The organism is Vreelandella gomseomensis, from assembly GCF_031451645.1.
Taxonomy (GTDB): domain Bacteria; phylum Pseudomonadota; class Gammaproteobacteria; order Pseudomonadales; family Halomonadaceae; genus Vreelandella; species Vreelandella gomseomensis.
This window is the reverse complement of the sequence record NZ_JARWAI010000009.1, coordinates 114,907-172,218: the sequence shown is the minus strand read 5'-3', so window position 1 is coordinate 172,218 and position 57,312 is coordinate 114,907. Positions and strand designations below refer to the sequence as shown.

Below are 57,312 nucleotides of genomic sequence, written 5' to 3'. Positions count from 1 at the left end.
TGGGGAATCAATGCCTCAACTTGGGTTCATAGACCACTAACTGATAAAGGAGTTTGCCATGACCCGCCCTCTTACCACATCTCTCAATATTCTCGTTATCGGCGCGGGCATTGGCGGGCTGAGCACCGCTCTGGCATTCCAACAGCAAGGCCACCGCGTCACCGTTGTAGAGCGTGTGGCGACCATACGCCCGGTGGGCGCGGCGATTTCGCTATGGCCGAATGGCGTCAAGGTCATGCACCAATTGGGCCTGGGTGAGACCATCGAGGGCTTGAGCGGCGAGATGACCCAGATGCGCTATCTCACCCAGACAGGCCAGACGTTGACCGACTTCAGCCTGGCACCGCTGTTTGGCGATGTCGGCCAGCGCGTCTGTCCGATTGCCCGCGCCGCCCTCCAACAGACACTGCTGGACGCCGTCGGGACCGAGCACATCCAGTTTGGCCGCCGATGCATTGGCTACACGGTCACCCAGCACGGCGTGGCGGCGCATTTTGATGACGGCGAAAGTCTGAATGCCGACTTGCTGGTCGTGGCAGAAGGTACGCATTCAAAGCTGCGCAGCAAGTTGGTAGGCCATCCGGTGGAGCGCCAATACGTCGGCTACGTGAACTGGAACGTCCGCGTGCCTGCTGATGAAGCCTTGGCACCGCTGAGTCACTGGGACCAGTACGTGGGTGACGCCAAGCGGGTTTCCTTTATGCCCATGGGCAGTGGCGGCAACGAAGAAGGCGCTCAGGAGTTCTACTGCTTCTTTGACGTGCCGCTCCCGGCAGGTACCACCAACGACCCCGACCACTACCGCGATGAATTGCGCGAACACTTCGCGGGCTGGGCCGAGCCCGTGCAGGCGCTGATTGAGCGCTTTGACCCGGCGCGCATGGCCCGCGTGGAAATCTACGATATTCCGCCGCTGGATTCGCTCACCGCTCCCCGCGTTGCCCTGCTGGGGGATGCCGCTCACGGCATGGCACCAGACCTAGGCCAGGGCGGCTGCCAGGCGATGGAAGACGCCTGGGTGCTCTCCCAGGCGCTCGCGCGTGCGCTGGAAGAAAATACCGATACGTCAGCGGCCATCGACAGCGCTCTGGCCCAGTACGACCGGGCACGCGTCGACCGGGTGGGCGAAATCGTCCAGCGCGCCCGCAAGCGCGCCGCGATGATCCATGGGCACGACGCCACTCACACCCAAGCCTGGTACGACGAACTCAAGAACGAAGATGGTCAAGCCATTATTGACGGCTTGAAGACCACGGTGACCGGCGGGCCGCTGGGGTAACCCCAACTGACTTGAAGAGGGGATCTGCCCAGCCCGTTCTCCCGTAAGATCACGGAGGTGGCCAGTCAATACGCCTCTATTATGCAATTACTTATTTATTATTCACCATGGCGTTGGGCCAGCGAGCAATAATCGCAACAACCACAACGGCAAACAGCAGCCGTGCCCACAAGACGCCCACCACGTCGGCCCCGAGCGTTAAGATCAACAGCGTATCCTCTATAACGCTATGGCAGAGGCCGAGAAAGCATAGCGCTAGCGTGCTATCGCGCTTGCCAAGCACACCGTTTTGCACGTCACGGATCAGCAGCCCGGCGCCATAGCTTAGCCCCAACGTGAACCCAATCACCGTTACATTAGCGGCCGAACGGCCCATGCCCAATAGCTTGAGCAGCGGTCGCAACACCAGATGAATCCAACGCTCAAGGCCAAGCTTTTGTAAAAGTTTGAGGAGTACTATCAGCGCGAAAATAATCACAAAAATAAGCGCTAAGGTTTCAAGCTGAGCAACGGCCCAACCGCTTAGCGTTGGCTCTGATGAAAAGCTTGGCTGCCACATCAGCTCAACCGGTGCCTGCATTAAACCCAACGTTGAGTAAAAACAGTGTAACAACCAAGCAAACAGCAAAGCCCCGCCGACACGCAGGACTATGGTGGCCCACCAGGGCACCCCCGCGCGCTTGGCAACCGCGCCCTCAACAGGAATCGAGTGCCCTACCAACATTAACGCCCCTAGCACCGTCACTTGCTCGACATTTAGGTGCATATCACCAGCTACTTGAAGAAATACCGCAATGGCGGTGTACAAGTTGGTAAAGAGCGCCGCCGCCCATACAACGCCCAACTGGTCGGGCAGGCCAAGTATGCTCATTAAGGGGGCCAGTACCGTTCCCAACCCATCGATAACCCCCAACCACTCTAACCCTTTGACGATGAGCAATGCCGGAATCAGGATTTTGAGTAGCGTCACGTATACCCGCAGTGCGTCTTTGAGAACGCTACATAAACCATCCAATAGGTGATAAATACTCTTACGCATCTAGCGCTCCATTGCCATCATCTGAATAATCGTTATGGTAATGGAGGCAATGCAGAATCTTCTTTTCAATACCGCACTAACAATCACTATTCGTTCTTTATAAGCACAGAAAGAGCATTTTATTTCATGGACGCCATTGATCGACGAATCCTTGACCAGCTACAGCATGACGCCAGCCTGACCAATCAGGCGTTAGCGGATGAGATAGGGCTCTCTCCCTCTGCCTGTTTAAAGCGGGTTAAGCGGTTGCGCGACGCGGGGATCATCGAACGGGAGGTGGCGCTGCTCAATCCTGACGCCCTTGGGCAGTGCCTGCATATGGTGGTGGAGGTGACGATGGAGCGGGATAACAAGTTGCTCTACCAGCGCTTTTTAACATCCGCGCTAAGCGCCCCTGAAGTGAAGCAATGCTATCAGGTAACCGGCGAGTGTGATTTTGTATTGATTGTGACGGTGGCTGATTTAGATGAGTACGACCGCTTCTGCGACCAAGTACTCTATGGCGACGACAACCTGCGTAAGTTCCGCACGTTACTGTCGCGTAAGCGGCATAAGTTTGAGACGTCGGTACCGATGGAAAGCTTGCTCTCTACATAGCAAGATTCACGCTACTGGAGCAATGGGATACGTCAGCCAGCCGACGGGCGGCTCATGGCCCTGCCAGTGGGCAAGTACCGCTTGGCTGGCCGGGAATAACGGCATGGGAAGCGCACCAGGACGGAACCAGCGCCATTGAGTGAATACTTCCGGCTCAAGCACTAATGCCTCAGCCTCCTGCTCTACGTTGGCAAGTACTGCCCCTGTCACTATAGAGACGGCGCTATTCAAGTTCTGGGTTATCGCCAGCAACTTTGGGTACCGCAGACCGGAAATCCCCGTTTCTTCGGCAATTTCGCGAACAGCCGCCGCTTCAAATGACTCTCCCGCATCAACATGTCCACCCGGCAAACACCAGCTTGGCGACTCGCCGGGCTTATCGCGGTAGCCAAGCAGCACTGCTCCGTCAGGCCGGACAAGAATAGCGCCAGCACCGATGACAGGCTGTCCGATATTGTCCATCATTATCCCCTTTTCAGATTAGTTAGAGCACTTAGTTCACTTAAGCCGTCAGCCCAATCCCGCGCAAAATCACCGAGGTCACCGACTGCACGGCTTCTTCGAACTGTAGGTCGTCGTTTAGCAAGAAATTGGTCTTCAAAGCTTAAACTCATCCGGCGGTGTATTTGGATCAGGCTCGTCTAGCGTTGCGACAACCGAACCAAGCATTGTTGTCAGTTCTCGCGACAAAAAGTCGGCGAATCGCGGGTTATCCAGCGTTCGCGCCAGCGTGTCAGTGGGTAGAAATCGCGTCATTTCTGAGTAGAAGGCAGTGCCTGAAATGATGGCTGGCAACCGTTCAATCATGTAGCGAGCCTTGGCTGAGTAATCCTCAACGCTATAATCCGCCAGTTTGCGATGGAGTAAATCAAGGTTGAGTTTTGCACCCTGCTGCTTCAACCACTGCAGATCCCAGATGTCCCGATGGCGTACATACTTTTCGGTGTTTACCAACGAGACGAGCTTGTCCGCCATGATCTCATCGTTACTCTCAGTGACCACCAATAGATCACTGTACCCATCAGGCAGAAAAGGATAATGAACCTGGATAGCATGCGCCTCGCGGGTATAAGCAGGAATGTTTGCGATCTCCAGCTTGATTCGCTGCTTCGGGATGTCTGGTCGCATGGGTGCGGTTACGACGGCGACCTGCCACTTATCGACTCTTACATCGGCGTATCGAGGATCGTCTCTGAGTTCTTTAGGTGCTTTCACCGAGACCTCAAGGCGATAGCGGCTGCTCATATAATCTACAAGACACTCTTTGATCTGCGTAAAGTTTTCGCGTTTGAAGTCTCGGTCTCCCGCAAAATCCAAGTCTTCACTAAACCTGGGTGACCCCCGACAAAGTCGCAAGCAAGTCCCGCCTTGAAATGTCAATGTGTCGAGCAAGCCTTCTCTATCAAGGGCATAGAGAATATCGAAGTGGAGCAGTTCCTTTTCAATCACCGGGCGCATGGCTTTACGCGCTGGATCCTCCATGGCTTGCGCCACCAGCTTTTCATAATCTCCCGGCTCAATCCGGCTCATTTAGCACCTCGATATCCACTAGGTGGGTATTTCTCCCTACACGTTTCAGATCAGCCCAAGCAGCCTCGGGCGTCGCTATCTTGAGGGGCCGACCAATATCTTTCATGCGCCCCATCAGCTCGGTGACTGGGCGGCGTGTATGGGTGAACTCGATGGTGCCATAAGGCGTGCGATAAGTGCCCTTTCGGCCGGTGGTCATAACGGTCAGTCGATCAACCGGAATCTGTGAGATAGCGCCATATTCAGATAAAGCCGACTCTAAGGAGACGTAACTGTATTCGCCGCGCCGCATGGCCCGGGCGATACGCTCCAGTCGATAAGCATCTGGCGTTCGAGACAGGGTATAGTGATAGATGCCCCGCGCAACACTCTCCAGCACTCCATGGCGACGGAGGCGGTTCACCCCTTCCTGTAGCGTTTTCGAGTTATCTTCATGGAAGAGCTTGGCAAGATCTCGAAGCGTGAAGATTGTGCGCCCCTGGCGATCCCATGCATCCAAGCGTTGGCGGGCGACCATGTGATTCATAAATGCACACCTAGACTATATATACATAGCATAGATGTACACTTAAATGCCTTCAAGCCACTTTTTCGCTCACGCCGTCAGCCCGATCCCCCGAAGTATGACCGAGGTCACCGACTGCACGGCTTTTTCGAACTGTAGGTCGTCAAGCGGTTGGTCGTCGTTGAGCAGGTAGATTTGGTAGTCGAAGTCGGCGTAGTGCTGGGTCGACGCCCAGATCATGTAGAGCAGATAGGAAGGCTCGACGGGATTGATCTGGCCCGTCTCGATCCATTCACGAATCTTGGCCTCCTTGAGCTTGGCCCATTCGTAAAGGTTATCCCGCAGGCGTTCTTTAAGGATAGGGGCGCCCTGCATCACCTCGGCCGCCCATACTTTTGAGCCGTGGGCACGATTGCGGGAGTGATTCATCTTGGCGCGAATATAGGTGGAGAGCACCACGCGGGGGTCATCGTAGAGCTCGAAGCAGAGCGCATCCTGCTTCCAGACCTCTAGAAGCTCCAGTAACACATCCTGGTAAAGCGCTTTTTTAGTCGAAAAGTAGTAGTGCACGTTGGACTTGGGAATATCGGCCATCTGGGCGATTTCGCCCATGGAGGCGCCGGCATAGCCCTTTTCAGCAAACAGCTGCTCCGCCGCCTGAAGAATCTTTTTTACGTTGGTTTGCCGAATTTCGTCCTGGGTTCTTGCCACGCTGTCCTCGTCCCTTTTACGCCTGAAGTACGCACCAAAAAAAGCACCACCGCCGGGCGATGGTGCTGAGAAGATGTCCTAGTTACCCCAGGACGTCAACTCTGATTGGCTGGGAAAGAGAACTCGGCCTGGGTCGCTTCACTGACCGACGGCCAGCGCTGGGATACCGCCTTACGGCGAGTGTAGAAGCGTACAGAGTCGGGCCCGTAGGCGTGAAGGTCGCCGAACAGCGAGCGCTTCCAGCCGCCAAAGCTGTGGTAGGCCACCGGCACCGGCAGCGGTACGTTGACCCCGACCATGCCGACTTCGATGCCATCGGTAAAGCGGCGGGCGGCTTCGCCATCGCGGGTGAACAGGCAGGTGCCGTTGCCGTACTCGTGGTCGTTGATCAGCTGCATGGCGTCATCCAGACTGCCCACCCGAACGACACACAGCACCGGCCCGAAGATCTCCTCCTGGTAAATGCGCATCTCGGCGGTGACGTTGTCGAACAGGCAACCACCGACAAAGTAGCCTTCTTCATGGCCCGGCACTGCCAACTTACGGCCATCGGCGACCAGCGTTGCCCCGGCATTGACACCGTCTTCGATGAAACTCAGCACTTTATCGCGATGCTCTGCCGTCACCAGTGGCCCCATGTCCAGACCTTTCTCGGTGCCAGGGCCGACTTTCAGATGGGCGATTTTGGGCAGCATGGTTTCCACCAGCCGATTGGCGGTCTCATCGCCCACGCATACGGCGACAGAGATCGCCATGCAGCGCTCGCCGCAACTGCCGTAGGCGGCGCCCATCAGCGTATTGGCGGCGTTCTCCAGATCGGCATCCGGCAGCACCACGGCGTGGTTTTTCGCTCCCCCCAAGGCCTGAACACGCTTGCCAGCCGCCGAACCACGGCTATAGATCGCCTCGGCCACCGGGGTGGAGCCGACAAACGAAATGGCTTTGACGGCCTTGGCATCGAGCAGCGTTTCCACCGCTTCGCGACCGCCGTGCACCACGTTCATCACGCCGTTGGGGAGCCCGGCTTCCTGGAGCAGTTCCGCCACCGCCATGGCTGCGGAGGGATCTTTTTCCGACGGCTTGAGGATAAAGGTGTTACCGCAGGCAATCGCCATGGGGTACATCCACAGCGGCACCATGGCAGGGAAGTTGAACGGGGTAATACCCGCCACCACGCCCAAGGGCTGGAAGTTGGACCAGGCATCAATTCCCGGCCCGACGTTATGGGAGTACTCGCCTTTCAACAGTTCCGGCACGCCGCAGGCGTACTCGACGTTTTCAATGCCGCGCTTGAGCTCCCCCATGGCGTCTTCCGGGGTTTTGCCGTGCTCCTCGCTGACCAGCTGCACCAGGCGGTCAGCGTTATCTTCGAGCAACTGCTTGAAGCGGTACATGACCTGGGCGCGCTTGTTGGGCGGCGTATCGCGCCAGGCGGGAAACGCCGCCTGGGCGGCGGCAATCGCTTGCTCGACGTCGGCAGCGCTTGCGTCTACCACTTGGCGGATCACCTTGCCCGTTGAGGGGTTGGTAACGTCCAGCGTACGCTGACTTTCAACCAGCTCGCCGTTAATCAGGTGGGAAACAACACTCATTTTTTAAGCTCCGAAATAGGTTATGCCAGCGAATCCAGAGTGGTCGCCACCGCGTCGAACAGCCGCTCCAACTCGGCCTCGGTGGTGCCAAAGGGAGGGCCAAACTGCAGCGTGTCACCGCCGTAGCGCACGTAGAAGCCTACTTCCCAGAGCGCCATGTGCGCATCGCGGGGGCGAATCGTTGGGTCTCCGTCACGGGGGGCTAGCTGAAGCGCCCCGGCCAGGCCGTAGTTGCGGATATCCACAATGTGCTGACGACCTTTGAGGGCATGAAGCTTCTGCTCAAAGGTGGGCGCAATGGCATTGACCTGAGCGGGGAAGTTGTCGCGCTCCATCATGTCAAGCGCAGCAAGCCCCGCGGCGCAGGCCACCGGGTGGGCGCTGTAGGTATAGCCATGGGGAAACTCGACGGCGTGCTGCGGGCCGCCCGCGTGCATGAAGGTGTCGAAAATCTCGCTGGACGCAATTACCGCGCCCATGGGAATGGCGCCGTTGGTAATCTGCTTGGCGACGTTCATGATATCCGGCGTCACGCCAAAGGCTTCGGCACCGGTGGTCGCGCCGCTGCGTCCGAAGGCGGTGATCACCTCGTCGAAAATCAGCAGGATATCGTGGGCGGTGCAGATCTCGCGCAGCCGATCCAGGTAGCCTTTGGGCGGCACGATCACCCCCGCCGAGCCAGACATCGGCTCGACAATCACCGCGGCAATAGTCGATGCGTCGTGTAAGGCGATCTGATCGAGCAGCGCATCGGCAAGCTCGGCACCGGTGTCAGCTTGGCCCTTGGTATACGCCTGGCCAGCCTGCAGCGTATGCGGCAGGTGCGTCACGTCCATCAACGGGCCGTAATGTTTACGGTTAGGCCCAATACCGCCAAGGCTGGTGCCGCCAATGTTGACGCCGTGATAACCCTTGGCGCGGCCGATCATGCGGGTCTTCTCGGGCTTGCCCTTCAGGCGCCAATAAGCCTTGGCCATTTTGACCGAGGTATCGGCGGCTTCTGACCCCGAGTTGGTGAAAAACACATGGTCGAGCCCGGCAGGCGTGAGACTTGCCACCTTTTCCGCCAGCTTGAACGCCAGCGGGTGGCCAATCTGGAAGCCGGGGGCAAAGTCGAGAGTGCCGAGCTGCGCCGCCACGGCTTTCTGAATCTCTTCCCGGTTGTGGCCCGCACCGCAGGTCCAGAGGCCGGAAAGCGAATCGAACAGCTTACGGCCCTGGTCATCGATGTAATAGCGGCCTTCCGCCCCGGTAATCACCCGGGGGTTGGCGCGAAAGTCGCGATTCGAACTGAACGGCATCCAGTAATGCTGGTTCAGCTCGGTAGTGGAGGAGCGCTCTTGTGTCGCGTCCTCCGAGGCTTGCGGGGGTGTTTTGCTTGTTAGTCCAAACATGTGTCCAGCTCCATCGCTATGCGGCATTACCTCAGCATGCGCCACTGAACACGTTTGTAAAATTACGCTTTTCTTTAGCTCACGTTAGAGAATCTATACGTAACGCCCGACGCCTCACAACACCACCTCGTAACCCTCGAACTTGGGCGGCCCCAGGTAGAAGCCTTCCGGTGCCTTGGCGTTGGCATGGGCCTTGCGAAACGCGTCTGACTTGGTCCAATCGCGGAAGGCCTCTTCCGATTCCCAGACGCTGTGAGAGATAAACACGGTGTGGTCTTCCTGGCTTTCGCCCTGAAGCATCTGGAACTGCTTGAACCCCGGCACTTCATCCAGGTGAGAGTCGCGGTTGCGCCACACCTCAAGGAAGTCCTCTTCGCGGCCTGGGGCAATCCGGAAACGGTTCATCGCGATATACATCAATACTCTCCCGTTGATAAATCCGCCTGTTGATAAGGGACAGCGCGCTTACGCCTGCCGTGGCTTGATGGTAACGTCATGGCGTAACGGCGGATAGCCCTTTCCCACTCGGCGAGCTATGGCGAATACCCACCTTCACGTTGTCTGGTTCAAGCGCGACCTGCGCGTGCATGACCATGAACCGCTGGCGAATGCCGCGGCGGCGGGCCCCGTGCTGCCGGTTTTCGCGATCGAGGCCGGCCAGTGGCAGGCGTCGGACAGCGCGCTGCGCCACTGGCAGTTTGCCGCTGACTCGCTTGTAGACCTTGCCCATGCCCTCGAGACACTCGGCCTGCCGCTGTGTCTCTGGCAGGGTAATATGGTCGATCTGCTGGACGCTCTGAAAGCCCATTACGGCCATATCACCCTTCACTCCCACCAGGAAACCGGCAACGCCTGGAGCTTCGAGCGCGACAAAGAGGTTCATCGCTGGTGCCGCCAGCACAACGTTGCCTGGCAGGAAGCCCGCCAGCAGGGTGTGATACGGGGATTGACTAGCCGTACAGGGCATCAGAGCCGGTGGGAGCCGCATTGGGAAGCACTGATGACGGCACCTACCTTCCCTGCCCCGCAAAACGCTCAGGCGGCTCCGGGCTGGCAGGCTTTCCACCATATTGACGTTAGACAGCTTCACGGCCTGACGCTGGGATTTGACACCACGCCCTGCCCTGAGCGCCAGCCCGGCGGTCGCCGTGAAGGGCGTGCGCTATGGCGCAGCTTTGTCAGCCAGCGCGGGCGTCGCTACCGCGGCTCGCTCTCGAAGCCATTACTGGCCTGGGAGTTCGGTTCACGGCTGTCGCCGCATCTGGCCTGGGGCACGCTTTCCATGCGCGAAGTCGTCCAGTCCCTGCGCCGCCAGCGGCAAAAGCATGCTGAAGACACCGCCTGGGCTCGCTCGCTGCGCGCCTTTACCTCCCGGCTTTACTGGCACTGCCACTTCATCCAAAAGCTGGAAAGCGAGCCCAGTATCGAGTATCAGACGCTGCACCCGGCGCTGCGCGACCTGCGCGAACGCGATCCCGACCACCCCAACCTGATCGCCTGGAAGCGCGGCCAAACCGGGGTGCCGCTGGTGGATGCCTGCATGCGCAGCCTGATCGCCACCGGCTGGATCAACTTTCGCATGCGCGCCATGCTGATCTCCCACGCCACCTTTGGCCTCGGGCTGCACTGGTACGAACCCGCCCTGCACTTGGCGCGGCTGTTTACCGATTTCGAGCCGGGCATTCACTACCCCCAGGTGCAGATGCAGGCGGGCGCCACCGGCACCAACGCGCTGCGGGTCTACAACCCCATCAAGCAAGCGGAGGATAACGACCCCAGCGGCGAGTTCATCGCCCGCTGGGTGCCGGAGTTAACTGCCCTGCCGCTGGAGTGGCGCGCCAAACCCTGGGCCTTGCCCGAAAGCCTGCAAAAACATTTCGGCTTTCAGCCCGGCGAGCACTACCCGCTACCCCACGATTTTGAACAAGAGGCGAGACACTGGAAAAAAATGCTGTATGAGCTGCGTCGTACGCCAAAGGCCAGAGACGCCAGCCAGGCGATTGTGGATAAGCTTGCTAGCCAGCGTCGACCGCCTCCTCGGCGTGGTAAAAAAGCGAAGGCCGAAAATCGGCAGCAGCTTTCGCTTTTTGGCGATGGCGGGCTTGATGATTAGCAGTCAATGAAATTCCAGGCCTCAGTAGAGTCCATCCAAATAGTCAAAACGTCGCCTGCAACCACTTGTTGGGCATCAACGTCACTAAGAGGGAGCTATGCATTGAACATTTATCGGAAGCCTAGTCAGTTCCCGTTGTGGCGAACGTATGGAGAACACCCATAACCCTGGAGAAGTAACCTCGGGCTTGAGTATTCGAAAAATGACTGTGGACGGATTACTTGTGGTGTTATCGCGTTCGATATCAATCGACTCCAACTCGACCTCGCTGCTGTCCGGCTGAATTAGAAATACTTGGAGCTTAAGTGTTCCGCCAGGCCTCACGCCCCCTAAAGCCAGATGAATAATGATCGGCCACTGTGGCTTAAACGGGAATTTATCACTGCAGAATTGATCCCATCCACCTGACAGAACCGAAAACAAGCCGGACGGATGGATTTCAACTGAATTCGCAAAAAACGCCGCCTTTATATAAGTGTCAGATACATCGGAACAAGCCAACTCTGGAGAATAGCCTGTTTCATCCGCACTTGCTTTTGGTGTTTTACCAGCTTTTCCTCCCGGCGCATTTACGGAGACCAAGATGTTGCCTTGGTCGTCAATTAAATCGTACCCAGACGGCTGCCCGTCTTGCCCTCCGAACTTCCCACCCTTTCCGACTCTCACTTGAATTTTTGTAGCGCCAATTCGTTTGAGTATCTCACCGTCTATAAGACTGGTGACTGCGTTTCCACCGCCACCTCCGTTCCCGGCTACAGCCCCATTCCCTACCGCCGGAGCGCCTTGCCCACCAGTTCCGAAATTTCTGAGATCGTGAGGTTCGACCGCAAGCAACGACTCAAAATCCAAGGTTTCGAAATTTGTGATACGCCCCCCCTGGCCACCATCCCCAGCTCTTGCGCCGTCTCCAATGGCTGCGCCACCACCTCCCCCTGCAGCTATTGACGCGCCACCGGTTCCACCAGTTGCAACTATTGAATCCGAAATTTGAATACCTTCAGTACGCTCTAGCTTATTGATACCCTGCGCAAAATTTGATTCGTGATTATCCTTAATTTCACACAAGCGTTCAGGGGGATAAGCATCAACATCATTAGTAATGACATGATGGTCGTGGCACATGAACATCAGATTTTCGAATGATCGACGATCTTCATTGGTCTGAGATTCATCGAATCTCTCTCCACCTTTTTCCGCCGCATGTATATGGCAGAGCTCGCAGACATATGTCCCATCACGCAATATGATCGGATGGTTACAATCAGGGAAAGCGCATTGGTTACCCGATAAGAGATAGAGTCGTCTAATGACCTCACTTTTAGGTGCTAGGCGTTTTGGTTTTTCGGTCATATCCATCACAAACTCGCTAAATAACCGTTCACTTTATCTCATGATTGACATACGGCCTAGCGCCGGAAAAGGTTCCTTGATGCCCAACAGATATTGTAGGCTACCCACTCTATTATTAGATAAAAATGTAGGTACGTTTACCCGGCAAATGGTGCTTACAAAATCCACGCTAAGTCATTGATAGGCATGCCTGCTAGTTTTCATTAAGATACATATCCAAAATTCTCACCTGCTACATTTGCCAGCATCTCCACGAAGGAATTTACCTGCCCCCCTATTTTTCTCATTTACCCTACCAAATCCAGCTTAGCACAGGGCGCTTAGGTCAACTGACTATCGCAGCTTTGCGCTTTCAACGCCCATAAAAAAACCGCCCAACGCCAACAGCTTGCGCTGCCTGACGTTGGGCGGGCTGAGTGCTGCCTAAAAGCTATTAGCTAAGCGCTTCCAGAGACTGCTCGATAATACTCAAGCCTTCTTCCAACACCGCAGAAGATACGGTTAACGGCACAAGAATCCGGATGCTGTTGCCGTAGAAGCCACATGAAAGCAGGATCAAGCCTTTCTCGCGGGCTTTGGCGCACAGCGCGCCGGTCATCTGCGCGTCCGGCTTGCCGTCACTGTCGAGAAGCTCGAACGCCGCCATTGCGCCGAGTTGGCGGCCGTGGGCAATGGCGGGGAAACGTTCTTCCCATACCGCGAAACGCTCGGCGAGCATCTTGCCCATCTGCTCGCTGCGCTCAAGGATGTTCTCTTCCTCGATCGCCTCGATGACCGCCAGCGCCGCGGCACAGGAGAGCGGGTTGCCGCTGTAGGTGCCGCCTAGCGAGTTGGGGCCGGAGGCGTCCATTACCTTGGCGGAGCCGACCACCGCCGAGAGCGGCATGCCGTTGGCGAGGCTCTTGGCGGTGGTGAGAATATCCGCTTCGATGCCGCTGTGTTCCAGGGCAAACAGCTTGCCGGTGCGGGCAAAGCCGGACTGCACTTCGTCGGCGATCAGTAGAATGCCGTGCTCGTCGCACAGGGCGCGCAGCGCTTTCAGGTAGTCCGGTGAGGCGATGTAGAAACCGCCTTCGCCCTGTACCGGCTCAATCACGATGGCCGCCGTGCGGTGCGGGGCGATATCGGTCTTGAACAGCGTGCGCAGGGCGTTGAGCGAGGCTTCTTCGCTGATGCCATGCAGCGGGTTGGGGAACGGCGCGCGGAACACGTCGCCCGGCATCGGGCCGAAGTCGTCCTTATAGGGCAGCACCTTGCCGGTCATCGCCAGGGTCATCATGGTGCGGCCGTGGAAGGCACCGTCGAAGGTGATGATGCCGGTACGGCCCGTGGCGGCGCGGGCGATTTTAACGGCGTTTTCCAGCGCTTCGGCACCGGTGTTGACCAGCATCGCTTTGCGCTCGGGGCCGCGCACCGGGGTGAGTTCGCAAAGCTTCTGGCACAGCTGTACGTAGGGCGCGTAGGAGATCACCGCCGCGCTGGTGTGCATGACTTTCTTCAGTTGCGCTTCGACGGCGGCAACGATTTTCGGGTGGCGATGGCCCAGGTTGAGCACGCCAATGCCGCCCGCAAAGTCGATCCAGCGGTTGCCGTCGACGTCCCACAGCTCGGCATTTTCGGCGCGCTCGGCAAACTGGGTGGTCGGCGTGGCGGCACCGTTGGCAACAAAGCGGTTTTTCAGGTCGTTCAATTCTTGGTTAGTCATCATCGTTCTCTTTACAGGCCGCCAACGCAGACGTATTTCAGTTCAGTAAACTCATCCAACCCGTGATGTGAGCCTTCGCGGCCCAGCCCGGACTCTTTCACGCCGCCAAACGGCGCCAACTCAGTGGAGATCAGCCCTTCGTTGACGCCGACCATGCCGTACTCCAGCTGCTCCATGGTACGCCAGATGCGGCGGTAGTCGGTGGCATAGAAGTAGGCGGCCAGACCGAACGGCGTGTCGTTGGCCATCTGGATGGCCTCTTCGTCCTGCTTGAAGCGGAACACCGGCGCCACGGGGCCGAATGTCTCTTCGTCGGTGACGGCCATCTGGGTGGTGACGTCGGCCAGCACCGTGGGCGTGTAGAAGCGCTCACCGGCAGCGTGGATTTTGCCACCGCACATAAGGCGTGCGCCCTTGCCTTGGGCGTCGTCCACATGTCGCTGAACTTTGTCTACCGCCGCCTGATTGATCAGCGGGCCGATCACGCTGCCTTCGGTCAGGCCGTCGCCGACATTCAGCGCGTTCACGCGCTCGGTCAGCTTGGCGACGAAGGCGTCGTAAATGCCGTCCTGTACCAGAAACCGGTTGGTGCATACACAGGTCTGACCGGCGTTACGGAATTTGGAGGCAATGGCGCCATCCACGGCGGCATCCACATCGGCGTCGTCAAAGACGATGAAAGGCGCGTTGCCGCCCAGCTCCATGGCGGTTTTCTTCACCGTGCTGGCGCACTGGGCGAGCAAGTGCTTACCCACCGGAGTCGAGCCGGTAAACGAGACTTTGCGTACCCGCGAATCCGTGGTCAGCACATCGCCCACCTCAGCCGGTTTTGAGGCGGTAATCACGTTGATAGTGCCCGCGGGCAACCCCGCTTCCAGCGCCAGGTAAGCCGCAGCAAGGGCCGTGAGCGGCGTGGCTTCGGCGGGCTTGATCACCACGGTGCAGCCGGCGGCCAGGGCCGGGGCGCACTTGCGGGTGATCATCGCCAGCGGAAAGTTCCACGGGGTGATCGCCGCGACCACGCCTACCGGCTCGCGCAGCACCAGCAGGCGCTTGTCGGCACCGTGGCTGGGCAGGGTTTCCCCGGCCATGCGCTTGGCTTCTTCGGCGAAGAACTCGATAAAGGAGGCGCCGTAGGCGACTTCGCCCTTGGCTTCCGCCAGCGGCTTGCCCTGCTCCAACGTCATCAGGCGGGCCAGGTCGTCGGCGTGCGCATTGATCAGCTCAAACCAGCGACGCAGCAGTGCCGCGCGCTGCTTGACCGGCGTGGCACGCCAGGCGGGGCCGGCGTCGTAGGCCGCCGCCACGGCATCGCGGGCATCGTCAGCGCCAATATCGGCCACCCGGGCAATGCTGTCGCCGGTGGCAGGGTTATCCACCGTGAAGGTGGTCTGGCCCGTGCGCCATTCACCGCCCACCAAGGCAGGAACGGCATCGTGTAACCACTGTTCGATAAAGCTCATGGTGTTCTCCTAGTTAACAACAATAAGTGCACGCTAGCAGCAATGTGGTTACAGGCGAATGCACCACTTTTTTGTTCAACCAGACCAATTTTCTGTTTTACTGAAAGAATGGAGAGCACTGTGGCGTTGAGAGAATAAAATGGATGGCCAGTCAGCTTTACAACAACTTGTAAAACGCTATGCAAAGCAACCTGAACGCTTGAGTAAACAAGTACGCATAGAGCAGGCTCTTAGGCACACGATCACCCAAGAGTGGCCGGACCAAACTCGCCTGCCGTCCCACCGGCAGCTTGCGTTAGCCTTGGGCGTTGCTCGGCATACGCTATCTCTGGCAGTAGCGACGCTGCTGAAAGAAGGCTTGCTTACTACGTCCCATGGCCGGGGTACTTGGAGCTGCAGGACGAAGGTTTCCACTACCCCTTCACCAACAAGTGTCCAGTTATCAAAGCGTGCCCAACGAGTGCTGCGCTGGTCAGGTGCGAGCACGATCCAAAGCGGCGCTTTCGTGCCAGGCATCCCCGATATCGCCCAATTCCCGATGCGCAAATGGCGCCAGCTGTATGCCAGCGTCACGGTGCCGCAAAATGCCCTGCTGCTGTCTTACTCTACCGGCGGCTATGGGCCGTTAAAGCGCGCCATCAAGGAGTTTCTGGAACGCTGGCGGCACATTCGCTGCGACACCGAACAGATCATCATCACCGACGGCACCCATAACGGCATCGAACTCTGCGCGGTGGCGCTGGCGGATGTGGGCGACACCGTCGCCATGGAGTCGCCCTGCTACTGGGGCGCGCGCAACGTGTTTACCGCCGCAGGACTCGACATCGACATGGTGCCCTGGCACCCCGGCCAGGGGCATGTGTTACCCAATGCCCCCAGGAAAGCCGCGCTGGCCTACCTGACCGGCTCGCAGCACTACCCGCTCAGCGTGGTCACCAGTGCGACTGACAAGCAGCGCCTGTGCGATGCCCTGTCGCCCGACTACGTGGTGGAAGACGACTACGAATTTGACCGCGACGACCACACCAACCTGTTGTTCGACCCGCAATCACCCCGCCACTTGCTGGTCGGCTCGTTTTCCAAGATGATGTTTCCAGGGCTGCGGCTGGGATATCTGGTGGTGCCCCATCATCTGGCGGGGCCGATGAACCGCCTGCGCAGCGAACTGTTTCGCGAAGGCCGCATGCTCGACCAGGCAGTACTGGCGCAGTTCATTTTCGACGGTGATCTCGACGCCTGGTGTCGGCGCATTCAGCGCGATTACCTGGGCCGCCAGCAGGTTCTGCACGACCAGCTGTGCTCGCTGCCGTCGGTGCGCCGGGTCTCGCCACCGAGCAACGCCATCAGCCTGTGCGTTGAGTTCGAACCGCCCGTCGATGACGTGCAGATCGCCCAGGCACTGCTGAAAGAACACTTGATCGTGCGCCCGCTGAGCCCGGTGTGTGCCCGCCACGATCCGCGCGTTGGCCTGGTGCTGGGGGTGGGCATGCTGTCCGGTGAAACGCTATCGCGCGAGGCCCAGCGCCTGCGCCGTTGCTTGGAAGCGCTACTGCGCTAGGCCCGGGCCACACCGCTTACTGCTGTCGTTATCAGCACTTATCCACAAGGACTTGTCATGCGTCGCCCTGTTGATTGTTTTTCCGTTAGCGCTTCTTCCGCTTTCGTTCCCCTTCGCCGATGGGCGACGCTGGGTGTGGTGCTACTACTTTCCGGCTGCGCCACCTTCGCGCCCAACCCGCCCGAGGATCAAAGCAACATCTGCGAGATTTTCCGCGAGCAGCCTAGCTGGTACGACTACGCACTTGAATCAGAGGATACCTGGGGCACGCCGATCGCCACGCAGATGTCGTTTATCCAGCAGGAATCATCGTTTCGCAGCCATGTTCGTCCGGACCGCAAATATTACCTGGGCTTCATTCCTGGCCCTCGGCCTTCTTCCGCCAAGGGTTACGCCCAGGCCCAGGATCCGGTATGGGGTGAATACGAAGACCAGGCCGGCGGCCTGTTTGCCCGGCGCACCCACATGAAACACGCCACCGACTTCATCGGCTGGTACAACCAGCGCACGCGTGAGCAGACCGGCATTTCGCTCAATAACCCCGAGCACCTTTACTACGCCTACCATGAGGGCGCAGGGGGCTACCAGCGTGGCACCTACCGCGGCAAGCCTCATGTGTTGAGTGCCGGCCGGCAAGTGGCGGCCCGCGCCAACCGTTACCAGTCGCAGCTCAACAGCTGCGAAGCGGAATTCCAGTGCCGCAAGTTTTATCAGGTATGGCCGTTCTGTCGTACCGGTTAACGGGCGTCATGCGGTAGCGGGCACCTATACTGTCCCAAGCCACCCCGGGAGGATGTCATGGACTACCACCACTACCGCGAAACCCTTGCCGAATCGCTCGCCCAAAGCGAGCTGCCCTTTGCGCCTTCGGAATACCGCGCGCGCCTGGACAAGGTGCGCCACGCCATGGTCCAGCAAGGGTATGACGCCCTGCTGCTCACCGACCCGGCCGATATCAATTACCTGACCGGCTACCACACCTTCGAAGTCTCGGTGCATGCCTGCCTGGTCTGCACGCCGGAGCGATTAGTCCTTCAGGTCGCCTCGATCGAGACGGGGGCTGCCGTGGCGACCGCGCTGGTGGATGAGATCATCGGCTACCGCTGGGAAAACCTGGATGACATCATCACGCCGCTGGCGGATCTGCTGGCGCCCTGCCAGCAGATCGGCATCGATGGCTGGGGCAGCGGGCTGCGCGTCGGCGTGATGGAGGCGCTTTCGCAAACCATCGGCCGCCAGCGGTTCAGCGAAGCCGGTGGGGTACTCGACGCCATCCGGATCGTCAAACGTCCCGCCGAACTCGAGATGCTGAAAGAAAGCGCGCGCATTACCGCCGCTGGATTGGACGCGGCCATCCAGGTGATTCGCCCCGGCATGACCGATAACGACATCGCCTCCGCCGGCGCCCAGGCCTTGCTCGCCAACGGCAGCGAGTTCATGAGCCTGCAGCCCATTGTCACCAGCGGGCCGCGTATCGGGGTGATTCACGTCAATCATAAGCGCCATATCATTCAGCCCAATGAGCCGGTCTTTTTGGAATTCGGCGCCGCTTATCAGCGCTATACCGCCCCCATGATGCGTACCGCCGTCACGGGAACTCCCAGCCAAGCCCATGCGGCGACCCGCGACCTGTGTCGCGCGCTGTTCGAGACGCTGTGTGACGCCATGCGACCGGGCAACACCTTTGACGACGCCGCCCGTGCCGCCGATGCGTTACTCGACCCGCAGCGTGACCGGTTGTTCTTTTCAGGCGTGTTTGGCTACGCCGTGGGCGCGCAGTTTCCGCCCAGCTGGGTGGAAGTCACCGGCTATATCGCCAAGGGGCAGATGCGCCCGTTTGAAGCCAACATGGTCTTTCATCTGCCCCTCTGCCTGCGCCTTCCCGGTCAATGGGGCGTTGGAATTAGCGACACCGTCGTGGTGACCGAGCAGGGCGGCCAGCCGATAACCACTAACGACTGGCAGCTGTATCAGGCGGCGGACACGCCCTGAGAGGCGCTCTCATAGCCGCTGCATTGACAGTTCGATTGTCTGGCGCTATCGTCACAAAGATGAAAATGAGAAATACTCTCTTTTGTATTTGATCCTTTGTGACGACGCCAGGTTAGCACCATGAACAGTGAGCAGCGGCAGCTTCGCCAGACCATCGTGTTTCTTCGCACCTCGTTCGAAGCGATCCAGAACTCGATTGCCGGACGCCTGGACGACCCGCTGCCCTGCTGGCTGGATACCGGCATGCTCTCGATGCTATCCCGCGAGCTCACCCACTGCTGCCAACAGGCAAAACCGTTGTTTGCCCCCGCCGTTACCGAACAGCTATATATCGCCTCGCAGCAGTGCGAGCTGTTGCTCAGACAGTGCCCCGGGGTGCTCAGCAGCGCCGTCTGCCACCGCCAGCTCGCCGCGATCATGCTGCCACTGACCGCCGCGCTCCAGCACATCGATACCCCGGTTAAACGCCGCTGGCCGTGGCAGCGCGGCTAGCTATTTAGTTTCATCTCCTTCGTTCTGACTTGAAACGCCCCACTTCCCGGGTGGTGCGTTGCTACGTCTGCTTGTCGCCGCTTACTTGACCGCTTAATTTATCATGATAAATTGAATGTAAGGTGCCACCAACGAGCACCACGCTGCGACACACGATACGCAAGGGGTTTCTCATGACAGAACACAACACGGCGGCGGCAACCCGTCCGCACAAAAAATGGTACCAAACGGTCCCGGACCCGATGGTGCTGATCTTCATGATACTGGTCGCGACCTATCTGCTGACCTTCATTATCCCGCCCGGTGAGTTTGAGCGAACGACCGAGGACGGACAAACCGTCGTCATCGCCGACTCGTTCAGATATCTAAACGACGTGGCCGCCATGTCGCCCTTTAATATTTTTGTGGCGATACCGGAAGGCCTTATTTCTGCCTCGCAATATCTCTTTATCGTCTTTATCGCTGGCGGTCTGTTTCACATCCTGCAAAAGACCGGTGCCCTCGAAAACGCCATCGGCGTTGCGGTTCACCGCGTCGGGATCGAACGCCGCAACATGATCATTACCGTTGGCACCTTCATTTACGGTTTTTTCGGTGTTGCGGTGGGTTTTGAGAATAATATCGCCCTCGTCCCCATTGCTGTGCTCATTGCCAGCGCCATTGGGTGCTCGAGCCTGGTAGGTACCACAATGGCGGTGGGCGGCATCGGTATCGGTTTCGCGCTCTCGCCGATCAACCCGTATACCGTCGGCGTGGCGCAAGGTATTGCCGAGTTGCCCACGTTTTCGGGCGCCTGGCTGCGTACCTTGATGGTGGTTTCATCGCTCGCCCTGCTGTCGCTGTATATCTGCAAACGCGTCGTCAAGATGGACTTTGAAGAGCCGGACAACGCCGAAGCATTAAGCAAGCCGCTAAGCGAGTACCGCCTGACCAAGCGCAACATCTTGACCATTGGGGTCTTTGTGGCTGGCCTGATTGGCATGTTGATCGGCGTCTTTACCCGCGGCTGGTATATCAATGAGATCGCCGCCACCTTCCTGTTGTTGGCGATCATTATCGGGGCGCTCAACGGCCTTTCGGCCAACGGTATAGTCAAACAGATGATGGAAGGGGCAGCGGGTGTCACCGCTGGCGCACTGGTGATCGGGGTCGCGGCCTCTATTCAGGTTATCCTGGAGCAGGCGGTGATTATTGACACCATCGTTAACTCGCTGAGCGCCTTGATCGACAACATTCCCCCGCTGTTCTCGGCGATTGGTGCCAGTGTCGTCCAGGGCGTTATCAACCTGTTCGTGCCCTCGGGTTCCGGGCAGGCGTTGGTCACCATGCCGATTCTGATTCCTGTGGCTGATCTGGTGGGCATGAGCCGTCAGTTAATGATCACGGCTTTCCAGGTCGGCGACGGCTTGACCAACCTGATCGTGCCTACCTCAGGCGGTACACTGGCGATGCTGGCCCTTGGCCGCGTTTCCTATGCGCAGTGGTTAAAAGCCATTCTGCCCTTCATGGTCGTGGTCTACTTACTGGCTTGGGTCGGCTTGATCATTGGCCACTACGCAGGCTACTGATCAGTGATCTTATGACGCTTTCACTGGTTCACGTTCATCCTGAAACGGGCACCGTGGCCACGCTCACCGCAACGGGTGGCGTGGCGGTGGGTGGCTATGTGCATCATTGCTGGCGCGGCCTTGGGGCGTGCGTCACCCAGGGGCGCTATACCAACCCCTGGTACCCCGCAACGATTTACGAGGCACTCCGTAACGGTGCTTCGGCGTCCCAGGCGTTGCATGCCGCCACCCGTGGCGACGACCATCCTGAGCATCGCCAGTGTTTAGTGATGGATAGCGACGGGCGAGCCGATGTGCATACCGGCGCTGCTAACCTTCCCGAGATCGCGGCTAATCTTTACCCCGGCGTTGCCGCCGTCGGCAATATGCTGCATAGCCGAGACGTGGTCGCCTTGTTGGCGCAGCGTTTCATTCACGTCAGCACGCTCAATAGCCAGGCTGTCCTGCAAAACGACGCAGCCCCTCAGTTTCCTGCCGATCACGCGCAGCAACTGCTCGGCCATTTACTCTCCGCGCTTGAGGCTGCGCTCGATGAGGGGGGCGACGCCCGAGGCACACGCTCGGCCGCGCTTCGTATCGAATCCTTTTTACACGCGCCCACCGACCTTCGGGTCGACTGGTCCGACGACGTCATCGCGTCGCTAAGAGCGCTTGAAGCACGTTTCAGAGCAGACGACTTTCAAGCGTTCTGGCAACAGCTACCGCTACGCTGATGGCGTTACGATGGAGTTTTTATGTCTCAACAACCCCCACACGCCACCTTCGCTGAAGGCAAGATCGGGCAGTATCTCTTGAACCGCCTGGACGAAGCCGCCCAATATTCGCAACCCGGTGCTGGCGTCACGCGCCTGTTCTGCTCGACCGAACATCGCCAGGTGCTACCGCTCATTGAGCAATGGATGACCCGCGCCGGGCTCACCCCCGAACTGGATGCAGCGGGCAACCTGGTCGGCCGCTGCCCTAAAGCATTGTCCGGCGAGCCGACATTGATCATGGGGTCTCATCAGGACTCGGTCGTTGAAGGCGGCAAGTATGACGGCATGCTGGGTATCGCGGTGCCTCTCGTCGCGTTGGAAACCCTTCGCCATGCTGGCGTCACGCTGCCTTATGGGGTGGAAGTCGTGGCCTTTGGTGATGAAGAAGGCGTGCGCTTTCCCACCACGCTGGTCGGCAGCCGTGCGCTCGCCGGCACCACTGAATCGCAGCAACTTGAGGCACGCGACAAGCAGGGGATTTCTTTAAGGGAGGCGCTGCGCAGCTTTGGCGTTGAACCAGATGGCATTCCTGCTCTGGCCCGTGATCCTGCCAATACGCTGGGCTTTGTGGAAGTGCATATCGAACAAGGCCCTCGATTGGAGCAGCGTGATCATGCCGTCGGCATTGTCACCTCGCTCACGGGCATTGAACGTCATCAGGTAACGGTGAGCGGCAAGGCGGGGCATGCGGGCACGACCCCCATGCCCGGTCGCCACGACGCCTTGGTGGGGGCATCCGACATGGTGCTGGCCGTGGACAGGGTTCTGCAAGCCACGGAGGGGCTGGTCGGCGTCGTCGGGCAGTTGGATGTCCACCCCAATGCGGTGAATGTGATTCCCGCTTCGGTCACCTTTACAATCGAGCTTCGCTCCCCGCAGTCGGAAACTAGACAACAGGGCCATGAGACGATTCGGGCCGCCCTGCACGAAGTGGCTGAGCGAAGAGGACTGACACTTTCCATGGACAACACCTATCGCGCCGACGGCGCCCACTGCGCCGAGTGGATAATGCGTGGCCTGGAGCAAGCCTGCGCGACCTTGGAGCAGCCCACCGAGCGAATGTTTAGCGGTGCCGGGCATGATGGCTTGGCCATGCAGGATGTCACTGATATCGGCATGCTGTTCGTGCGCTGCAAAGAGGGCTTGAGCCATCATCCCGACGAACATATTTCAGCCGATGATGGGGAAGTGGCTGTGCGGGTCATGATGGAGTTTCTGCAGCAGCTTGATCCCTCGAGATGCCGTTAGGCCAATAACTCCGGCAGGAAAGCGCGCCTGACCTGGGCTTCCTGGTGGTTCATGACTCGCTGGGCGTCCAGCATGTGCTCGCGCATTATTCGAAAGGCGCTGTCAGCGTCTCCCAGTTCTATGGCATCCAATATTTCGGCGTGATAGCGGCAGCCCGTTTGGCCCAGATCGTGGGTAACGGGCTCATAGAGACGGTGATAAATCGTCAGGTCTGACAAAATTTGAATCGTAAAGCGAATGATAAAAGTGAGCAGCTGATTACCACCCGCCAGTTCCGCGAGCATCAAATGAAAGTTCAGCGAGTCGAGGTGCTGCTGCCTTTCGGTTTCGCTGTCTTCACACGGTGTGGCATAGCTGTGCAGACTCTCGCGCAAGCGCACCATGTCTTCTGCGCTGACCTTGCCGGCTAACGAAGCGGCCAACTCAGGTTCCAGCGCCAGGCGGATCTGATAAATATCCTGGATCGAAATGTCTTTAAAAAATAAATAATTACTTAATAAAGACACTGCCTTTTCATCGCTCATTGCCTTAACAAAGGCACCACCACCCGGGCCAGTACGCGTCTCTACCAGCCCCTGAGCTTCCAATACCCGGGTACTTTCGCGCACCGTCCCTTTCGATACGTTCAGGGTTTCAATGAGTTCTGCTTCACTGGGAAGCCGGTCTCCCGGTTTCAGATTACGATCCACGATCCAGCATTTAATCGTTTCGGCCACTTGATAGGGGCGCCGTGGTGATGCTTTTTTTACCATGCTCTCGATCACTGCCTATTTATTAAGGTGTCTAGGGTAACAGAGCCAATGCGCTGTGAGGTCTAGACATTGCGCCAGCGTTAGGCATCTACGAGTTCAAAGTGAGATGAGATTGGCACTTACTAGTAAACTGGTCTATTCTGTCCGCCACTACTCAATCACAGAGTTCAAAAGGAGCTTGTTTGATGGCTTACGAAACGCTTTTCACTGCCACGCAGTTGGGCAGCCTGTCGATCCCCAATCGCGTGATCATGGCGCCGCTTACCCGGGCACGAACCCCGGACAGCGTGCCGGGCAAGATGCAGGAAGCCTATTACGGCCAGCGCGCCGGGGCCGGGCTGATTATCAGTGAAGCGACCAACATTTCCCCCACCGCCCGTGGCTATGTGTATACCCCCGGTATCTGGACCGACGAGCAGGAAGCCGGCTGGAAAAACGTGGTTGATGCGGTGCACGCCAAAGGTGGCCGTATGGCGTTGCAGCTATGGCACGTTGGGCGTGTTTCCCATGAAATGGTTCAACCCAACGGCCAGCAGCCGGTCGCGCCCAGCGCGCTGAAAGGCGAAGGCGCCCAGTGCTTCGTCGAGTTTGAAGACGGCACCGCCGGTCAGCATCCCACCAGCACGCCCAGGGCGCTTGAAACCGACGAGCTCCCGGGTATTGTGGAAGACTATCGCCAGGCAGCTGAGCGCGCCAAGCGGGCAGGTTTTGACATGGTCGAGGTCCACGCGGCCAACGCCTACCTGCTGAACCAGTTCCTTGCCACAGGCACCAACCAGCGTACCGACCAGTACGGCGGCTCGCTGGAAAATCGGGCGCGCTTCCCGCTGGAAGTGGTCGACGCCGTCATTGACGTTTACGGCGCCGACCGGGTCGGCATTCGCATGACCCCGTTTATCGAACTGTTTGGCCTGACCGACGATGAGCCGGAAGCCATGGCGTTTTACATGGCCGATCAGCTTTCCAAGCGCGGCCTTGCCTACCTGCACCTCAATGAGCCCAACTGGGCCGGCGGCGACATTCAGTTTCCAGCAGGCTTCCGCAAGCAGATGCGTGAGCGCTTCAGTGGTAGCCTGATGTACTGCGGCAACTATGACGCCGACCATGCGGAAACACGCATCCGCGAAAACACCACCGACACGGTGGCCTTTGGGCGCCCTTACATCGCCAACCCGGACTTGCCCGAGCGTTTCCGGGTCAATGCGCCGCTCTCCGAGCCCGACCACGAGACGTTCTACGGCGGCGACGAAAAGGGCTATACCGACTATCCGTTTATGGATAACGGTTACGATCGCATCCAGTAACAGCTAAAGGTAGTTTTCCCCCGCGCCCTGTTCAGCCTGTGGCTGAACAGGACGTTTTTCCTGCGAAACGCTACACGCGTGGTTGCTGCTGAGTGATACAGTGAATGTTCCCGCCGCCAAGCAGTATTTCCCTTGCCGTAACGCCGATCACCCTCTTCGTGGGAAATAACCGGGATAGAATGCCTTTGGCCTGTTCATCGTAACGAGGATCCAGCAAGGGCATTACTATGACCGAATTACTAATATAAAAATTGACGTATGAGCCCGCCATGCGATCCCCAGGTAAGCGGGGATGCGAGCTGTTCAGGCGATCAATCCCACTGGCCTCATCGTCGGCAATATGGAGCGGGCCTGGCTGGGGCAGTTTATGGATAGTGAGCCGCCTACCTTGAGCATCCGTGGCGTTTTCCAGCACACGCAATGCTTCCCGACAAATAGCGCCCTGGGGATCCTGCTCATCCTCACACCACGTTAGCGCCACATGGCCAGGCGCAATAAAGCAGCACAGGTTGTCCACGTGGCCATCGGTCTCGTCGAGATAACAGCCACGCGGTAACCAGATGATGTGACTGACGCCTAAATACTCCTGCAGCCAGTGTTCGATCGTGGCGCGGTTCATCTCCGGGTTACGGTTAGGATTCAGCAAGCACTCTTCCGTGGTGATGAGCGTACCTTCACCATCCACATGAATGGCTCCTCCTTCTAATACGAGCGGGGCCTCGAATCGTTGAATACCCAGCATCTCACTGATTTTACAACGAATCCGCTTATCCTTATCCCATGGGAAGTAGAGCCCCTCCTTCAACCCACCCCAGGCATTGAACTCCCAGTCCACCATGGCGAGTCGCCCATCGGGATGGGTAATGAAGGTGGGCCCGACATCGCGCATCCAGGCATCATTGCTGGACAACTCAACCACCCGAATATGCGCAGGCAACTGATTGCGGGCATTTTCATACTGCTCATCGTTGACACCCACGAAGACCGTCTCGCTCTCGGCAATCGCCACGGCCACATCCACAAAGGCTTGTTGTGCGGGCTTCGCACCGTAGCGCCATGTATCGGGGCGCTGTGGCCACAGCATCCAGCAGGCTGCATGAGGCGCAAACTCCGCCGGCATTGAAAAGCCCAATGCTTTGGGTGTTAGCTCACGCGCCAGAGAGTCGGTGGCCGTTGTAGGAAAGGTCGTCGCGTGTTTCATATATTCCCCACCACTATAAAGAAGCCCGTTGCCACGACAGCGGCTATTAAGACATAGGGGAGCTGCGTTAAGGCATGAGCCATTGGCGTACACCCCGCCCCCTGGGCAGACAGGACGGTCGAATCACCGTAAAAGCAGGCGTGGCTGCCAAAGGCACTGGCGGAGATTAAAGCCCCCACCACGAGCGGCATATGCGCATCCATACTACTGGCAAGCGGTAATACGATAGGCATCGCCACGGCAAACAGTCCCCAGAAGGAGGCGGTCGCAAAAGCGAGAAAGGCCATGGTGACGAAGACAACCGCCGGTAGCATACCCGCGGTCATTAAAGGTTGAACACTCTCGATCACATAGTTGGTTAAGCCAAGCAGGTCATTGACCTCCTTAAGCACAAACCCAGCCACCAGCGTGCCGAGTGGCATAATCATGGCTTTGAAACCATCCAGCGCGGTATCAAACGTATCGTTAAAGCTTAATAGCCGCTGCGCCGCGATAAGCACTAGCGTGACTGCAAGCGCCACAATCACGCCGCGCAGCACATCAATTTCAAAATACCAAGTGAAGAAAATCAGCGTCGCAATGGGAAGCAGAAAGTTGAGCAGATGAGGGCGTTTCTTGTCTGTATCTTCTATTTCCAGCGCGCTGTCGTCAGCGCCATCCGGTTGCGGCTGCCCAGCTTCAGCGCGGGCCTCAGCTGCTCGCATCGGGCCAAGGTTGGGGATAATGCCCAATGCCACCAAGGGCACCAACGCCGCCGCTATCCAGGCGTAAAACATAAACGGTATGGCCTGGATGTACAGCCCCATGCCGTTACCAGCGATATTGTTCTCTTCCAGCAAACCGGCAAAGAACACGGCCCAGGTGGAAAACGGTACGAGAATACAGATGGGCGCTGCGGTGGAATCGACGATATAGGCCAATTTCTCACGAGATATGTTAAAGCGATCGGTCACTTTCTTCATGGAAGCGCTAATGGTCAGCGCATTGAGATAGTCATCGACAAAAATGATTAGTCCCAGCCCCCACGTCGCTAACAAGCTTTGTCGACGGGTATGTATGCGTCGGGTAACGGCATCACCAAAACTTAACACACCGCCCGTTTTTACCAGCAAGGCAATTAAGCTACCAAATAGCCCGCACACCAGAATAATCCACGTCACCGTGTCATTACCCAATACCGATAGCAGTATATCCGACCCTTGGGTAATGACATTGAGGGGTTGAAACATTAATAAACCTACCAGAGCGCCTGCCAGAAGGGACTCAATCGTACGCTTGGTAATAATCGCCATGACTAAAACCACTAGCGTGGGTATAAGGCTTAAAACTCCATACTCTTCCATTGGTTATTCCCCTTTATCGTTGTAGTAGGTCACTACTCAAGACGGGCGCTAAGGCCCGTCCCAAATAGCTGTGTTTATAGGCAACCATCCGCTTTAAGTGAGCGCGTGGTGGCGGCAAAAGCGTCATCAAGAATCGCTACGACTTCGTCCACGACCTGGCGTGTCCAGATCAAGGGCGGAGAAATGATATTGAGATGGCCGACGGGTCGAATTATTAAGCCTCGCTTCTGTGCTTCAGCGGCCACGCGGTCACCCACGCGAGCTTCCACTGGGAGCAACTCCTTGGTCGTTTTATCTGCCACATTTTCAATCGCCATCATGAAATGGCTGCCACGTATATCGCCTACCGTTTCATGAGAGGCGAGCGTTTTGAGCTGTGACTCAAGATAAGGGCCAACATCTAGAACATTTTCACAAATGCCTTCACGCTCAATGATTTCGATATTTTTTAACGCTGCAGCACAGCTAACGGGATGCCCGGAATAGGTGAAGCCGGTGCTCAATACCCCACCGGGGCCTTGAGGGGTACTTAATACCTCATAAAGAGCGTCAGATATCAGCGTTGCACCTAATGGGGCATACCCAGATGAAAGCCCTTTCGCCACATTGATAATATCGGGCTGGGTCTCAAACACGGCTTCTGAAGCAAAGAAGTGCCCTAAACGACCAAAGCCCGTCACCACTTCATCGGCAATGAACAAAATATCGTTGGCACGGCATATGGCCTGCACACGGGAGTGGTAACCCTGAGGTGCCACCAATACGCCGCCCGCACCCATAATGGGCTCAGCAATAAAGGCCGCTATGTTATCCGCCCCTAGCCGGTCAATGGTCTGTTCGAGCTCGTCGGTCAAGTGATCACAATATTCGGCCTCACTCATCCCCTCTGGACGGCGATAGCAGTTGGCTTCGCTCAGATGGGTCACCAGATCAAGCGTATCGAACTGCCAGTTATTGCTGGCGATACCGGTCAGGCTCGCCGCCATGTAGGTGGTGCCGTGGTAGGCATTTGTGCGCGACAAGATCCGCTTTTTTGAAGGCTTGCCCAAGCGATTGAAGTAGTAATGCACAAGCCGGATGGTGGCATCGTTTGCCGTTGACCCACCGCAGCTATAAAACACATGGTTCAAGTGGGCAGGCGCAAGCTCTGCGAGCTTGGCCGCCAGCTCGGTGGCCGGGGCATTGGAGAGATTGTTAAAAGTGGAAAAGTAGGCCATGCGTGTGGCTTGCTCGGCCATCGCCTGGCCAATTTCGGCACGGCCGTGGCCCACATTGACACACCACAGTCCGGCAATCCCATCGATAAAGCGGTTGCCGTGTGCATCTTCGACATAGATACCATCACTGTCGGTAATTAAGTCACAGCCGTTTTCGTGGAACACACTGAAGTCGGTAAAGGGGTGGACAAAGTGATTTCTATCTTTTTGCCAAAGGTCTTGCGCGTCGTAAGAGGCTTGCGCCTGCTGCTGAGCCATCATTATGCCCTCGCTTGTTAGGAAGTCGTTGTAGAGGTGGCTTCACAGGCTAGCGGGGAAAACAGTGTCGGGAATATATCCCCATTGGGGTATATCGGCGGCGCGGAAGGCCTCCTATGGTGGATCTCCTTAATCCAACAAACACAAAAGGAGGCACACCATGCAAGTGTCCATCGATGGCCAGCGATTGTGGTCAAGTTTAATGGCCATGGCAGAGATCGGCGCTACCCCCAATGGCGGCAGCAACCGCTTGGCACTGACACCCGAAGATACCGCCGGTCGGCAGCAGTTGATCGAGTGGTGCGCCGGTATTGGCTGCCATGTTCGTAGTGATGCCGTGGGGAACCTTTTTTTCCGTCGGCCCGGTGCACGTGACGACCTGGAGCCCGCCGCAGTCGGCAGCCACCTGGATACACAGCCCAAAGGCGGTCGTTTCGATGGCGTGCTGGGGGTTCTCGCGGGTCTGGAAGTGTTTCGCACCCTGCACGATCACCAAATCGTTACCGAACGACCTCTGGAACTGATCGTTTGGACGAACGAGGAAGGCAGCCGTTTTGCCCCCGCGATGATGGCTTCCGGCACCTATGCGGGGGTGTTTACGGTGGATGAGACCCTGGCTCGGCAGGACGAACAAGGGATCAGTTTTGGACAGGCCCTAGAGGAGACAGGCATGAAGGGCAGCCTGCCCATTGGCAAGCCTCGGTTAGCCAGTTTTCTGGAACTGCATATCGAACAGGGGCCGGTACTTGAAGAGGAGGGCTTAGATATCGGTGTGGTCACCGGGGTGCAAGGGATGCGCTGGTTCGACCTGACGATTGAAGGCAACGCTGCCCATGCGGGCACTACACCCATGGCATATCGTCACGACGCCCTGGCCGCGGCAGCCCGGCTCATCGATCGGCTATACGCCATCGCTGCCGACGACCCAAGCGGTGACAGCAAGGTGACTTTTGGCTGCCTGGAGGTCGATACGCCTTCTCGAAACGTGATTCCTGCCCAGGTCACCCTGACTGTCGATCTTCGGCATGTGCACGACGACCAACTAGACACGCTGGAGGCTCGCTTCTATAGCGAGCTGGATGCCTTGGTAGAGGCCTTTGGTGTCGTGGTAACACCGCAACGCCTCTGGAACTCCCCGGTGGTGGCATTTAATGACCACTGCATTGCATCCATCGAACATGCCACAAGGGCACGAGGCATCGCTTACCGCCGAATGCTCAGTGGTGCGGGCCACGATGCGGTGTATGTATCACGGGTGGCACCCACCGCGATGATCTTCATTCCCTGCCGCGATGGCATTAGCCATAACGAAGCCGAGTACTCAACGCCAGAGCAGTGTGCACTTGGCACCCAGGTGCTGTGCGACGCGCTACTGCATAACGCTAACGACCTTGAGGTTACCCAATGAGTACAACTGCCCCAACGAACCAGTCCGAGTGGCAATCACTGGCAGACACACTCTCCTTTGAAACCCGCGCCTATATCAACGACACCTTTGTCGATGCGCAGCGCGGCGCCACCCTATCCACGGTGAACCCAGCCACCGGCAAGGTGTTAGCCAAGGTCGCCAGCTGTGATGACGCTGATGCCGAGCTCGCTACCCACGCAGCTCGGCAGGCCTTTGATCAGGGAGAGTGGTCGCGCCGCGCGCCCGGTCAGCGCAAAGCCACACTGCTTGACCTTGCGGCGCTAATGCAGGCCCATAGGCACGAGCTTGCCCTGCTGGACACCCTGGACATGGGTAAACCGATTACCAGTGCGCTGGGGGATATTGACGGCGCCATCGGCTGCCTGCGTTATACCGCCGAAAGTATCGATAAGCTTTACGGTGAGGTGGCCCCGACGGGAGACCAACATCTGGGCTTGATTGTGCGCGAGCCACTCGGGGTGGTGGTATCCATCGTTCCGTGGAACTTCCCACTGATGATGACCGCCTGGAAGATTGCACCGGCATTGGCAGCGGGTAACAGCGTTATTCTCAAACCGTCAGAAAAATCGCCGTTATCGGCGCTACGCCTTGCCCAGCTAAGCCAACAAGCGGGCCTGCCCGACGGGGTGTTTCAAGTACTCCCCGGCTATGGCCATACCGTGGGTAAAGCGCTAGCCCTGTCGATGCAAGTCGACTGCCTCTCTTTTACCGGCTCCACTCCAGTGGGCAAACAGCTTATGCAGTACGCAGGCCAGTCCAATTTGAAACGCGTTTATCTGGAGTGCGGCGGCAAAAGCCCCAACATCATCTTTGCCGACTGCCAAAATCTGGACGCCGCAGCTCAAAACGCAGCCGCTGCGATTTTTCATAACCAAGGTGAAGTCTGTATCGCTGGCTCGCGGTTGTTGGTGGAAAATAGCATTCGCCACGCCTTCGTCGAGAAAGTGGTGGACGCTGCGGCAGCCATGCAACCGGGCGACCCACTCGACCCGCAAAGCTTTATGGGAGCGATGGTGGATGACACTCAATACCAACGGGTGCTTGATTATATCCGCCAGGGGCAGGAAGCGGGTGCCACGCTACGCTCGGGCGGTCAGCCGTTAGATGGCCCTGGGCTCTTTATTCCCCCCACCGTGTTTGACGATGTCACCCCAGCCATGACGATAGGTCGCGAGGAGATCTTCGGGCCGGTGCTGTCTGTCTTTGGCTTCGATACCGAAGAAGAGGCATTGGCACTTGCCAACGACAGCGACTACGGCTTGGCTGCCGCCGTCTGGAGCCAGGACATTGATCGTATTATGCGCGTCTCACGCAAGCTGCGCTCTGGGCAAGTCTACGTTAACAACTGGGCAGGCCCGGACATGACAGTACCGTTCGGCGGGGTGAAACAGTCTGGAAATGGGCGGGATAAATCAATGCACTCCATTGACGAATATACAGAGATCAAGACCATCTGGATGGCGCTACAAACCTAGCACCTTAGCCTTTCAACTGCCGGGTAATGAGGGCCACGTGTTCAAGAAATAGCTGGAACAACTGCGACTGGCTGGAGACATCCAGGCGCTGATAAATATGCTTGCGGTGAACTTTCACAGTACCATCGCTGATATCCAACTCACGGGCCGCCGATTTGGTGGAGTGGCCCGCGAGCAATAGCCGAACGATTTCTTGTTCACGTGCCGTTAAAACCTCTCGGCCAAAGCTTGCGAAGGCAGCTTCCACCGGGGCGTCCTTTTCCAAGGTCGGCAGGAAGAGGACACCCTGCCACTTCCAGAACTCCATCAACAAGGTCTCGATCATCGGCTCCACATTTTTGAGCACCTGCAACGCACGTCGCTTCAAGGGAGCTTCTGCCTGAAAGCCTAGCGATACCACCATCAAGACATCGTCCCCTACACGTGCAAAGAGACCAACCTCATCCGCCAATCCCAACGCACGATAATAGTGAGCATAGTAATCACTGGACTCAAAACGATCAGGGGCTAGCTCCTGCAACCTGTGAACCCCGCTATCCAGGCCACCACTCATAGCAGTAAAAAAAGGGTCCAATAAATACGCACCGCTGAGATAGCGATCTATCGCTTGGGGGCGACTCTCTGGCGGGTAATCGTCATGAATCAATAGTGGCTTATGACGCCCTTTGTAGGTGTTGATCAGAATCGTGTCGAACCGGGTTATCGCACGCAGCACCTGCTCCAGGCGTACGGGAAAATCGCGCTGTCCCGATGAACGTACCAAGCTCGCCATATGCCGATGCCAAGCAGCACTTCCCGCACCAGCTAGAAAGTCGCTATCAATATCATCAGTTGCTGGGCAGTATTTCATAAGCTGTGCTTCATCAAATTGTTTGATAAGACAATAATGCGTTACAACAACACGGTAAACTAAAGCTAAACAATTGATTCGCCATGCCCAGTAGCGGTTTTGTATTGAGCGCCTTGGAAAAACGCTGCTAGGCTATTGATTCTTACGTTTGAAACACAGGTGACGAATGCTCGGTTCGCTGTTAGCTTTGTTGGTATCGTTGGCGCTGGTCGGCCTGGCGGCCAGCACAGGCGCCCGCTTCCGGCCCGATGGCTGGTACCGCAAGCTCGACAAGCCCGCCTGGACGCCCCCCGATATCGCTTTCCCCATTGCCTGGGGCATCCTGTATCTGCTCATGGCGATTGCGGCCTGGCGCATTTACATGGCGGACGACTCGGTGTGGCGCACGGCAAGCCTGTGGGTGTATGCCCTCCAACTGCTGATCAATGCGGCCTGGTCGTGGCTGTTTTTTGGACGCAAGCAGATCGTCGCTGCGCTGGGTGACATCGCCCTGCTACTGATACTCATCCTGCTGGCGATATTCCTATTTGCTAAAGTGAGCGGGTTGGCGGCGTGGTTAATGGTGCCCTACGCGCTCTGGGTGGCGCTGGCACTGACGCTCAACGCCTCTATCTGGCGACGTAACTCACGCGCGGGTGGCGCGGCACAATAAAGGATAAAACGACAATGGAGAAAACACCGTTAATCGAACTCCTGGCCATCGGCTCCATCGTCTTAGCGCTGACCGCCTTGGCGCTGTTCATCTACTTGATGCGGCGGCAGCGCCGTCAGCGGTCGGAAAGTGACGCCACGACACAGGAGGCACGTGCCAGCACAGCAGAAAACACTGCGCCTCCCGCTGAAGACGCGGCGTCTGACGCCTCTGCCAAACGCTCCAGCAAAGTCGCCCAGCACTCGCTGTTCGTGATTTTTTCGAAACCCGACGAACAGACCGACCAGCAACTGGCTGAGTGGCTGCGCGAAAAGGACGCGACGTTCGACCCGATCAAGAAGGTCTTCCACATCGCCGGCGAGCAGCCCTCGAACCCGGTCACCATCGCCAACGCCTTCCCGCCCGGGGAAATGCCGGATCTGCTCCGCAATGAGACCCACGAACCCATCAAGGGCATCAGCCTGTTGGTGAAGCCGCCGCTACGTAAGCGACGCAATCAGCAGATGCATGTCTATGTGGCGCTGGCCAAGGAAATGCAGACCCTGTTTACCGGCGAGATGCTGGATGGCGACCGCAAGCCTGCGACCGACGCCACTTTCGAGCGCATCATCGGCTAGCGACGCTTTTGACCCATTACGCCACGCCCTGGCTGCGCAGGTAATCGTCGTAGCTGCCGCTGAAGTCGACAACGCCGTCCGGCTGCATATCGATAATCCGCGTGGCCAGCGACGACACGAACTCGCGGTCGTGGCTGACGAACAGCAGCGTGCCGGGGTAGTTCTCCAGGGCCAGGTTCAACGCCTCGATGGACTCCATATCCAGGTGGTTGGTCGGCTCGTCCATCAGCAGCACATTGGGCTGAGTGAGGATTAACTTACCGAACAGCATGCGGCCCTGTTCGCCACCGGAAATCACCTTCACCGACTTGCCGATATCATCGCTGGAAAACAGCATTCGCCCGAGCGCGCCGCGCACCACCTGCTCACCGCCCTGTGTCCACTGGCCCATCCATTCAAACAGGGTGGCGTCCACGGCAAAATCGTCGGTATGGTCCTGGGCAAAAACACCCAGGTCGGCGGCTTCGGTCCACTTCACTTCCCCGGCATCCGGGTGAAGTTCGCCCGCCAGGGTTTTGAGCAGGGTCGTCTTGCCAATGCCGTTGGGGCCGATGATAGCGATCCGCTCGCCGGCCTCGACGGTCATCGACAGGCGCTCGAACAGCGGCGTCTCGCCGTTGTAGCCCTTGCTGATGCCATCCACATTCACCGCGTTGCGATGGATCTTCTTGGCCTGATCAAAGCGGATAAACGGGCTTACCCGGCTTGACGGCTTGATGTCTTCCAGCTTGATCTTGTCGATCTGGCGCGCCCGCGAGGTGGCCTGCTTGGCTTTCGAGGCGTTGGCCGAGAAGCGGCTGACGAACTGTTGCAGCTCGGCAATCTGGGCCTTTTTCTTGGCGTTGTCCGAGTGCTGACGCTCGCGCGCAGCCGTCGCCGCGGTCATGTAGTCGTCGTAGTTACCCGGGAAGAGGGTGATCTCGCCGTAATCCAGGTCCGCCATGTGGGTGCACACGCTGTTCAGGAAGTGGCGGTCGTGGGAAATGATCACCATGGTGCTGCTGCGCGCCTTGAGCATGTCTTCCAGCCAGCGGATGGTGTTGATATCCAGGTGGTTGGTCGGCTCGTCGAGGAGCAGGACATCGGGGTCCGAAAACAGTGCCTGAGCCAGCAGTACGCGCAGCTTCCAGCCGGGCGACACCTCACTCATCGGGCCGGTATGCTGTTCGATGGGAATGCCCAGCCCAAGGAGCAGCTCGCCCGCGCGGGCTTCGGCGGTGTAGCCATCCAGTTCGGCAAAGCGCACTTCCAGATCCGCCACGGCCATGCCGTCCTCTTCGCTCATCTCCGCCTGGGAATAGATGCGCTCGCGTTCGGCGGCCACCTGCCACAGCTCGGCGTTGCCCATGATCACGGTGTCGATGACGCGTTCAGTTTCAAAGGCGAACTGATCCTGGCGCAGCTTGCCCAGCCGCGTGCTGCTATCCAGCATGACCTGGCCGGACGTCGGCTCGAGCTCGCCGCCGAGAATCTTCATGAAGGTGGATTTGCCGCAGCCGTTAGCGCCAATCAGCCCGTAGCGATTGCCGTTGTTAAACTTGACGGAGACGTTCTCGAACAGGGGCTTGGCCCCGAACTGCATGGTGATATTAGCGGTTGCGATCACAAAGGAACCCTAGTGTGCGTGTACATTGCGCATCGCACTGGAAATAGTACGTGGCGGATAGAAAGGCTCGCGATTCTACGCGCTCTTGAGCAACGTTACACCCATCGTCTAACACCCACCACCTAGGACGGCGCGTCGCCAGGGGCCGGCAAGTCCAGCAGAAACCGTTCGCCATCAAGCGCTTGGCGCAGGCGAGTATGCAAAATATCGACAATCCCCGGGTGCTCGCCCACCAGGGCGGTGGTGGTGACGGTCATGCTCGGATGATGCTGCTGTGCGGCGTGGCAGATCTCCGCAATGTCGCCACCTTCACCGGCATGGCGCCCCGGCGAGAGAAACAACATGGCCAGAATCACCGGCCCGGTATGAAAATCGGGCTTGGCCAGCAGGTGTTCGAGCAGCGGTTCGTTGAAGCGATATTCGTCACCCTCGCGGCGCTCCATCGAGGCGGCGGCCACACAGGTGGCTTCACTGCCCAGTAGTACGCTTAGCTGCCCGGCCAGGCGATTGCGTACCGCCGTTACCTCGGGAATCGGGCTGCCGTGATCCACCAGCGCGATGCGGGGCTTAGTCCCGGGGAGCCACTGCGCGCGGACGTTATCGGCCAGCAGCTCGGCCAGGCGCAGGTCGTTATCGCCCTGCTCATCGACCAGCGGTTGCGCCACGCGAACCTTGACGTCGGGAAAGCGCGCCTGCATCTCGCCCAGGCGTTCGGGCAGGTAACCCGTCAGCGCCTTGCTGGGGCCGAAGAAGAACGGCAGCACAATGATCTCGGTCGCGCCCGCCTCGGCGCTGCGTTCAGCGGCCGGCCCCAAGGTGATCGCCGGGATACCATCGACCTGCTCCGCCGGAATCTTGTTGGAGTGCAGCAGCGAGGCCGCCTGGACGGTTTCGCCCAGGCGCTCGCCAAGCGCTGCCGCCACGCGGCGCAGATTATGGGTTGCCTGGGGCCGCAGTGAGCCGTTATCCACCAGAAAGATTGCGCGCATGCCTGTCTCCATGTTCGGTTTAAGGGGCGTTCAAGGCGGCGGCGTTGCCGCTAGCCGGTACGTTCAAGAATATCCGCCGCCGCACGGTGAAGCTGGGCGTGGCGCGCCGCCAGGACGTCAATATCGCGGTCATAGCCACCGCCGATCACCGCCGCGACCGGGATATCCCCGCCTCGACAGCAGCCGAGCACGTAGGCATCCCTTTGATAGAGCCCCTCGTCACTCAGCGCCAGATAGCCCAGGCGGTCATCGCGATGCACATCCACTCCGGCATCGTACAGCACCACATCGGGTTGATAGGCCGCCAGCAAGCCGGGTAGATAAGACGCCAGCGCCGCCAGGTAGCCGCCATCGTCCGTGCCGTTGGGCAATGCCACGTCCAGATCGCTTTTCGCCTTGCGGGCGGGAAAGTTGCGCGCAGCGTGCATGGAAAAGGTAAATACATCCGGCACGCCGGTAAACAGCCGCGCGGTGCCATCGCCCTGATGAACGTCGCAATCGACGATCAACACCCGCTCGACCCAGCCCTGGGCCAGGGCGTGGGCCGCCGCCACGGCAAGGTCGTTGATCAGGCAGTAGCCGCTGGCCGCATCGGCATGGGCGTGATGGGTGCCGCCCGCCGAGTTGCAGGCGAGTCCGCTGTCCAGTGCCGCCTCTAGGGTCAGCAGCGTGCCGCCGGTTTCCAGCCGCACGCGTTCGACGAGCGCTGGCGACCACACAAAGCCGCTGCGACGCTGCGCCGCGCGATCCAGCTCGCCGTACAGCAAGGCATTGAGATAGCCCCGAGTATGCACGCGGGCCAGGGCCTCAATGCCGGCGGGCTGAGGCGTCAGCCATTCAATGGGCGTCGCCAGCGGCCGATGGCCAAGCTGCTCGCGCAGCACGCGAAACTTGTCCATCGGAAAGGGGTGGCTAGCTGGTAAATCAATCGTATAACCGGGATGATGAACGATCATTAACGCCATTGCGTGCTGCCACTCGGGTAATTGACCTAAAGGCCTTATGTTGCTTGATACCACTGCCGTAAACCAGCAAAGAAACTTTTTCAGCGACCACGACGACCTGTGGCTTTTTGGCTATGGCTCGTTGATCTGGAAAGCCGATTTCGCCTACCTGGAACGCCAGCCGGCCTATATTACCGGCTGGGCACGACGCTTTTGGCAAGCCTCCCACGATCACCGCGGCACGCTGGAAGCCCCCGGGCGCGTTGCTACGTTGATCCCGGCGCCGGGCGCAGTGTGTCACGGCATGGCGTACCGCATTACCCCGGATGTGCTGGCCCCGCTGGATGTGCGCGAGAAAAACGGCTATCTGCGCGAAAAAGTACCGCTGACCTTCATTGACGAAACGGGCCGCGCCAACGGTCAGAGCGAGGGGCTCATCTATCTGGCAAGCGAGGATAACCCCGCCTTTCTCGGTGACGCACCGCTGGACGTGATTGCCCGGCAGATCGCCAACGCCCACGGGCCAAGCGGCTCGAACCGCGAGTACCTGGTCAACCTGGCCCAGGCGCTGCGCGACCTGGGCGCGGAGGACGCCCATATTTTCGAACTGGAAAAGCAGCTGGTCTGAGGCGTTGTCGCCTGCTTACATCATCAACCACGAGAGGATAAACAGGCCCAGCACGGTGCGGATAATCCCGCCGAGCACGGAACCGCGGAAAAAGGCCCGCAGCCCTCCCCACAGGATCAGCAAGCCAATGACCAGCACCACAATGCTCAGAAACGAATCATTGATTCCCAGCGAGCGGGTCAAGCCGTCGAAGAAGTCGTCGAGCGCGCCAAACAGGTTGGTAAAAATGCCCATCAAAAACGCCACCACGACGCGAATGACCTCGCCGATGGTCTCGCCTATTCCGTCAAAAAATCCATTTACCTGCATGGGTCATTTCCACCGCTGAAAAGAATACGTCTGGCATTGTCGGCCAAATACGCTGGCTGAGCAAAGCCAGGTTTTTTGCCTCTTTCGACTGCGGAGGCATGATAGACGATAGCGGTCTCAGCCCGTGGAATCATCGTTCACGACCATGGTCGACTTTAATTACCAGACTGGTAACGTTAAAACATAATGCTTTATAAAAGACTTGGTAGTAGCGGGAGAGCTTGGCGCATCTCACAAGGATGACGCCAGCGCCGAAGGAGCAACAACCCCGGAAACTCTCAGGCAACCGGACCGCTATTACTCACACTTTCCGAAGAGCGGCTGATGACAGCGTCACTCAGCCCACCGAAGGAGCAAGCGCAGGCAACCCGTGCGCGAATCTCTCAGGTTCCATGACGGAAGGGGTACGCCCAGCAGCCATTACGCCGTTAGGTGGGATTCCCCGACGCTCATGAAAACTGGAGAGATTTATGCAACGCATTGCCGTTATCGGTGGTGGTATCACCGGCATTACCAGCGCCTACGCGCTGGCCAAACGTGGCTATGAGGTCACCGTCTTTGAAAAACACCGCTACGCCGCCATGGAGACATCGTTTGCCAACGGCGGTCAGCTTTCGGCCTCTAATGCCGAGGTGTGGAACCACTGGCCCACGGTGATCAAGGGCGTGCGCTGGATGCTTAGGAACGACGCGCCGTTGCTGGTCAACCCCCGCCCGAGCTGGCACAAGCTCAGCTGGTTCGGCGAGTTTATCGCCTCGATCCCCCGCTACGCGACCAACACCACCGAGACCGCCCGCCTGGCCATTGCCGCCCGCGAGCACCTGTTTCAGTGGGCAAAAGACGAGCAGATCGACTTTGACCTCAAGCAGAAAGGCATTCTGCATATCTATCGCGATAAAGCGGGCTATGACCATGCCGCCAAGGTCTCCAAGTTGCTCAGCAAAGGCGGCCTGGAACGCCAGCCGGTCAGCCCCGACGAGATGCGCGCCATCGAGCCCACTCTGGCGGGCAACTACTACGGCGGCTTCTTTACCGAAAGCGATGCCACCGGCGATATTCACAAGTTTACCCATGGCCTGGCACAGGCCGCCGAGCGTCGCGGTGTGACGTTGAAATATGGTCACAGCGTGCAGGATATCGGCGCGGACGAACAGCACGCCTGGATCACCGCCACGCTTGAAGGCGAAGCTGACAGCGTGCCGATGCGCGAAACCTTCGATGGCGTAGTGGTCTGCGCAGGCGTCGGCAGCCGCGCCCTGGCCGCCAAACTGGGCGACCGCGTCAATATCTACCCGGTCAAAGGCTATTCGATTACCGTGCAGCTCGACGACGACGCCTCTCAGCAGGCCGCGCCCACCGTCAGCCTGCTGGATGACGAAACCAAGCTAGTGACCAGCCGCCTGGGCGACGAGCGCTTTCGGATTGCCGGCACCGCCGAGTTCAACGGCTTCAACCGCGACATTCGCGACAACCGTATCCGCCCACTGATCCGCTGGGTCGAAGACTGCTTCCCCGGGGTCAGCACCCGCCGCGTGGTACCCTGGGCGGGCCTGCGACCGATGCTCCCCGACATGCTGCCCAAGGTCGGCCCCGGCAAGTTACCCACGGTGTTCTACAACACCGGCCACGGCCACCTGGGCTGGACGCTCTCGGCCATTACCGCTGATATGCTGGCGGATGCGGTGGACTCGCCCAAGGGCAGTCCGCTCGCTAGCCCTCGCTAACGACACCGTCAACGGCCAGAGGCTATCACCCAACCCAGGCCTGGTTGATCGCTACCACCGCGCTAGCCGCACGCCACAAAAAAGCCGCAGGCATGACCTGCGGCCATTCATTTGCGACGTTTACACCCCGACCGGCCCACCATCGCGCTTTTGAATCACCACGGTCGATGCCCGAGGACGCACCTGGCCGCTGGCCGAAACGGTAGCGTCTTGCGCTAGCGCATTGCCATCGGCGGGCCAGTTACCCGGGTGCTGGATGTTGATAAACAGGGCGGTTTTATCCGGCGTGGCAAAAATGCCGGTGACTTCGCAGCCGTTTGGCCCGACCGCAAAGCGCTTCAGCTGCTGCTGGTTGCTGTTGTTGATCACCGGGCCGGTGCCTTGGATATCGTCCAGGCTGTTGGGCACCACGGCCAGCAACTGGTCGTTGGTATACTCGGTGACCCCTTCATAACCGTTATCCGTCTGGATCCAGAGGATGCCCTGACCGTCGCCGCGCTCGTCGAACCAGAGTCCATCGGGGCTGGCGAACTGGTTCATTTCGGTCAGGCCCGAGTGGTTATCCGCATCGTCGGACGCCGCACCAAACACAAACACCTCCCAGGTAAAGGCATTGGGCAGGCGGCTTTCGCGCCAGCGAATAATATGCCCTTGGGCGTTATCGGCGCGCGGGTTGGCGGCGTTGGTCGGCGCCAGGTCATACCCCACGCCCGCCTCGTCGAGGCTGTCGCCGCCGTTGGTAAAGGTGGCCTGGGTATCTTCAGCGGTGCGCTGGGAGTTATTGGTCAGGGTGAGGTACACCTCCCCGGATGCTGGATCAACGGAGGCCCACTCGGGACGATCCATGGGTGTGGCGCCCATCAGGTCGGCGGCGTCGCAGGTGTTGATGATAATGCCCGCCAGGTCGTCGTCGGCCAGGCCCAGTGCCGTGGCAAGCCGACGTCCATCTTGCGTCCGGGCGTCCGGTGTGAGCGCCAGCCACTCACCGCTACCGTCAGGGTGGAAGCGAGCCACGTACAGGGTACCGTTATCCATGTACTTGCTGCCAATCGCCAGGCGATCATACTGCTCGCCGGGACGGTTGGCATCGGCAGGATCCCAGGCCGCATCGGAGACGTATTTATACACGTATTCATTGCGGGCATCGTGGCCCGAATAGAACACCACCGGCTGGCCGGCTTGCAGCTTGCCGAGCCAACATCCTTCATGGCGGAAGCGCCCCAGCGCGGTGCGCTTGACCGCGAGCGCGTCGCTGTACGGGTCGACTTCCACCTGATAGCCGAAGGTACGCGCCTCGTTGCGATAGTCCTCTTCGGGGCGCTCACCGCGTGGGGTGATATCGAAGCGGGCAAACTCGTCGTTGTCTTCAGTGGCATCCCCCGCCGAGGTATCCCAGCCGTAGCGGCTTTTATCGGTGGGGATACCGATCCGCGCGTCGTCCTGGAAGCGCTCCCCGTGGTGGACGAACACATTGGGCCAGTTTTCTTCGCAGGCAATGTAGGTACCCCAGGGCGTGACCCCGTTGCCGCAATTATTGTTGGTGCCTCGGGTTTGGAAGCCCGCGGGCGAGAAGCGCGTTTTGACGTAGTCGCTGCCCGCCACGGGCCCAGCCAGTTCAATAACAGTGGCACTGGTCAGGCGGCGGTTGTAAGCCGACCCCGGCACATGCGACCACTGACCTTGGGTATCTTTCTCTATCTCGACAAGGGTCACGCCGTGCGCGTTGATTTCGGTGCGCGACTCCTCCGCAGGCCGCTTGCCTCCATCGGTATTGGTAGGCCCGCCTTGAGGCGCCCATAATGCCGATTGGTCGATGTATTCATTATTGAGCGCCAGCACGAAGCGACGCGACGCGCTGCCTTCATCCAGCGCAAACCCGGCCATGCCGTCGTGGTGCATGCCAACGCTCTCCGCCTGACGCTCGGCGGTCATTGGCTGATCGGACTGCCAACTGTCGCCAGCGCTTAACGGAGTGCCCCAGGGTACCAAGACTTGTGCAACATAACCTTCCGGCACCACCACGGCATCAGTGAGTGACCCATGAACCGCCTCAAATGCCAACGTCAGGGGTGTTTTTTGCGCGCCGCTTGAGGCAATCGCCTGGGCCGCGCCGCCAAAGCTGAGCATCGAGGCGGCCGCCATGCTCAAGCCGCCGCGCATGACATCGCGCCGGGATACATGGCGCGCCAACACCTCAGCAAACGGCTGATTGCCGCTCTGGTTAAACAGGCGATGGTCTTCGATTTCCTTGCTCATGGTGACGCCCCTCTTCTAATCGTATTGCGAGTCACGAATCGTGTTAGGAGGACACTAATTCCGTCAGGTGACAGCAAGGTGACGAACCCTCTACCGTTTTATGACCAATGCCGCTTACAATTCGGATAGATCAACGTAACTGCCACCTGCCCGTTAAGGTTTCGTCCAGGAGATCACACGATGGCCACGACCATGCCCGACCAGCTCACGCTCGATGCCCTGGCGACGCTGTCGCCGCCTCTTCCTGAAGTGGAGGTACACGGCCTGGATATGGGCTGGTATATCGTGCGTCTCCACCGTCAGGGCGCCGTCAGCGTATTGGTCAACGCCGACGGCGAGACACGCCGCTTTACCGGCACGCAGTGGATAAGCCGCACGCTGGCCCCCTTGGGGTATACGCACGGCATTCTCACCTGGGCCGACGCCGCCGATGAAATGATCGGCACGGATGTACCGCCCGTGTCCGCCGAGCAGCGCATGGCCCACGGCGTACGGGTGGCATTTGATACCCGGCATTAACGGGCCACCAGGCCACACTGTGTTACTTTCGATATGGCCATGTGGCCTGACGCGACCCAAGGCGCCTTCCGCTAATTAAGCAATAGATGCAGTCGTTGCGCATCGCTTTCGGCCAGGGCTGGCTATAAAATCAAAACAGCGCGCCGCCATTATTATTTTTGTATGAGTTACTCGTCTCCAGCAAGGAAGGACGCTATGCGCGATGATGAAAAATATACCAATTCCGAAGATCAGTTACTCCACCTCCAAAACCTTCTCGACGACCCGGACACCACCGCACTTAAAGCGTACTTTACTGAACTCGACATTCTGGATATTGCGCGGACGCTAGAATCGTTCCCCGCTAAAACCCGCGACTTTCTTTGGGAGTTTATCCCCGACGAGCTGGTCGGCGCGGTGCTTGCGGAAGTCGACGAAGATATTCGCGCTGACTATATCGAAGAGCTATCGGCAAGCGAAGTCGAGCAAATTGTCAAAGGGCTGGATGCTCAGGACGTTGCCGAGGTTCTGGAGGTTGCCGACGAGGCTATCAAGACCAGCGTTTATGACAGCCTGGATCAGGATATCCGCGCCCAGGTGGAGAACCTTTACGCCTACGAGGAAGATGTCGTGGGCCGCTACATGGATCCCGAAACCGTCAATGTCAAACAAGGGGTTTCACTGGAGGCCGTGCAGCGCTATATCCGGATTCATCATCTTCTCGACGATGAGTCGCAACAGGTAATGATCACGGACAAGGACAAACGTTTACTGGGTACTTTAAGCCTGATTGATTTAATCAAGCAGCCACAAGATGCCGTGGTCGATGCTCACATGGATGACCCATTCACCCTTAACGATCAAATGAAAGTCAGTGATGCGGCCGTGTTATTACGCTCCAAGGAGCTTCCTTTCGTTCCCGTCTGTGACAGTGATGGACGCCTGGTAGGACAGTTAAACGCCGCCGACGTACTGGAAATTACCCAAGACGATACTGACATGACATTGAAACACCTGTCAGGCGTCAGTAACGAAGAAGAGGTCTTCACGCCCGTTTTGCGCAGTGCGAAAAGTCGGGGCATCTGGTTGGGTATTAATCTGCTGACGGCGTTTTTGGCCGCGTTTGTCATCGGTCAGTTTGAAGCGGCATTGGATCAAATTGTGGCGCTGGCCATCTTGATGCCGGTGGTGGCAAGCATGGGAGGCATCGCCGGCAGCCAGACCCTCACCGTCGTCATTCGCGGTCTGGCGCTGGGCCAGCTCGCGGGCAACAACGTGCGATGGCTGTATAACAAGGAAACCTGGGTGGGCATGAGCAACGGCCTGGTCTGGGCGTTAGTGGTGGGCCTGATTGCCCATGTCTGGTTCAGCGATGCCATGATCACGCTGGTGATCACCCTGGCCATCTTCATCAACATGAGCGTGGCCAACTTATCGGGCGTGTTGATCCCCATGGTGTTGAAAAAGCTGCAGATCGACCCCGCGTTATCCGGTGCGGTGATCTTGACGACGGTGACCGATGTGGTCGGTTTTTTGTCGTTTTTGGGGCTCGCGACGCTGATTATTCTGTAACTTTTTCTCCCGTCAGGCGCCTGGGCGTTTATTGAAAAGCCCAGGCGCTCAAGGCAGAAGCAACTACGGTACCGTCACCCACTGCCCCGTCTGATCTGACGTTTCGATGGCATCTATTAATCGATTCACCCGCGCGGCTTCGCGGAAATCTGGATAGAGGGGGCGGTGGTTGATGATGCCCTCCACCAAATCGCGCACCTCGATAATCTTTTGATCGTTATAGCCCAGGCCATGGCCCGGCGCGGGGCTGAAAGCGGCATAGTCGGGATGTTCCGGGCCTGCTAACAGAGTGGTGAAGCCGCGCCTGCCGTGGGCATCGCCGTGGCGATATAGCTGCAGTTCGCTCATGCGCTCCTGGTCAAACACGATGGCACCTTTGGTGCCCGTTAGCGTGTAGGCCAAGCCCATTTTGCGGCCAGCCGCGACCCGGGAGGTTTCGATATTACCGATTAACCCCTGGTCAAACCGCAACATGGCCTGGGCCTGATCATCGTTCTCTACCGCCGCCATACCGCTGCCGTCGGCCTTGAGCCGAGTGGGGATGACGGTCTGTAGCTGACCGCATACCTCGGTAATACGCTGCCCGGTCAAGAACTCAGCCATATTGAGAATATGCGACCCTACATCGCCTAACGCACCGGCACCCGCTGTTGCCCGCTGTGTATGCCAATCGTGGGGCTTTTGCGGGTCGAGCAGGTAATCCTCGTTGTGCCGTCCACGAAAGTGAATCAGCTCACCAATTTCACCGCTGGCGACAATCTGGCGGGCCAGTTGGGTAGCGGAATTGCGAATATAGTTAAAGCCCACCAGGGTTTTGACGCCCGCCTTTTCAGCCGCAACGACCATCTCCTCGGCGTCTGCCGTGCTCAGCGCCAGCGGTTTTTCGGCGTAAACATGCTTACCAGCGGCAATGGCAGCCAGTGCCATCTCTTTATGCAGAAAGTTGGGTGCGCAGATATCCACCACATCTACGTCACTGTCTTCCACCAGGGTGCGCCAATCGTCGGTGGCGCGGGCAAATCCCCAGGCCCGCGCCCGGCTCTCTGCAGTGACGAGGTCGACATCCGCCAACAGTTCGCAAACGGGCTTGGCGGGCAGTTCAAAAACGCTGGACGCCGCGTTAAAGGCGATGGCGTGGGCTTTGCCCATAAAGCCGGTGCCGATGAGGCCAATTTTGAGGGTTTTCATTGTGGTTATCCCTGTTGTAAAAAATAACGCCGGGCTGGGCCCGGCGTTGAATGATGGCGCGTGCCCCGCAGGCTGTTTACATGGTCGGCATGGTGAAGTGATTGGTCTCTTCACGAATGCCGCTGGGCCAGCGCTGGGTGATGGTTTTCATCCGCGTGTAGAAACGCACACCGTCGGGGCCGTGCATATGCAGCGGGCCAAACAGCGAACGCTTCCAGCCGCCAAAGCTGTGGAACGCCATGGGCACCGGGATCGGCACATTAACGCCGACCATGCCGACCTGGATCTGCTCGCAGTACTGACGCGCCGCATCGCCATCGCGGGTAAAGATCGCCGTGCCGTTGCCATATTCATGGGCGTTGATCATGCTCACTGCGTCGTCGAAACTCGCCACGCGGGCCATCGCCAGTACCGGGCCGAAAATTTCTTCAGAGTGGATACGCATGTCTGGCGTTACATGATCGAACAGCGTGCCGCCGATAAAGTAGCCATCGCCTGCACCGTCAATCGTTATTTGGCGACCATCGACTACGAGTTCTGCGCCCTCATCCACCCCGGACTGGATATAGCCCGCCACTTTATCGCGGTGCTCGCGGGTGATCAGCGGCCCCATATCGTTATCCGGGCCATCGACTAGGCCAGGCCCGACCGTCAGTTTATCAAGTTCAGCCACCAGCTTTTCCCGCAGGCGGTTGGCGGTTTCTTCACCCACGGGCACTGCCACGGAAATCGCCATACAACGTTCGCCTGCCGAGCCATAGGCAGCGCCCATCAGGGCCCCCACGGCTTGATCAAGATCCGCATCGGGCATGATCACCATATGGTTTTTAGCCCCGCCCAGGGCCTGAACGCGCTTGCCATGGGCGGAGGCAGTGGCGTAGATGTACTCGGCGATGGACGTGGAGCCCACAAAGCTTACCGCCTGGACGCACTCATCGGTGAGCAGCACATCCACCGCTTCTTTATCGCCGTTGAGGACATTAAAGACGCCATCCGGCAGACCCGCTTCGCTTAACAACTCGGCCAAGCGCAGCGGCGTAGAGGGATCTTTTTCCGAAGGCTTCATCACAAAGGTGTTGCCGCAGGCCAGCGCGATGGGGAACATCCACATGGGCACCATGGCAGGGAAGTTAAACGGCGAGATACCTGCACACACGCCCAGCGGCTGCATCATCGAGTAGCTATCGACGCCGCTACCCACGTTCATGGAGTGCTCTCCTTTCTGCAGGTGGGGAATGCCGCAGGCAAACTCAACCACTTCCAGGCCGCGAGTCACTTCACCTTTAGCGTCAGAAAACACCTTGCCATGCTCACTGGATATGAGCCGCGCCAGCTCATCGGTGTGCTCCTCAACCAGCGCTTTAAACTTAAACAGGATGCGCGAGCGCTTCAGCGGCGAGGTTTTAGACCAGGTGACAAAGGCCTCATCGGCGATACGCACTGCGTCACGGGTCTCGTCGGCACTGGCCAGCGCCACCTGGGCGCTCTGCTCACCGGTAGCCGGGTTGTAAACCGGTGCATAGCGTTGGTTTTGGCCAGTGGTGAGCTGACCATTGAGATAGTGGGATAGCGTCTTCATAAAGACTCCTGATGAAAATGCGTCGCGGGTGCTGTCTTAGGCGGCAATATCAAACCCTGCCTGCTCGGCCAGTTGGCGTAAGTTGCGATACCCCAGGCGGGCGTAAGTCAGCGGGTGGGCCACTTCCGGGTCTTGCTCGGCTTCCACCACCAACCAGCCTTGGTACCCCTGCTCACACAGGTGGGTTAAGGCGGGCAAAAAATCCACATTGCCATCCCCGGGCACCGTAAACAGGCCGTCCAGCACCCCGTTTAAAAAGCTTTTGTCGCGGTTGCGCACGGCGTCCAGCACCGGGAAGCGCAAGTCTTTGCAGTGCACATGGTGGATACGCTGGCTGTAGCGTTTGGCGATGGCGAGCGGGTCACCGCCAGCGCCGCGCAGATGACCAAAATCGAGCAGCAGACCCACCCCTTCGCCGGTGTTATCCATTAAGCGTTCAACGTCGGCCTGGCTTTCGATCACCGTGCCCAGATGGTGGTGATACACCAGCTGTATGCCCTGGGATTTCAGGTAGTCGCCTACCACATCCAGGCCATGCAGCAGGCGCTGCCACTCTTCATCAGAAAGATGCGGACGCTGGGAGAGCGGGCGTTGCTGGTCACCGTGTACACAGTGGGTAACTTCGCACAGCACCATGACCTTGGCGCCACACTGCTTGAGCAGGTTCATATGATCCTGAACGGCTTCAATCTCTTCCTCGGGACTGCGCTCAAGCAGACGTGCGGAGTACCAGCCCGAAACGAGCGCCAGGTCATGAGCACCCAGCACCTGGCTCAAGGCGTCAGGCGTGCGGGGGAATTTGTTGCCCAGTTCAAAGCCGCTAAACCCTGCTTCGCGGCCCTCTTTCAAACAGGTTTCCAGGGGCGTTGCGCCGCCCAGGCTGGGCAAGTCATCGTTTGTCCAGGTGAGCGGATTGATGCCTAAAGTAACCGTTGGCATGGCGTGTTCCTTGTGATGATATTTGTTGGCATTAATGGCGTTGGCGCTGCTTGGCCTCGCGATAGCCTTGGTAAGCAGTATTGACTTCTTCACGTTCGGAGACCTCGGGCACGGCCACGTCCCACCAGGCGCCGCCTTCCTCGGTACTGGGTAACGGATCAGTATCCAGGGCGATCACATAGGTGGATTGGGCAGCGCGAGCGCGCACCAGCGCCTGTTCCAGTTCGGCAATGCCGCTCACTGATTCAGCCTCACAGCCCAGGGCTTTGGCGTGGGCAGCAAAATCGGTTTTGGGGGCGCCAGCCTCCACAGTGCGGCAATCTTCCAGCAGGTTGTTGAATCCCGCGCCGCCGGTGGCCTGCTGCAAGCGGTTGATACAGCCATAGCCCCGGTTATCCAACACCACTACCGTCAACTTGTGGCCCAGCATCACCGAGGTCGCCAGCTCCGAGTTGTGCATCAGGTAGCTACCATCACCCACCATCACCACCACTTCTCGCTCGGGCTTGGCCATCTTGACGCCGAGCCCACCAGCAATTTCATAGCCCATGCAGGAGAAACCGTACTCAACGTGGTAACTACCTGGGCCTGAACACTGCCAGAGTTTATGCAGTTCACCTGGCAAACCTCCGGCGGCGCATACCACGGTGGTGTCATCACCAGCCTGGCGATTAACAGCACCGATCACCTGAGCATCAGTGGGCAGCGCCAGCCCTTGATCGGCGGTTACACGATGTACCGCCTCGGCCCATTCGCGCTTGAGCGTGCTGGTCTGTTCGCGCCACTCATCGCTGCCGCGCCACTCGCCCAGCGCCGCGTCGAGTTGCCCCAGCCCGACCAAGGCATCGCAGCTAAGCGGCAGCGCTTGATGTTTCAGGCTGTCGAAGCGGCCAACGTTGAGGGCAATCAGTGTCTTATCGCTGCTTTCAAACAGCGCCCGGGAGCCGGTGGTAAAGTCCTGCAGCCGGGTGCCCACCGCCAGGATGACATCCGCCTGCTCTGCCAACTGGTTGGCGGCTGCGCTGCCGGTGACGCCAATGGCACCCACCGCACAGGAGTGGCTATCCGCCAGCGCGCCTTTCCCCGCCTGGGTTTCGGCGACCGGGATGCCGCGTGCTTTGGCAAACTCGGCCAAATCTTCGCAGGCAGCGGCGTAATGCACACCGCCACCGGCAATGATCAACGGGCGCTTGGCCTGCTTGAGTGCCGCGACTGCTTGACTAAGCTCATAAGCATCCGGCGGCGGGCGGCGAATGCGATGCACCTTGGGGGTAAAAAAGGCTTCTGGATAGTCGTAGGCAAAGGTTTGCACATCCTGGGGCAGCGCCAGGGTCGCGGGGCCGCAGTGCTCAGGGTCAAGCATTGTGGCGATCGCCTGGGGCAAGCTGGTGAGTAGCTGTTCCGGGCGGCTGATACGATCAAAGTAGCGCGACACGGGACGAAAACAGTCGTTGACGGTAATGGTCGGGTCACCGAAATGCTCCACCTGCTGGAGAACCGGGTCGGGTTCGCGGGTGGCAAAGGTGTCCCCTGGCAGCAGCAGGATCGGCAACCGGTTGGCATGGGCCAGCGCCGCGGCGGTGACCATATTGGTCGCCCCTGGGCCAATCGAGCTGGTCGCGGCCATTAAGCGCTGGCGATTATTGGCTTTGGCAAAAGCAATCGCCGCGTGGGCCATGGCCTGTTCGTTGTGGGCGCGGAAGGTTGGCAGCGTGTCCTGCACGTGGTAGAGCGCTTCCCCCATTCCGGCCACATTGCCATGACCAAAAATCGCAAACACGCCTTCAAACAGCGCCACCTCTTGGCCATCAATCTCGATACGTTGCGCGGCAAGATACTTGACCAGCGCCTGAGCCATGGTGAGTCGAATGGTGCTCATCTTACGCCTCCTCGGTGTGGGCCAGCGTTTGCGGCTGCGCCTGCCTTAATTGCCGCCACGCTTGTATTAGCTCGGCATAATTTTTGGCAACGCGTGCTACCAAAGCTGCATCGTCGATGCGCCCCGCCAGCCAGTCGCGACTGGCGCTGGCAAATAGCGTACGTCCGACGGTAAACCCCTTACAGCAAGGGTGTTTAGCAGCCTCGTCAAAGCCGCGCTTCATGTCGTCCATGGGGGCATCAAGCCCGAGCAGAACCACGCCACGGCAGTAGGTATCCTCGCGTTCAATGGTCTCGCCCACCGCCTGCCAGGCAGCATCTGACATAGTGGGTAGCTTCCACCAGTCGGGCCGAATGCCCAGGTTGTAAAGCCGCTGCAGGCTGCGCGGCAGCGTGGTGTCATCGCCGGGCATACTCGAAGGAGGAATGACCTCAATCAGCAGTTCCAGCCTATAGGCACAGGCCGCCTGATAGAGCTGGCGCAGCCGCTCTTCCTGCTCCAGGCGCAACGCAATCTCGTCGTCGGGGTGGTAAAACACCAGGCATTTGATGATCTGCTCTCTGGGCCAGTTGCGCAGGCAGGCACCTAAATCATCGCCATGCTGGAAGCGCAGCGGACGTGAGCCCGGCAGTTCCACCGGTCGACCAATCCACCAGCCTTTGCCGCTGGCTTGATTGAGCGCTTCCTGACCCAGCACGTCATCTACCAGAATCGCAGGCGTGGTAATGCCGCCCAGCTTGGCGCCCTCCTCGGCAGCCGACACCAACAGTTTCTTAAGCTTAGGCAGTCGCGCGCTGTCGGCATACTCTTCACGGGCCATATCGGTGAGCTGGCGGCGGTGGTCAAATGCCAACCCCAACACTTCTGGCCATTGAGCCGGCACTCGAGTGGTTACCCGGTGTAAATGATTCAGCCGTTGATCGATATCCGGGCGGGGAACCTCATCACGCCTGTCGAGATAATCAAATAACTCGTCTTCGGTGGGCATGGCCGGGGCACAGCCGTGGCGGGAGACCACCAGCGCCCCACAGGCGTTGGCATAGGCGGCGCTGGTTTGCCAGGGCTCACCTCGCAGCCAGCCCCGCAGCAATCCACTCATAAAGGCATCCCCGGCACCCAGCACGTTGAGCACCTCAACCTGTACGCCCTTGACCAAAATACCGTCTTCGATGCGGTCAGGAATAACGCCTTCAAACACCACGCAACCCATGGGCCCCAACTTGCATACCAGGGTAGCCTCACTTACCTCCCTAACTGCGCGCAAGGCCGACAAGGTATCCGTACTGCCGCCGGCAATATGAAACTCCTCTTCGGTGCCCACAATCAGGTCGAAATCCGGCAGCCAGCGCTGCAGGTCGGTGGTCACCTTGTCATCGGCGACAAAGCGGGTTTCGCCATCGCCGGGATTGGTCAGCCCCCACAGCACGGGACGGTAGTCGATATCCAGCACCCGCTTAACGCCACAATGGGCAGCGGCGTCCAGCGCCTTGCGGCAGGCTCGGCGGGTGGTATCCGTTGAAAGATGGGTACCGGTAATCGCCAGCGCTTTTGCCCGGGCGATAAACTCAGGATCGATGGCGTCAGCGTCAATGGCCATATCGGCGCAGTCGCGACGGTAAAACAGCAGCGGGAAGCTTTCGCGGTCTTTCAACGCCAGCAGTACCAGGCCGGTGTGACGTTCGGGGTCGGTTTGTAGCGCGGTGGTATCCACGCCAACCCGTTCTAACTCCTCGCGAACAAAGTTGCCCATCTGCTCGTCGCCCACCCGCGAGAGCATGGCGGACTTCAACCCAAGCCGCGCGGTACCGTAGGCCATGTTGCCGGAGCTACCGCCCAGGTATTTGGCAAAGCTGGCCACGTCTTCCAGGCGGCTACCGATTTGTTCGGCGTAAAGATCCACCGCTACACGCCCTAAGCAAATCAGATCAAGCGGCCGGTGTTGCATACTGTTATTCCGCATGAAATTCTCCCCACGTCACTTTCTTATACTTAATATCCGCCTGCTAAACGTTTTTCGGCAGGCTCATCGACAATCCCGCCAGCGGTCTTTGGCGTGGGCTGATCGGCAGCAGCGCTATTGGCTTTTTTCTCGCGGTCGCTGCGCTGGAACTCAGCGAGCTCTGCATCCAGACTCTCCAGTTCGGCACCACCGGCCATCATGTTGAGGACTTCTTCGCGGGTGACGTCTTCTTTGCGGAAGGAGCCCAGGCTGCCGCCACGGGATAAAAGCGTGAAGGCATCGGCCACGGGGAAGGCGTGATGGACGTTATGGGTAATGAAGATGACCGCCAGGCCATCGGCCCGCGCCTTGGCGATATAGCGCAGCACTACCGAGGCCTGCTTGACCCCAAGGGCGGACGTTGGCTCATCCAGAATCAGTACCTTGGCGCCAAAATAGACGGCTCGGGCAATCGCCACGCACTGACGTTCGCCACCGGAAAGCGTGCCCACCGGTTGACTCGGATCGCGCACATCAATGCCGATCTTTGCCATTTCCTGCTTGGCAATGCGGTCGGCGTATTTCCAATTGATACGCTTAAACGGCCCCCAGCCCACCGTCGGCTCGCGCCCCATAAAGAAGTTCCGGGTAATCGACATCAACGGCACCATCGCCAGGTCCTGGAAAACCGTTGCGATACCTGCGTCTAGCGCGTAAGCCGGTGACTTGAAGCGGGCGGGTTCGCCATCCAGCAGCATCTCGCCATGGGTGGGCTGATGAACGCCCGACAGAGTTTTGATCAGCGTCGACTTGCCAGCACCGTTATCACCGAGCAGGCACATGACCTCGCCGGCATAGACCTGCATGGAAATATCGCTCAAGGCGATCACACTGCCGAAGTGCTTGCTGACGCTGCGCATTTCGATCATTGGCGTTTGAGTTGTCATGTTACTTGGCCTCCATCGCCTTCTTGCGCATGTAGTTGTTGAACAGCACGGCCACCAGCAGCATCACGCCCAAAAAGACCTGGAACCAGTCCGTATTAACACCGGTGTAGAAGATACCCATTTGCACCATGCCGAAGATCAGCGCGCCCAGGGCGGCCCCAATGGCTGAACCGTAACCGCCGGTCAGCAAAGCGCCGCCAATCACCACCGCGATAATGGCCTCCAGCTCTTTTAACAAGCCACGAATGGTGTCCGCCGAACCGGTATCCATCACCTGAATGCAGGCAAAGATGGTGGCGGAGAAGGCAGTGAACATGAACAGAGAAATCTTGACCCGACGTACCGGCACGCCCGAATTGCGCGCGGCATTAGCGTCGCCGCCGCTGGCGAAGATCCAGTTGCCATAGGGCGTGCACAGCAGCACCCAGGTCGCCACGGCCGTTAAGCCCAACCACCAGACGATGGAGACCGGAATACCCGAAACGGTGGGGTTGCCCGCAAAGTTAGTGCCGATCCAGCCTTGCGTGGCCATCCAGGAGAACAGGCCCGTGGCGACCTCACCGGAAAACAGCGACGCGAACCAATCGCCGGGGATATGCTCTTCAACGCCACCCACCTGGGTTCGCCCGGTCAATAACCGACTGACACCAATCGCCAGGCCACGCAGGATGAACAGAAAACCCAGCGTGACGATAAAGGAAGGCAAGCCCGTGCGATTCACCAGGTTACCGTTAATCACCCCCACTAGCCCGGCACAGGCGAATGCCAATAAGATAGCGGCCCATAGTGGCCAGCCATACTCCACGGCAGGAATGGCGATCAGAATGCCGGCCAGGCCGATCATCGAGCCAATCGAGAGGTCAAACTCACCGCCGATCATCAGCAGTGCCGCCGCCGTGGCGATAATGCCGAGCTGGGCTGACACTTCCAGAAAATTAATAATCCCCGCGGGGGTAAACATCCCGGTGCCGCTGGAGACAACGATAAAAAAGGCAAGCACCAGCACGGTACCCGCCAGCGCCCCCAACTCGGGACGATTGAGCGCTTTCTTCCAGAAAGAGACTTTCTGGATCCGTTCGTCTTGATCAGCCGCTGCTGGCGCAGCCGCTTGGTTAGTGTCATTGGAACTCATGGCGATCGACTCCCAAGGCTCGGCACCGCCGAGCCTTTTCCGATTAGCTCGTTATCAACGGATACCCTGGCTACTCAGCTCAATGACCTGTGCTGCGTTTTCCTGAGTGACAAACCCTGGGCCGGTGGCCACATCCCCTGCGGGTAGCAGCCCGTTCTTGACGAACTGGTCCAGGAATATGACGGGCAAGTAGCCCTGCATGTACTGCTGTTGGTCGATCGCAAAGTCCAGCTCACCCGCATCCAAGGCTTCCAGAATGCCGGGTGAAAGATCAAAGGTACCAAGGGTGAACATATCGGTAGCGCCCTGCTCACGCATGGCCCGAATCATCGGATCAGCGGCCAGTGCACCCAAGGTCAGCACACCACGCACATCACTGTTCTCGTTGAGGTAGGCGATAATGGCATTGCGAATATTGGTGGGGTCGTAGGTGGTCGCTAGCTGCTCAGCATTGCCGTCGAAGCCCTCAACAAAGCCATCACAGCGCTGGTCAAGGCCCTGGTTGCCCTGTTCATGGTTGACGCAAACGCCTTTCTCAACGCCCATTTCCTGCATACGCTCGGCGGCCTGCTTGCCCGCTTCGTACTCACTCTGCCCAACGTGCAAGCGGGCGCCATAATCCCGCGCCACATCGCCACCGGAGTTGATGGTGATGACGGGAATGCCGTTATCGACTGCGTCTTGCACAACGCTGCCCAGGGCATTTTCATCGGTGAATGAGAGAATCAAACCGTCGGGTTGAGAGGCTACCGCTGCCTGTACGAGCTGCTGCATCTTGGCCATGTCAAAGGTGGAAGGTGCGCGGTACTCAAGCTCCGCGCCTACAAGGTCAGCCGCTGCCTCAGCGCCATTTTTGACCACCGACCAGAAAGGATCCGAGGGAACGCCATGGGTCACCATGACGAAGCGATTATCTTCTTGTGCTGTTTCCTGTGCTTGTGCGGCACCCGCCATGAGCGCCGTGGTGGCGACGGAGGCTAGAAACCATTGAGATAGACGTGCCATAAATATTTCCTCATAACGTTATCGTTGTTGGTAGGGAAGTGGCATTAAATGCCTTGGCGCTATGGAATATAGATTCCAAACAGCAATGCAGGCAAATTATTTATTCTATACTTTGGTATAAATGGAATATTTATTTCAATCTACTAGACTGCTCAACAATCAGCCCCTTTGCTTAGTTTTCTCTCAGCTAAGTGGTACACGCGTTAACGCTAAGGAAATTGTATGTCGCAGCCACCTCAAAGCTACCGTGAGCTGGAAACGCTGCTCACCGCCGAGTACGCCACGCTAAGCAAACGTTTACAGCAGACCGCGCGGTTTATGCTTGATCACCCCCAGGAGGTGGCTCTGGCGACTGTGGCCAAAATTGCCGAACAAGCGGATGTCACCCCCTCCACCTTGATTCGCCTGGCCAATAGCTTGGGCTTTAAAGGCTTTTCCGAAATGCAGCAGCTGTTTCGCAGCCGCCTGGTCGATGAACTGCCCAACTACACCGAGCGCATTCGAGCGGTGCGCAGCGCGACCGGGGAAACACCGGACAGCACCCAGCTATTATGGGAGTTCGCCGACGCTAATCGCGCCGTCTTGGAGCAACTGCCTAGTCGCATTGATCCAGAGAACCTTGAAAAAGCGCTGGATATTTTTGAGCGGGCCCATGCCATTCATGTGATGGGTGCCCGACGCAGCTTTATGGTGGCCAGCTACATGACCTATGCCCTGGCGCATGTGGATAAACCGGCGCTGCTGGTCAATGGTTTGGGCGGGATGTACGGCGAGCAACTGCGGGCCATGAGCCGACACGACGCCCTGCTGACCATCAGCTTCTCCCCCTATGCCGAAGAGAGCCAGAAAGCCTGCGAAGACGCCCATCAGCGTGGTCTGCCTATTGTGGTGATTACCGACTCGACCCTCAGCCCGCTGGCGCGTTTCGCGGATGTAGCCTTTGTGGTCAACGAGGCTGAAGTGAAAAGTTTCCGCAGTTTGACCGCCTCGCTCTGTCTGGCCCAGACCTTGGCCATTGCCCTCGGGGTGCGGCAAGACAAAACACGTGAAAAGGATCCTCAGTCGGGCCACCAACGCAACGCATAAATGCAATTCACTCACTAAAAATCCTTCAACCCCAAGAACAAGATAGGAGCGCTTATGAAACTGGCACTGATCGGCGCTGGACGCATCGGCAAGGTGCATGCCCAAGCCATTCATTTACACCCAAATGTTACCCTGGCCGCCGTGGCCGATTTTCATCAGCCTGCCGCAGAAGCGCTGGCCGAGCAGTACGGCAGCAAAGCGACCTCCGTTGATGAGATTTTTACGGATGGCGACATTGACGCCGTCCTGATTGCCTCCAGCACGCCTACCCACGCGGAGTATCTGGAGCGCGCCGCTCGCGCAGGCAAGGCGGTTCTCTGTGAAAAGCCCATCGCCCTGGATTTAGCGCGCACCCGCGATGCCCTGCAGGTACTTAGCGAAAACCCGGTGACCTGCGCGTTAGGTTTTAACCGTCGCCACGATCCTCAGTTTTCGGCACTTAAAAAGGCCATTACCCAAGGGCGTATTGGGGCACTGGAAACCCTAACCATTATCAGCCGCGATCCGTCTCCCCCACCTGCCGAATATGTGGCTGACTCAGGCGGCCTGTTCAGAGACATGATGATTCACGATCTGGACATGGCGCGCTGGCTACTTGATGAGCCGATTGAAAGCATTTTTGCCGTCGGCAGTAGCATCATCGACCCAGCCATTGGCGAAGCGGGCGATGTAGATACCGCCATGGTCACGCTTACCACCGCCAGTGGAAAACTTTGTCAAATCAGCAACTCACGGCGTGCGTGCTACGGCTATGACCAGCGTATCGAAGCCTTTGGCAGCGAAGGCATGCTGCAGGCCCAGAACGAGTCTGATACCCGGCTGCGCTTTACCGGCGAGACGGGGCAAGTGGAAGAAAAACCCAAATGGTTCTTTTTAGAGCGTTATGCCGAGGCTTATCGATTAGAGATTGGTGATTTTGTCGATGCGTGGCAGGAGAAGCGCTCCCCTCTAGCAGGCGCCCAGGATGGCTTGGAAGCATTGCGATTGGCGGATGCAGCGGAGCGCTCGCTACGCGAAGGCCGCAAAATTCTGCTCGATGCTGCGGTTTAAGCCGCCACGTAAGATTTTATTTTCAAGACGCTTGGCTGACTAGACCGTCGCCG

50 protein-coding genes, 1 pseudogene and 1 riboswitch are annotated in these 57,312 nt (G+C 58.5%); of the genes and pseudogenes, 22 read left to right on the top strand and 29 right to left on the bottom strand.

The genetic code is table 11. The features are described 5' to 3' along the window. The first annotated feature begins 58 nt into the window (after positions 1–58). Positions 59–1,279, top strand: coding sequence for an FAD-dependent urate hydroxylase HpxO (hpxO, locus tag QC815_RS13115; protein WP_310540201.1), 1,221 nt, complete (start codon positions 59–61; stop codon positions 1,277–1,279). Between the two features lie 91 nt (positions 1,280–1,370). Here hpxO and QC815_RS13110 read toward each other — a convergent pair whose 3' ends face one another. Next, positions 1,371–2,318, bottom strand: coding sequence for a nucleoside recognition domain-containing protein (locus tag QC815_RS13110; protein WP_230445808.1), 948 nt, complete (start codon positions 2,316–2,318; stop codon positions 1,371–1,373). Positions 2,319–2,444: 126 nt separating this feature from the next. Between QC815_RS13110 and QC815_RS13105 the strand changes: the two genes are divergently transcribed. After that, positions 2,445–2,915, top strand: coding sequence for an Lrp/AsnC family transcriptional regulator (locus tag QC815_RS13105; protein ID WP_230445807.1), 471 nt, complete (start codon positions 2,445–2,447; stop codon positions 2,913–2,915). Between the two features lie 6 nt (positions 2,916–2,921). Here QC815_RS13105 and QC815_RS13100 read toward each other — a convergent pair whose 3' ends face one another. The 7 genes from QC815_RS13100 to hmuQ form a co-directional block, all read right to left on the bottom strand. Further along, positions 2,922–3,377, bottom strand: a complete 456-nt coding sequence (locus QC815_RS13100; RefSeq protein WP_310540198.1) for a nucleotide triphosphate diphosphatase NUDT15 — start codon at positions 3,375–3,377, stop codon at positions 2,922–2,924. A 135-nt stretch (positions 3,378–3,512) separates the two neighbouring features. Further along, entirely contained in the window at positions 3,513–4,445 is a 933-nt protein-coding gene (locus QC815_RS13095; RefSeq protein ID WP_310540196.1) for a nucleotidyl transferase AbiEii/AbiGii toxin family protein, read from the bottom strand. Beyond that, entirely contained in the window at positions 4,432–4,971 is a 540-nt protein-coding gene (abiEi, locus tag QC815_RS13090; RefSeq protein WP_253025467.1) for a type IV toxin-antitoxin system AbiEi family antitoxin, read from the bottom strand. Before abiEi ends, QC815_RS13095 begins: the two co-directional genes overlap by 14 nt. Positions 4,972–5,040: 69 nt before the next feature. Then, the gene (locus QC815_RS13085) at positions 5,041–5,661 is read right to left on the bottom strand and encodes a TetR/AcrR family transcriptional regulator (RefSeq protein WP_310540194.1); all 621 of its coding nucleotides are present in this window, start codon (positions 5,659–5,661) and stop codon (positions 5,041–5,043) included. A gap of 95 nt (positions 5,662–5,756) precedes the next feature. Continuing rightward, the gene (locus QC815_RS13080) at positions 5,757–7,253 is read right to left on the bottom strand and encodes a CoA-acylating methylmalonate-semialdehyde dehydrogenase (RefSeq protein WP_310540192.1); all 1,497 of its coding nucleotides are present in this window, start codon (positions 7,251–7,253) and stop codon (positions 5,757–5,759) included. Positions 7,254–7,273: 20 nt separating this feature from the next. Further along, positions 7,274–8,647, bottom strand: coding sequence for an omega-aminotransferase AptA (aptA, locus tag QC815_RS13075; RefSeq protein ID WP_310540190.1), 1,374 nt, complete (start codon positions 8,645–8,647; stop codon positions 7,274–7,276). A 114-nt stretch (positions 8,648–8,761) separates the two neighbouring features. After that, positions 8,762–9,064 (bottom strand): heme-degrading protein HmuQ, encoded by a 303-nt coding sequence (hmuQ, locus tag QC815_RS13070; RefSeq protein WP_310540188.1) that lies wholly within the window; start codon positions 9,062–9,064, stop codon positions 8,762–8,764. Positions 9,065–9,182: 118 nt separating this feature from the next. On the opposite strand from hmuQ, the gene QC815_RS13065 reads away from it, so the two are divergent. Next, positions 9,183–10,760 carry a cryptochrome/deoxyribodipyrimidine photo-lyase family protein gene (locus QC815_RS13065; protein ID WP_310540186.1) on the top strand — a complete coding sequence of 526 codons (1,578 nt, stop codon included), beginning with the start codon at positions 9,183–9,185 and terminating at the stop codon, positions 10,758–10,760. Between the two features lie 84 nt (positions 10,761–10,844). Here the strand turns inward: QC815_RS13065 and QC815_RS13060 are convergent, their stop codons facing one another. The 3 genes from QC815_RS13060 to QC815_RS13050 all read right to left on the bottom strand — a co-directional run bounded on the left by QC815_RS13060 (position 10,845) and on the right by QC815_RS13050 (position 15,278). Next, on the bottom strand, positions 10,845–12,116 hold the full coding sequence (locus QC815_RS13060) for a DUF6941 family protein (protein ID WP_310540185.1): 1,272 nt from the start codon (positions 12,114–12,116) through the stop codon (positions 10,845–10,847). A 427-nt stretch (positions 12,117–12,543) separates the two neighbouring features. Next, positions 12,544–13,815 carry a 4-aminobutyrate--2-oxoglutarate transaminase gene (gene gabT, locus QC815_RS13055; RefSeq protein ID WP_310540183.1) on the bottom strand — a complete coding sequence of 424 codons (1,272 nt, stop codon included), beginning with the start codon at positions 13,813–13,815 and terminating at the stop codon, positions 12,544–12,546. A gap of 11 nt (positions 13,816–13,826) precedes the next feature. Beyond that, on the bottom strand, positions 13,827–15,278 hold the full coding sequence (locus tag QC815_RS13050; protein ID WP_310540182.1) for an NAD-dependent succinate-semialdehyde dehydrogenase: 1,452 nt from the start codon (positions 15,276–15,278) through the stop codon (positions 13,827–13,829). Positions 15,279–15,417: 139 nt separating this feature from the next. On the opposite strand from QC815_RS13050, the pseudogene QC815_RS13045 reads away from it, so the two are divergent. From QC815_RS13045 to QC815_RS13010, 8 genes and pseudogenes are all read left to right on the top strand, one after another. Continuing rightward, a pseudogene (locus QC815_RS13045) lies at positions 15,418–15,654 on the top strand (GntR family transcriptional regulator); the annotation flags it as partial. 129 nt (positions 15,655–15,783) lie between these two features. Next, positions 15,784–16,836 carry an aminotransferase-like domain-containing protein gene (locus QC815_RS13040; protein ID WP_310540252.1) on the top strand — a complete coding sequence of 351 codons (1,053 nt, stop codon included), beginning with the start codon at positions 15,784–15,786 and terminating at the stop codon, positions 16,834–16,836. Between the two features lie 57 nt (positions 16,837–16,893). After that, positions 16,894–17,577 (top strand): transglycosylase SLT domain-containing protein, encoded by a 684-nt coding sequence (locus QC815_RS13035; protein ID WP_230445795.1) that lies wholly within the window; start codon positions 16,894–16,896, stop codon positions 17,575–17,577. 57 nt (positions 17,578–17,634) lie between these two features. Continuing rightward, the gene (locus tag QC815_RS13030; protein WP_310540180.1) at positions 17,635–18,828 is read left to right on the top strand and encodes a M24 family metallopeptidase; all 1,194 of its coding nucleotides are present in this window, start codon (positions 17,635–17,637) and stop codon (positions 18,826–18,828) included. A gap of 120 nt (positions 18,829–18,948) precedes the next feature. Continuing rightward, complete coding sequence (locus QC815_RS13025; RefSeq protein WP_230445793.1) at positions 18,949–19,320, top strand: hypothetical protein; 372 nt, start codon at positions 18,949–18,951, stop codon at positions 19,318–19,320. Positions 19,321–19,493: 173 nt separating this feature from the next. Next, positions 19,494–20,888 carry a YfcC family protein gene (locus QC815_RS13020; protein ID WP_230445792.1) on the top strand — a complete coding sequence of 465 codons (1,395 nt, stop codon included), beginning with the start codon at positions 19,494–19,496 and terminating at the stop codon, positions 20,886–20,888. 11 nt (positions 20,889–20,899) lie between these two features. Continuing rightward, positions 20,900–21,601 carry a DUF1028 domain-containing protein gene (locus QC815_RS13015; RefSeq protein ID WP_230445791.1) on the top strand — a complete coding sequence of 234 codons (702 nt, stop codon included), beginning with the start codon at positions 20,900–20,902 and terminating at the stop codon, positions 21,599–21,601. Between the two features lie 21 nt (positions 21,602–21,622). After that, positions 21,623–22,891 (top strand): allantoate amidohydrolase, encoded by a 1,269-nt coding sequence (locus tag QC815_RS13010; protein ID WP_310540177.1) that lies wholly within the window; start codon positions 21,623–21,625, stop codon positions 22,889–22,891. Here the strand turns inward: QC815_RS13010 and QC815_RS13005 are convergent. Next, positions 22,888–23,643, bottom strand: a complete 756-nt coding sequence (locus QC815_RS13005; protein ID WP_310540175.1) for a FadR/GntR family transcriptional regulator — start codon at positions 23,641–23,643, stop codon at positions 22,888–22,890. The two genes, QC815_RS13010 and QC815_RS13005, sit on opposite strands and share 4 nt — an antisense overlap. Positions 23,644–23,828: 185 nt before the next feature. Here QC815_RS13005 and QC815_RS13000 point away from each other — a divergent pair, with 185 nt between their 5' ends. After that, entirely contained in the window at positions 23,829–24,947 is a 1,119-nt protein-coding gene (locus tag QC815_RS13000; RefSeq protein ID WP_310540173.1) for an alkene reductase, read from the top strand. Between the two features lie 70 nt (positions 24,948–25,017). On the opposite strand, the gene aguA is transcribed toward QC815_RS13000, so the two are convergent. The 3 genes from aguA to QC815_RS12985 all read right to left on the bottom strand — a co-directional run bounded on the left by aguA (position 25,018) and on the right by QC815_RS12985 (position 28,966). Beyond that, entirely contained in the window at positions 25,018–26,148 is a 1,131-nt protein-coding gene (aguA, locus tag QC815_RS12995; protein WP_310540171.1) for an agmatine deiminase, read from the bottom strand. Next, positions 26,145–27,491, bottom strand: coding sequence for a Na+/H+ antiporter NhaC family protein (locus tag QC815_RS12990; RefSeq protein ID WP_310540169.1), 1,347 nt, complete (start codon positions 27,489–27,491; stop codon positions 26,145–26,147). Before QC815_RS12990 ends, aguA begins: the two co-directional genes overlap by 4 nt. A gap of 74 nt (positions 27,492–27,565) precedes the next feature. After that, on the bottom strand, positions 27,566–28,966 hold the full coding sequence (locus QC815_RS12985; RefSeq protein WP_422828723.1) for an aminotransferase: 1,401 nt from the start codon (positions 28,964–28,966) through the stop codon (positions 27,566–27,568). Positions 28,967–29,126: 160 nt separating this feature from the next. Here QC815_RS12985 and QC815_RS12980 point away from each other — a divergent pair, with 160 nt between their 5' ends. Both QC815_RS12980 and QC815_RS12975 read left to right on the top strand, forming a co-directional pair. Further along, positions 29,127–30,374: a M20 family metallo-hydrolase gene (locus QC815_RS12980; RefSeq protein ID WP_310540164.1), complete on the top strand. Its 1,248-nt coding sequence runs from the start codon at positions 29,127–29,129 to the stop codon at positions 30,372–30,374. After that, a complete protein-coding gene (locus QC815_RS12975; RefSeq protein ID WP_310540163.1) occupies positions 30,371–31,870 on the top strand; it encodes an aldehyde dehydrogenase in 1,500 nt (499 codons plus the stop codon). The genes QC815_RS12980 and QC815_RS12975 overlap by 4 nt, the downstream gene beginning before the upstream one ends. Positions 31,871–31,874: 4 nt before the next feature. Here the strand turns inward: QC815_RS12975 and QC815_RS12970 are convergent, their stop codons facing one another. Then, a complete protein-coding gene (locus QC815_RS12970) occupies positions 31,875–32,720 on the bottom strand; it encodes a helix-turn-helix transcriptional regulator (RefSeq protein WP_310540161.1) in 846 nt (281 codons plus the stop codon). A 166-nt stretch (positions 32,721–32,886) separates the two neighbouring features. On the opposite strand from QC815_RS12970, the gene QC815_RS12965 reads away from it, so the two are divergent. Together QC815_RS12965 and QC815_RS12960 are read left to right on the top strand one after the other, a co-directional pair. Continuing rightward, positions 32,887–33,372 (top strand): TspO/MBR family protein, encoded by a 486-nt coding sequence (locus QC815_RS12965; RefSeq protein ID WP_230445787.1) that lies wholly within the window; start codon positions 32,887–32,889, stop codon positions 33,370–33,372. Positions 33,373–33,386: 14 nt separating this feature from the next. Further along, positions 33,387–33,989, top strand: coding sequence for a cell division protein ZipA C-terminal FtsZ-binding domain-containing protein (locus QC815_RS12960; protein WP_230445786.1), 603 nt, complete (start codon positions 33,387–33,389; stop codon positions 33,987–33,989). Between the two features lie 16 nt (positions 33,990–34,005). Here QC815_RS12960 and QC815_RS12955 read toward each other — a convergent pair whose 3' ends face one another. From QC815_RS12955 to QC815_RS12945, 3 genes are all read right to left on the bottom strand, one after another. After that, positions 34,006–35,595 (bottom strand): ABC-F family ATPase, encoded by a 1,590-nt coding sequence (locus QC815_RS12955; RefSeq protein WP_310540159.1) that lies wholly within the window; start codon positions 35,593–35,595, stop codon positions 34,006–34,008. A 122-nt stretch (positions 35,596–35,717) separates the two neighbouring features. Continuing rightward, positions 35,718–36,584: a sirohydrochlorin chelatase gene (locus tag QC815_RS12950; protein WP_310540157.1), complete on the bottom strand. Its 867-nt coding sequence runs from the start codon at positions 36,582–36,584 to the stop codon at positions 35,718–35,720. Positions 36,585–36,634: 50 nt separating this feature from the next. Then, a complete protein-coding gene (locus QC815_RS12945; RefSeq protein ID WP_310540155.1) occupies positions 36,635–37,549 on the bottom strand; it encodes a histone deacetylase family protein in 915 nt (304 codons plus the stop codon). 37 nt (positions 37,550–37,586) lie between these two features. Between QC815_RS12945 and QC815_RS12940 the strand changes: the two genes are divergently transcribed. Next, positions 37,587–38,156: a gamma-glutamylcyclotransferase gene (locus QC815_RS12940; protein ID WP_230445782.1), complete on the top strand. Its 570-nt coding sequence runs from the start codon at positions 37,587–37,589 to the stop codon at positions 38,154–38,156. A 15-nt stretch (positions 38,157–38,171) separates the two neighbouring features. Here the strand turns inward: QC815_RS12940 and QC815_RS12935 are convergent, their stop codons facing one another. After that, entirely contained in the window at positions 38,172–38,465 is a 294-nt protein-coding gene (locus QC815_RS12935; protein WP_230445781.1) for a hypothetical protein, read from the bottom strand. 202 nt (positions 38,466–38,667) lie between these two features. Next, positions 38,668–38,769, top strand: a riboswitch (glycine riboswitch). A 166-nt stretch (positions 38,770–38,935) separates the two neighbouring features. Here QC815_RS12935 and QC815_RS12930 point away from each other — a divergent pair. Further along, positions 38,936–40,189, top strand: coding sequence for a D-amino acid dehydrogenase (locus QC815_RS12930; protein WP_310540152.1), 1,254 nt, complete (start codon positions 38,936–38,938; stop codon positions 40,187–40,189). A 120-nt stretch (positions 40,190–40,309) separates the two neighbouring features. Here QC815_RS12930 and QC815_RS12925 read toward each other — a convergent pair whose 3' ends face one another. Next, positions 40,310–42,445 carry a PhoX family protein gene (locus QC815_RS12925; RefSeq protein ID WP_230445779.1) on the bottom strand — a complete coding sequence of 712 codons (2,136 nt, stop codon included), beginning with the start codon at positions 42,443–42,445 and terminating at the stop codon, positions 40,310–40,312. Between the two features lie 180 nt (positions 42,446–42,625). On the opposite strand from QC815_RS12925, the gene QC815_RS12920 reads away from it, so the two are divergent. Together QC815_RS12920 and mgtE are read left to right on the top strand one after the other, a co-directional pair. Next, positions 42,626–42,964: a DUF6482 family protein gene (locus QC815_RS12920; RefSeq protein WP_310540149.1), complete on the top strand. Its 339-nt coding sequence runs from the start codon at positions 42,626–42,628 to the stop codon at positions 42,962–42,964. A gap of 195 nt (positions 42,965–43,159) precedes the next feature. Then, positions 43,160–44,515 carry a magnesium transporter gene (gene mgtE / locus QC815_RS12915; RefSeq protein ID WP_310540147.1) on the top strand — a complete coding sequence of 452 codons (1,356 nt, stop codon included), beginning with the start codon at positions 43,160–43,162 and terminating at the stop codon, positions 44,513–44,515. Positions 44,516–44,578: 63 nt separating this feature from the next. On the opposite strand, the gene QC815_RS12910 is transcribed toward mgtE, so the two are convergent. From QC815_RS12910 to QC815_RS12875, 8 genes are all read right to left on the bottom strand, one after another. Further along, positions 44,579–45,703, bottom strand: coding sequence for a Gfo/Idh/MocA family protein (locus QC815_RS12910; protein ID WP_310540146.1), 1,125 nt, complete (start codon positions 45,701–45,703; stop codon positions 44,579–44,581). Positions 45,704–45,779: 76 nt separating this feature from the next. Beyond that, the gene (locus QC815_RS12905) at positions 45,780–47,282 is read right to left on the bottom strand and encodes a CoA-acylating methylmalonate-semialdehyde dehydrogenase (protein WP_310540144.1); all 1,503 of its coding nucleotides are present in this window, start codon (positions 47,280–47,282) and stop codon (positions 45,780–45,782) included. Between the two features lie 36 nt (positions 47,283–47,318). Further along, entirely contained in the window at positions 47,319–48,221 is a 903-nt protein-coding gene (gene iolE / locus QC815_RS12900; RefSeq protein ID WP_310540143.1) for a myo-inosose-2 dehydratase, read from the bottom strand. A gap of 31 nt (positions 48,222–48,252) precedes the next feature. Continuing rightward, on the bottom strand, positions 48,253–50,100 hold the full coding sequence (iolD, locus tag QC815_RS12895; RefSeq protein WP_310540142.1) for a 3D-(3,5/4)-trihydroxycyclohexane-1,2-dione acylhydrolase (decyclizing): 1,848 nt from the start codon (positions 50,098–50,100) through the stop codon (positions 48,253–48,255). 1 nt (position 50,101) lies between these two features. Then, a complete protein-coding gene (locus QC815_RS12890) occupies positions 50,102–52,060 on the bottom strand; it encodes a bifunctional 5-dehydro-2-deoxygluconokinase/5-dehydro-2-deoxyphosphogluconate aldolase (protein WP_310540141.1) in 1,959 nt (652 codons plus the stop codon). Positions 52,061–52,089: 29 nt separating this feature from the next. Then, the gene (locus QC815_RS12885; RefSeq protein WP_230445771.1) at positions 52,090–52,986 is read right to left on the bottom strand and encodes an ATP-binding cassette domain-containing protein; all 897 of its coding nucleotides are present in this window, start codon (positions 52,984–52,986) and stop codon (positions 52,090–52,092) included. Between the two features lies 1 nt (position 52,987). Beyond that, positions 52,988–54,118 (bottom strand): ABC transporter permease, encoded by a 1,131-nt coding sequence (locus tag QC815_RS12880; protein ID WP_230445770.1) that lies wholly within the window; start codon positions 54,116–54,118, stop codon positions 52,988–52,990. A gap of 54 nt (positions 54,119–54,172) precedes the next feature. Further along, complete coding sequence (locus QC815_RS12875) at positions 54,173–55,123, bottom strand: sugar ABC transporter substrate-binding protein (protein ID WP_310540139.1); 951 nt, start codon at positions 55,121–55,123, stop codon at positions 54,173–54,175. A gap of 222 nt (positions 55,124–55,345) precedes the next feature. Here QC815_RS12875 and QC815_RS12870 point away from each other — a divergent pair, with 222 nt between their 5' ends. Both QC815_RS12870 and iolG read left to right on the top strand, forming a co-directional pair. Next, positions 55,346–56,209 (top strand): MurR/RpiR family transcriptional regulator, encoded by an 864-nt coding sequence (locus tag QC815_RS12870; protein ID WP_230445768.1) that lies wholly within the window; start codon positions 55,346–55,348, stop codon positions 56,207–56,209. 54 nt (positions 56,210–56,263) lie between these two features. Continuing rightward, complete coding sequence (iolG, locus tag QC815_RS12865) at positions 56,264–57,259, top strand: inositol 2-dehydrogenase (RefSeq protein ID WP_310540138.1); 996 nt, start codon at positions 56,264–56,266, stop codon at positions 57,257–57,259. The last annotated feature ends 53 nt before the right edge of the window (positions 57,260–57,312 follow it).

Bases quoted from the DNA above. Each gene is read 5' to 3' on its own strand.
- QC815_RS12880 (WP_230445770.1), bottom strand. From the start codon at position 54,118: ATGAGTTCCAATGACACTAACCAAGCGGCTGCGCCAGCAGCGGCTGAT.
- QC815_RS13020 (WP_230445792.1), top strand. From the start codon at position 19,494: ATGACAGAACACAACACGGCGGCGGCAACCCGTCCGCACAAAAAATGG.
- mgtE (WP_310540147.1), top strand. From the start codon at position 43,160: ATGCGCGATGATGAAAAATATACCAATTCCGAAGATCAGTTACTCCAC.
- iolE (WP_310540143.1), bottom strand. From the start codon at position 48,221: ATGCCAACGGTTACTTTAGGCATCAATCCGCTCACCTGGACAAACGAT.
- gabT (WP_310540183.1), bottom strand. From the start codon at position 13,815: ATGACTAACCAAGAATTGAACGACCTGAAAAACCGCTTTGTTGCCAAC.
- QC815_RS13100 (WP_310540198.1), bottom strand. From the start codon at position 3,377: ATGGACAATATCGGACAGCCTGTCATCGGTGCTGGCGCTATTCTTGTC.
- QC815_RS13030 (WP_310540180.1), top strand. From the start codon at position 17,635: ATGGACTACCACCACTACCGCGAAACCCTTGCCGAATCGCTCGCCCAA.
- QC815_RS12990 (WP_310540169.1), bottom strand. From the start codon at position 27,491: ATGGAAGAGTATGGAGTTTTAAGCCTTATACCCACGCTAGTGGTTTTA.
- QC815_RS12980 (WP_310540164.1), top strand. From the start codon at position 29,127: ATGCAAGTGTCCATCGATGGCCAGCGATTGTGGTCAAGTTTAATGGCC.
- QC815_RS12910 (WP_310540146.1), bottom strand. From the start codon at position 45,703: ATGAAAACCCTCAAAATTGGCCTCATCGGCACCGGCTTTATGGGCAAA.
- iolD (WP_310540142.1), bottom strand. From the start codon at position 50,100: ATGAGCACCATTCGACTCACCATGGCTCAGGCGCTGGTCAAGTATCTT.
- QC815_RS12970 (WP_310540161.1), bottom strand. From the start codon at position 32,720: ATGAAATACTGCCCAGCAACTGATGATATTGATAGCGACTTTCTAGCT.
- QC815_RS13110 (WP_230445808.1), bottom strand. From the start codon at position 2,318: ATGCGTAAGAGTATTTATCACCTATTGGATGGTTTATGTAGCGTTCTC.
- QC815_RS12920 (WP_310540149.1), top strand. From the start codon at position 42,626: ATGGCCACGACCATGCCCGACCAGCTCACGCTCGATGCCCTGGCGACG.
- QC815_RS13005 (WP_310540175.1), bottom strand. From the start codon at position 23,643: ATGGTAAAAAAAGCATCACCACGGCGCCCCTATCAAGTGGCCGAAACG.
- iolG (WP_310540138.1), top strand. From the start codon at position 56,264: ATGAAACTGGCACTGATCGGCGCTGGACGCATCGGCAAGGTGCATGCC.
- QC815_RS13035 (WP_230445795.1), top strand. From the start codon at position 16,894: ATGCGTCGCCCTGTTGATTGTTTTTCCGTTAGCGCTTCTTCCGCTTTC.
- QC815_RS13010 (WP_310540177.1), top strand. From the start codon at position 21,623: ATGTCTCAACAACCCCCACACGCCACCTTCGCTGAAGGCAAGATCGGG.
- QC815_RS12950 (WP_310540157.1), bottom strand. From the start codon at position 36,584: ATGCGCGCAATCTTTCTGGTGGATAACGGCTCACTGCGGCCCCAGGCA.
- QC815_RS13015 (WP_230445791.1), top strand. From the start codon at position 20,900: ATGACGCTTTCACTGGTTCACGTTCATCCTGAAACGGGCACCGTGGCC.
- QC815_RS12875 (WP_310540139.1), bottom strand. From the start codon at position 55,123: ATGGCACGTCTATCTCAATGGTTTCTAGCCTCCGTCGCCACCACGGCG.
- QC815_RS13000 (WP_310540173.1), top strand. From the start codon at position 23,829: ATGGCTTACGAAACGCTTTTCACTGCCACGCAGTTGGGCAGCCTGTCG.
- QC815_RS12940 (WP_230445782.1), top strand. From the start codon at position 37,587: ATGTTGCTTGATACCACTGCCGTAAACCAGCAAAGAAACTTTTTCAGC.
- QC815_RS13095 (WP_310540196.1), bottom strand. From the start codon at position 4,445: ATGAGCCGGATTGAGCCGGGAGATTATGAAAAGCTGGTGGCGCAAGCC.
- QC815_RS13080 (WP_310540192.1), bottom strand. From the start codon at position 7,253: ATGAGTGTTGTTTCCCACCTGATTAACGGCGAGCTGGTTGAAAGTCAG.
- QC815_RS13065 (WP_310540186.1), top strand. From the start codon at position 9,183: ATGGCGAATACCCACCTTCACGTTGTCTGGTTCAAGCGCGACCTGCGC.
- hmuQ (WP_310540188.1), bottom strand. From the start codon at position 9,064: ATGTATATCGCGATGAACCGTTTCCGGATTGCCCCAGGCCGCGAAGAG.
- aguA (WP_310540171.1), bottom strand. From the start codon at position 26,148: ATGAAACACGCGACGACCTTTCCTACAACGGCCACCGACTCTCTGGCG.
- QC815_RS12890 (WP_310540141.1), bottom strand. From the start codon at position 52,060: ATGCGGAATAACAGTATGCAACACCGGCCGCTTGATCTGATTTGCTTA.
- QC815_RS12965 (WP_230445787.1), top strand. From the start codon at position 32,887: ATGCTCGGTTCGCTGTTAGCTTTGTTGGTATCGTTGGCGCTGGTCGGC.
- QC815_RS12985 (WP_422828723.1), bottom strand. From the start codon at position 28,966: ATGGCTCAGCAGCAGGCGCAAGCCTCTTACGACGCGCAAGACCTTTGG.
- aptA (WP_310540190.1), bottom strand. From the start codon at position 8,647: ATGTTTGGACTAACAAGCAAAACACCCCCGCAAGCCTCGGAGGACGCG.
- QC815_RS13050 (WP_310540182.1), bottom strand. From the start codon at position 15,278: ATGAGCTTTATCGAACAGTGGTTACACGATGCCGTTCCTGCCTTGGTG.
- QC815_RS13105 (WP_230445807.1), top strand. From the start codon at position 2,445: ATGGACGCCATTGATCGACGAATCCTTGACCAGCTACAGCATGACGCC.
- QC815_RS12925 (WP_230445779.1), bottom strand. From the start codon at position 42,445: ATGAGCAAGGAAATCGAAGACCATCGCCTGTTTAACCAGAGCGGCAAT.
- QC815_RS12870 (WP_230445768.1), top strand. From the start codon at position 55,346: ATGTCGCAGCCACCTCAAAGCTACCGTGAGCTGGAAACGCTGCTCACC.
- QC815_RS12905 (WP_310540144.1), bottom strand. From the start codon at position 47,282: ATGAAGACGCTATCCCACTATCTCAATGGTCAGCTCACCACTGGCCAA.
- QC815_RS12975 (WP_310540163.1), top strand. From the start codon at position 30,371: ATGAGTACAACTGCCCCAACGAACCAGTCCGAGTGGCAATCACTGGCA.
- QC815_RS12960 (WP_230445786.1), top strand. From the start codon at position 33,387: ATGGAGAAAACACCGTTAATCGAACTCCTGGCCATCGGCTCCATCGTC.
- QC815_RS13025 (WP_230445793.1), top strand. From the start codon at position 18,949: ATGAACAGTGAGCAGCGGCAGCTTCGCCAGACCATCGTGTTTCTTCGC.
- QC815_RS12885 (WP_230445771.1), bottom strand. From the start codon at position 52,986: ATGACAACTCAAACGCCAATGATCGAAATGCGCAGCGTCAGCAAGCAC.
- hpxO (WP_310540201.1), top strand. From the start codon at position 59: ATGACCCGCCCTCTTACCACATCTCTCAATATTCTCGTTATCGGCGCG.
- QC815_RS13060 (WP_310540185.1), bottom strand. From the start codon at position 12,116: ATGGATATGACCGAAAAACCAAAACGCCTAGCACCTAAAAGTGAGGTC.
- abiEi (WP_253025467.1), bottom strand. From the start codon at position 4,971: ATGAATCACATGGTCGCCCGCCAACGCTTGGATGCATGGGATCGCCAG.
- QC815_RS12930 (WP_310540152.1), top strand. From the start codon at position 38,936: ATGCAACGCATTGCCGTTATCGGTGGTGGTATCACCGGCATTACCAGC.
- QC815_RS12945 (WP_310540155.1), bottom strand. From the start codon at position 37,549: ATGGCGTTAATGATCGTTCATCATCCCGGTTATACGATTGATTTACCA.
- QC815_RS12935 (WP_230445781.1), bottom strand. From the start codon at position 38,465: ATGCAGGTAAATGGATTTTTTGACGGAATAGGCGAGACCATCGGCGAG.